The 57,671-nt window shown below is 53.1% G+C and carries 51 protein-coding genes; 39 read left to right on the forward strand and 12 right to left on the reverse strand.

The features are described 5' to 3' along the window. Positions 1-509: 509 nt before the first annotated feature. Positions 510-1,910 carry a multidrug transporter subunit MdtD gene (mdtD, locus tag NR177_RS11845; protein ID WP_096012541.1) on the forward strand — a complete coding sequence of 467 codons (1,401 nt, stop codon included), beginning with the start codon at positions 510-512 and terminating at the stop codon, positions 1,908-1,910. Here the strand turns inward: mdtD and rbsR are convergent. From rbsR to NR177_RS11880, 7 genes are all read right to left on the reverse strand, one after another. Then, positions 1,907-2,890: a ribose operon transcriptional repressor RbsR gene (rbsR, locus tag NR177_RS11850; protein ID WP_063877753.1), complete on the reverse strand. Its 984-nt coding sequence runs from the start codon at positions 2,888-2,890 to the stop codon at positions 1,907-1,909. The genes mdtD and rbsR overlap by 4 nt on opposite strands. A gap of 13 nt (positions 2,891-2,903) precedes the next feature. Continuing rightward, a complete protein-coding gene (gene rbsK / locus NR177_RS11855; protein WP_063877754.1) occupies positions 2,904-3,833 on the reverse strand; it encodes a ribokinase in 930 nt (309 codons plus the stop codon). 61 nt (positions 3,834-3,894) lie between these two features. Then, positions 3,895-4,770, reverse strand: a complete 876-nt coding sequence (gene rbsB, locus NR177_RS11860; RefSeq protein WP_063877755.1) for a ribose ABC transporter substrate-binding protein RbsB — start codon at positions 4,768-4,770, stop codon at positions 3,895-3,897. A 26-nt stretch (positions 4,771-4,796) separates the two neighbouring features. Beyond that, positions 4,797-5,768: a ribose ABC transporter permease gene (gene rbsC, locus NR177_RS11865; protein WP_256852961.1), complete on the reverse strand. Its 972-nt coding sequence runs from the start codon at positions 5,766-5,768 to the stop codon at positions 4,797-4,799. Further along, positions 5,765-7,273 carry a ribose ABC transporter ATP-binding protein RbsA gene (rbsA, locus tag NR177_RS11870; protein WP_063877757.1) on the reverse strand — a complete coding sequence of 503 codons (1,509 nt, stop codon included), beginning with the start codon at positions 7,271-7,273 and terminating at the stop codon, positions 5,765-5,767. The genes rbsC and rbsA overlap by 4 nt, the downstream gene beginning before the upstream one ends. 7 nt (positions 7,274-7,280) lie before the next feature. Then, complete coding sequence (gene rbsD / locus NR177_RS11875; RefSeq protein ID WP_109717959.1) at positions 7,281-7,700, reverse strand: D-ribose pyranase; 420 nt, start codon at positions 7,698-7,700, stop codon at positions 7,281-7,283. A 182-nt stretch (positions 7,701-7,882) separates the two neighbouring features. After that, positions 7,883-8,284 (reverse strand): YgiW/YdeI family stress tolerance OB fold protein, encoded by a 402-nt coding sequence (locus tag NR177_RS11880; RefSeq protein WP_109717958.1) that lies wholly within the window; start codon positions 8,282-8,284, stop codon positions 7,883-7,885. Between the two features lie 160 nt (positions 8,285-8,444). Between NR177_RS11880 and qseB the strand changes: the two genes are divergently transcribed. Continuing rightward, positions 8,445-9,116, forward strand: a complete 672-nt coding sequence (qseB, locus tag NR177_RS11885) for a quorum sensing response regulator transcription factor QseB (RefSeq protein WP_063877760.1) — start codon at positions 8,445-8,447, stop codon at positions 9,114-9,116. Next, entirely contained in the window at positions 9,104-10,444 is a 1,341-nt protein-coding gene (gene qseC / locus NR177_RS11890; protein WP_256852962.1) for a quorum sensing histidine kinase QseC, read from the forward strand. The genes qseB and qseC overlap by 13 nt, the downstream gene beginning before the upstream one ends. Before the next feature lie 34 nt (positions 10,445-10,478). On the opposite strand, the gene kup is transcribed toward qseC, so the two are convergent. Then, positions 10,479-12,347 carry a low affinity potassium transporter Kup gene (gene kup / locus NR177_RS11895; protein ID WP_241568099.1) on the reverse strand — a complete coding sequence of 623 codons (1,869 nt, stop codon included), beginning with the start codon at positions 12,345-12,347 and terminating at the stop codon, positions 10,479-10,481. A 268-nt stretch (positions 12,348-12,615) separates the two neighbouring features. Here kup and ravA point away from each other — a divergent pair, with 268 nt between their 5' ends. From ravA to glmS, 18 genes are all read left to right on the forward strand, one after another. Further along, the gene (gene ravA, locus NR177_RS11900) at positions 12,616-14,112 is read left to right on the forward strand and encodes an ATPase RavA (protein ID WP_256853004.1); all 1,497 of its coding nucleotides are present in this window, start codon (positions 12,616-12,618) and stop codon (positions 14,110-14,112) included. After that, the gene (gene viaA / locus NR177_RS11905; RefSeq protein WP_256852963.1) at positions 14,109-15,569 is read left to right on the forward strand and encodes an ATPase RavA stimulator ViaA; all 1,461 of its coding nucleotides are present in this window, start codon (positions 14,109-14,111) and stop codon (positions 15,567-15,569) included. Before ravA ends, viaA begins: the two co-directional genes overlap by 4 nt. Before the next feature lie 74 nt (positions 15,570-15,643). Then, a complete protein-coding gene (gene ovoA / locus NR177_RS11910; protein WP_256852964.1) occupies positions 15,644-17,782 on the forward strand; it encodes a 5-histidylcysteine sulfoxide synthase in 2,139 nt (712 codons plus the stop codon). 103 nt (positions 17,783-17,885) lie between these two features. Continuing rightward, positions 17,886-18,347 (forward strand): transcriptional regulator AsnC, encoded by a 462-nt coding sequence (gene asnC, locus NR177_RS11915; RefSeq protein ID WP_063877764.1) that lies wholly within the window; start codon positions 17,886-17,888, stop codon positions 18,345-18,347. 155 nt (positions 18,348-18,502) lie between these two features. Beyond that, positions 18,503-18,943: an FMN-binding protein MioC gene (gene mioC / locus NR177_RS11920; RefSeq protein WP_063877765.1), complete on the forward strand. Its 441-nt coding sequence runs from the start codon at positions 18,503-18,505 to the stop codon at positions 18,941-18,943. Between the two features lie 432 nt (positions 18,944-19,375). Continuing rightward, the gene (gene mnmG, locus NR177_RS11925; protein ID WP_256852965.1) at positions 19,376-21,265 is read left to right on the forward strand and encodes a tRNA uridine-5-carboxymethylaminomethyl(34) synthesis enzyme MnmG; all 1,890 of its coding nucleotides are present in this window, start codon (positions 19,376-19,378) and stop codon (positions 21,263-21,265) included. 47 nt (positions 21,266-21,312) lie between these two features. After that, entirely contained in the window at positions 21,313-21,948 is a 636-nt protein-coding gene (gene rsmG / locus NR177_RS11930) for a 16S rRNA (guanine(527)-N(7))-methyltransferase RsmG (protein ID WP_256852966.1), read from the forward strand. 672 nt (positions 21,949-22,620) lie between these two features. Then, a complete protein-coding gene (gene atpI, locus NR177_RS11935; RefSeq protein ID WP_063877768.1) occupies positions 22,621-23,001 on the forward strand; it encodes a F0F1 ATP synthase subunit I in 381 nt (126 codons plus the stop codon). Between the two features lie 8 nt (positions 23,002-23,009). Next, positions 23,010-23,828, forward strand: a complete 819-nt coding sequence (gene atpB, locus NR177_RS11940; protein WP_063877769.1) for a F0F1 ATP synthase subunit A — start codon at positions 23,010-23,012, stop codon at positions 23,826-23,828. 48 nt (positions 23,829-23,876) lie between these two features. Beyond that, the gene (gene atpE, locus NR177_RS11945; RefSeq protein ID WP_003849523.1) at positions 23,877-24,116 is read left to right on the forward strand and encodes a F0F1 ATP synthase subunit C; all 240 of its coding nucleotides are present in this window, start codon (positions 23,877-23,879) and stop codon (positions 24,114-24,116) included. A 103-nt stretch (positions 24,117-24,219) separates the two neighbouring features. Then, positions 24,220-24,690 (forward strand): F0F1 ATP synthase subunit B, encoded by a 471-nt coding sequence (gene atpF / locus NR177_RS11950; protein WP_013023933.1) that lies wholly within the window; start codon positions 24,220-24,222, stop codon positions 24,688-24,690. Positions 24,691-24,704: 14 nt separating this feature from the next. Beyond that, entirely contained in the window at positions 24,705-25,238 is a 534-nt protein-coding gene (gene atpH, locus NR177_RS11955) for a F0F1 ATP synthase subunit delta (protein WP_006121199.1), read from the forward strand. A gap of 14 nt (positions 25,239-25,252) precedes the next feature. Continuing rightward, positions 25,253-26,794 (forward strand): F0F1 ATP synthase subunit alpha, encoded by a 1,542-nt coding sequence (atpA, locus tag NR177_RS11960; RefSeq protein ID WP_241568102.1) that lies wholly within the window; start codon positions 25,253-25,255, stop codon positions 26,792-26,794. Positions 26,795-26,846: 52 nt separating this feature from the next. After that, positions 26,847-27,713, forward strand: a complete 867-nt coding sequence (gene atpG / locus NR177_RS11965; protein WP_063877770.1) for a F0F1 ATP synthase subunit gamma — start codon at positions 26,847-26,849, stop codon at positions 27,711-27,713. Between the two features lie 30 nt (positions 27,714-27,743). Next, positions 27,744-29,141 (forward strand): F0F1 ATP synthase subunit beta, encoded by a 1,398-nt coding sequence (gene atpD / locus NR177_RS11970; protein ID WP_063877771.1) that lies wholly within the window; start codon positions 27,744-27,746, stop codon positions 29,139-29,141. A gap of 24 nt (positions 29,142-29,165) precedes the next feature. Then, complete coding sequence (locus NR177_RS11975) at positions 29,166-29,585, forward strand: F0F1 ATP synthase subunit epsilon (protein WP_013023936.1); 420 nt, start codon at positions 29,166-29,168, stop codon at positions 29,583-29,585. Between the two features lie 161 nt (positions 29,586-29,746). Continuing rightward, positions 29,747-31,117, forward strand: a complete 1,371-nt coding sequence (gene glmU / locus NR177_RS11980; RefSeq protein ID WP_063877772.1) for a bifunctional UDP-N-acetylglucosamine diphosphorylase/glucosamine-1-phosphate N-acetyltransferase GlmU — start codon at positions 29,747-29,749, stop codon at positions 31,115-31,117. Positions 31,118-31,261: 144 nt separating this feature from the next. After that, positions 31,262-33,091 (forward strand): glutamine--fructose-6-phosphate transaminase (isomerizing), encoded by a 1,830-nt coding sequence (gene glmS, locus NR177_RS11985; RefSeq protein WP_063877773.1) that lies wholly within the window; start codon positions 31,262-31,264, stop codon positions 33,089-33,091. 43 nt (positions 33,092-33,134) lie between these two features. Here glmS and NR177_RS11990 read toward each other — a convergent pair whose 3' ends face one another. Continuing rightward, positions 33,135-33,518, reverse strand: a complete 384-nt coding sequence (locus NR177_RS11990; RefSeq protein WP_256852967.1) for a DUF4349 domain-containing protein — start codon at positions 33,516-33,518, stop codon at positions 33,135-33,137. A 176-nt stretch (positions 33,519-33,694) separates the two neighbouring features. Here NR177_RS11990 and pstS point away from each other — a divergent pair, with 176 nt between their 5' ends. The 6 genes from pstS (at position 33,695) to NR177_RS12020 (ending at position 39,594) form a co-directional block, all read left to right on the forward strand. Next, a complete protein-coding gene (pstS, locus tag NR177_RS11995) occupies positions 33,695-34,738 on the forward strand; it encodes a phosphate ABC transporter substrate-binding protein PstS (protein ID WP_063877775.1) in 1,044 nt (347 codons plus the stop codon). A gap of 86 nt (positions 34,739-34,824) precedes the next feature. Next, on the forward strand, positions 34,825-35,787 hold the full coding sequence (gene pstC, locus NR177_RS12000) for a phosphate ABC transporter permease PstC (protein WP_063877776.1): 963 nt from the start codon (positions 34,825-34,827) through the stop codon (positions 35,785-35,787). Continuing rightward, positions 35,784-36,674 (forward strand): phosphate ABC transporter permease PstA, encoded by an 891-nt coding sequence (gene pstA / locus NR177_RS12005; protein WP_096012548.1) that lies wholly within the window; start codon positions 35,784-35,786, stop codon positions 36,672-36,674. Before pstC ends, pstA begins: the two co-directional genes overlap by 4 nt. A 44-nt stretch (positions 36,675-36,718) precedes the next feature. Next, positions 36,719-37,492, forward strand: coding sequence for a phosphate ABC transporter ATP-binding protein PstB (gene pstB / locus NR177_RS12010; RefSeq protein WP_013023943.1), 774 nt, complete (start codon positions 36,719-36,721; stop codon positions 37,490-37,492). Positions 37,493-37,509: 17 nt separating this feature from the next. Continuing rightward, complete coding sequence (phoU, locus tag NR177_RS12015) at positions 37,510-38,244, forward strand: phosphate signaling complex protein PhoU (RefSeq protein WP_063877777.1); 735 nt, start codon at positions 37,510-37,512, stop codon at positions 38,242-38,244. Between the two features lie 111 nt (positions 38,245-38,355). Continuing rightward, positions 38,356-39,594, forward strand: coding sequence for an MFS transporter (locus NR177_RS12020; protein ID WP_063877778.1), 1,239 nt, complete (start codon positions 38,356-38,358; stop codon positions 39,592-39,594). A 291-nt stretch (positions 39,595-39,885) separates the two neighbouring features. Here the strand turns inward: NR177_RS12020 and xylB are convergent, their stop codons facing one another. Both xylB and xylA read right to left on the reverse strand, forming a co-directional pair. Further along, entirely contained in the window at positions 39,886-41,331 is a 1,446-nt protein-coding gene (gene xylB / locus NR177_RS12025; protein ID WP_256852968.1) for a xylulokinase, read from the reverse strand. A gap of 17 nt (positions 41,332-41,348) precedes the next feature. After that, complete coding sequence (xylA, locus tag NR177_RS12030; protein WP_256852969.1) at positions 41,349-42,671, reverse strand: xylose isomerase; 1,323 nt, start codon at positions 42,669-42,671, stop codon at positions 41,349-41,351. A gap of 354 nt (positions 42,672-43,025) precedes the next feature. Here xylA and xylF point away from each other — a divergent pair, with 354 nt between their 5' ends. From xylF to NR177_RS12090, 12 genes are all read left to right on the forward strand, one after another. Further along, positions 43,026-44,018 carry a D-xylose ABC transporter substrate-binding protein gene (xylF, locus tag NR177_RS12035; protein WP_109717948.1) on the forward strand — a complete coding sequence of 331 codons (993 nt, stop codon included), beginning with the start codon at positions 43,026-43,028 and terminating at the stop codon, positions 44,016-44,018. 26 nt (positions 44,019-44,044) lie between these two features. Continuing rightward, the gene (locus tag NR177_RS12040; RefSeq protein ID WP_256852970.1) at positions 44,045-45,565 is read left to right on the forward strand and encodes a xylose ABC transporter ATP-binding protein; all 1,521 of its coding nucleotides are present in this window, start codon (positions 44,045-44,047) and stop codon (positions 45,563-45,565) included. Next, positions 45,558-46,739, forward strand: coding sequence for a xylose ABC transporter permease XylH (gene xylH, locus NR177_RS12045; protein WP_096012552.1), 1,182 nt, complete (start codon positions 45,558-45,560; stop codon positions 46,737-46,739). The genes NR177_RS12040 and xylH overlap by 8 nt, the downstream gene beginning before the upstream one ends. A gap of 93 nt (positions 46,740-46,832) precedes the next feature. After that, a complete protein-coding gene (gene xylR, locus NR177_RS12050; RefSeq protein WP_172897252.1) occupies positions 46,833-48,008 on the forward strand; it encodes a D-xylose utilization transcriptional activator XylR in 1,176 nt (391 codons plus the stop codon). A 363-nt stretch (positions 48,009-48,371) separates the two neighbouring features. After that, positions 48,372-48,809 (forward strand): GNAT family N-acetyltransferase, encoded by a 438-nt coding sequence (locus NR177_RS12055; protein ID WP_241568106.1) that lies wholly within the window; start codon positions 48,372-48,374, stop codon positions 48,807-48,809. 319 nt (positions 48,810-49,128) lie between these two features. Then, the gene (locus NR177_RS12060; RefSeq protein ID WP_109717947.1) at positions 49,129-50,226 is read left to right on the forward strand and encodes an aldose 1-epimerase family protein; all 1,098 of its coding nucleotides are present in this window, start codon (positions 49,129-49,131) and stop codon (positions 50,224-50,226) included. A 315-nt stretch (positions 50,227-50,541) separates the two neighbouring features. Continuing rightward, positions 50,542-51,552, forward strand: a complete 1,011-nt coding sequence (locus NR177_RS12065; RefSeq protein ID WP_109717946.1) for an autoinducer 2 ABC transporter substrate-binding protein — start codon at positions 50,542-50,544, stop codon at positions 51,550-51,552. An 84-nt stretch (positions 51,553-51,636) separates the two neighbouring features. Further along, positions 51,637-53,121, forward strand: a complete 1,485-nt coding sequence (locus NR177_RS12070) for a sugar ABC transporter ATP-binding protein (protein ID WP_145394545.1) — start codon at positions 51,637-51,639, stop codon at positions 53,119-53,121. Next, on the forward strand, positions 53,114-54,115 hold the full coding sequence (locus NR177_RS12075) for an ABC transporter permease (protein WP_109717944.1): 1,002 nt from the start codon (positions 53,114-53,116) through the stop codon (positions 54,113-54,115). The genes NR177_RS12070 and NR177_RS12075 overlap by 8 nt, the downstream gene beginning before the upstream one ends. Continuing rightward, positions 54,112-55,155, forward strand: a complete 1,044-nt coding sequence (locus tag NR177_RS12080) for an ABC transporter permease (RefSeq protein ID WP_145394546.1) — start codon at positions 54,112-54,114, stop codon at positions 55,153-55,155. Before NR177_RS12075 ends, NR177_RS12080 begins: the two co-directional genes overlap by 4 nt. A gap of 68 nt (positions 55,156-55,223) precedes the next feature. After that, entirely contained in the window at positions 55,224-56,123 is a 900-nt protein-coding gene (locus tag NR177_RS12085; protein ID WP_063877790.1) for a MurR/RpiR family transcriptional regulator, read from the forward strand. A 48-nt stretch (positions 56,124-56,171) separates the two neighbouring features. Continuing rightward, complete coding sequence (locus NR177_RS12090) at positions 56,172-56,633, forward strand: OsmC family protein (protein ID WP_145394547.1); 462 nt, start codon at positions 56,172-56,174, stop codon at positions 56,631-56,633. Positions 56,634-56,731: 98 nt separating this feature from the next. On the opposite strand, the gene NR177_RS12095 is transcribed toward NR177_RS12090, so the two are convergent. After that, entirely contained in the window at positions 56,732-57,667 is a 936-nt protein-coding gene (locus NR177_RS12095; RefSeq protein WP_145394548.1) for an omptin family outer membrane protease, read from the reverse strand. Positions 57,668-57,671 lie beyond the last annotated feature (4 nt).

A 57,671-nucleotide genomic window follows, 5' to 3' on the forward strand; every position in this document is an offset into this window, starting at 1 on the left:
AGCGGTGCTCATCTGTAAAACGTCATAATGAATTTCATTATGTGTTCACTCGTGAGACTTGATATTTTTTACGTCCGGAGACGCTGATATCAATCCTGCGAGTGCCCACACAGATTGTCTGATAAATTGTTAAAGAGCAGTGCGAACAGCGGGTTAACCGTCTGTCGCGAGGTGGCGTATATTACGCTTTCCTCCTTCAGAGTCAACTTCTTTTTCAGAAGTTTTTCTCCGGCGATTCAGTTTCCTGAACCTCCCGACACCGCATTCCGTAAGCCGTTGTGCCGTGTCAGTGGAGGCGCATTATAGGGCGTTCTCTCTGAGTGACAAGCATTAATTACAAAAAAATGACTGAGCGGTTTATTTTTAAACGAACGCGCTAAAAACCAACACTTCCTGCCTAAAGAACGCACGGAAATCACCACACAGTCATGAAAAGAGGCGTATTGTGCATTTCTGCCAATGCTATTCTTCTTCATTATCTTTGCTGAAAACATTACGAAGGACGCTCAATGATCACATCCGCGCGCAGTATGGCCGGTCTGCCATGGATTGCCGCTATGGCATTCTTTATGCAATCACTGGATGCCACCATATTGAATACCGCTCTGCCCGCGATCGCCACCAGCCTTGAGCGTTCCCCCCTTGCCATGCAGTCCGCCGTGATCAGCTATACCTTAACTGTTGCCATGCTTATCCCGGTTAGCGGTTGGCTTGCAGATCGTTACGGCACACGCAAAATCTTCATGATTGCCGTCTCTCTCTTTACGCTGGGGTCGTTAGCCTGCGCCTTATCGCCCTCTTTATCGGTTCTGGTCACTTCACGCATCATTCAGGGAGTCGGTGGCGCAATGATGATGCCGGTGGCCCGCCTGGCACTCCTGCGTGCTTATCCGCGCAGTGAACTCCTGCCCATCCTTAACTTTGTGACGATGCCAGGTTTAGTGGGGCCAATCCTTGGGCCTCTGCTGGGCGGTGTTATGGTGACGTATGCCACCTGGCACTGGATATTCCTGATTAACATCCCTATTGGCATACTTGGCATATTCTATGCGCGAAAATATATGCCTGACTTCACCACGCCAAAACGCCGCTTCGACTTTCTGGGCTTTCTACTGTTCGGAATTGGATTGGTGATGCTCTCTACAGGTATCGAGCTATTTGGTGAGCGCATTGTCTCGCCCTGGATTGCGGCAGCGGTACTGTGCGGCGGTATTGTGTTATTGCTTCTCTATATAGCACATGCCCGGCGCCATCCTTCTCCCCTGATCAATCTGCCCATGTTTAAGACCCGCACCTTCTCGGTAGGTATCATTGGCAATATCGCTTCACGACTGGGTACAGGCTGTGTTCCATTTTTAATGCCGCTGATGCTTCAGGTGGGATTTGGTTATTCAGCGATTCTGGCAGGATGCATGATGGCACCAACGGCCGTTGGCTCTATTCTCGCGAAACAGAGCGTGACGCAACTGCTGCGCTGGTTTGGTTATCGCCGCTTGCTGGTGAGCATTACGGTAATCATCGGGTTTATGATCGCCAGCTTCTCCCTGCAGTCGCCTTCTGAAAGCATCGCGTTATTGTTGATACCGCTCTTTCTGCTGGGCATGGCGATGTCCACCCAGTTTACAGCGATGAACACGATTACTCTGGCCGATTTAGATGACGACAACGCCAGCGGTGGAAATAGCGTCTTAGCCGTAACGCAACAACTGGCTATCAGTTTTGGCGTCGCGGTCAGTGCTGCCGTACTGCGTTTTTATCAGGAATTTGATGGCACGACGGTAGAACAGTTCCATTCTACCTTCCTGACGATGGGCATTGTTACCGTGCTGTCGGCGCTGACATTTATGATGCTGCGCAACGGTGACGGACGTAACCTGATTAGCAATCGGGACAAAAAGAAGAAAGCTTAAACCGAGCCTCGCGGTACTAACTCCGGCGTCAGCACCAGCGTTTGCTGACTGACGTCGGGATTGCTCAGACGATGAATCAGCGTATCTATCGCCAGTTCACCCAGTTCGTCTTTGGGTTGATGGATGGTACTGAGCGGGGGTGACATATAGCGCGCCAGTTCAATGTCGTCATATCCCATCACCGCCATATCTCGTGGAATCTGCAATCCGGCCTGATGCAACGCGTGATAAACCCCGACCGCCATCGCGTCATTGCTGGTAAAAACGGCATGCGGGGGCCTGTCCAGCGCCAGCAATTCAAACATTGCGTTGTAGCCGCCTGAAAACTCAAAGTCGCCACTCACAACATATTCGGGCGGAACATCCAGACCGTTTTTCTGCATCGCCTGGTAATACCCTTCCAGTCGCATACGCGCCGGCGTTTTATCAAGCGGCCCTGAAATACAGGCGATACGTGAATAGCCACTATCAATAAGATGCTGTGTTGCCAGTTCACCGCCCAGAAGCGCATTGTCCTGAATAATATCGCCCCGGCCTTCAAAAGGTGCCCAGTCCATCATCACCATTGGGATAGAAGGATAACGATTAAGGATTTCAGCCGAGGGTAGATGGCTTTCAGTGCACATGATAAGTAAACCATCCACGCGCTTTTGCAGCAGCGTTTCCAGACTGCGGTTCATGCGCGCTTCATCGCCAGCGGTATTACACAGAATCAGGCTGTATCCACGCTCATAGCAACTGTCTTCTACGCCGCGCACGACTTCAGCATAAAAAGGGTTACTACTGGCGGTCAGTAACATACCAATGGTATTGGTTTGGTTAAGCTTAAGGCTACGTGCTAATGCCGACGGCGCATAATTAAGATCGCGGATCGCCTGTTCGATTTTTTCACGCACGCCATCACTGACAAAACGGTTCTTATTGATAACGTGTGAAACCGTTGAAGTTGACACTCCCGCCAGTCTGGCAACATCTTTCATCGTAGCCAAGCGCTTAACCCTGCTGCTGTAAAAAGTCGTCGATCTCCGCACGCCAGGGTACAGAAGGCTGGGCGCCAGAACGGGTTACCGCAATTGCTGCGGCGGCGTGGGCAAAGCGAACGGCATCATGCATGGCCTTACCTTCAAGACGAGCTGTGATAAATGCCCCGTTAAACGTATCGCCAGCCGCAATGGTGTCGACCGCGTTAACGTCAAAACCCGCAATGCGCTGCCCTTTACCATTTTCACTCAACCAGACGCCGCGACGGCCAAGGGTGATCAAGACGGTCGCAATACCTTTGTCATGCAATGCGGCGGCGGCACGTGCGGCATCGTCATCATTATTAACCGCGATGCCGGTGAGAATTTCTGCTTCAGTTTCATTCGGCGTAATGATGTCGATAAGCGCTAACAAACTATCGGACAGTTTTGTCGCCGGGGCGGGATTTAAAATTACGCGGGTCTGATGCTGTCTGGCTAAGGTCGCCGCAGCTAAAACACTGTCCAGTGGCGACTCAAGCTGCATCAGCAAGGCATCGGCCTGCGCAATCACCTGCTGGTGACGTTCGACATACTGCGGCGTTAACGCCGCGTTAGCACCGGAATAGATGCCAATATTATTCTCACCTTCGCCGTTGACGAAAATCATCGCGACACCGGTAGATTCACCTTCGACCGCTTCTACTGGATGGGTATCAATATTGTCCTGCGCTAACTGCTGGCAGATGCGTTCACCAATGTCATCGGCACCGACACAGGCTATAAAGGCAATATCGGCACCCGCACGGCCCGCGGCGACAGCCTGATTTGCGCCTTTACCGCCAAACGCAATCTGATATTTCTGCCCGATCACCGTTTCGCCGGGGCGGGGAAAGTGAGCCAGATTAAGGATATGGTCAGCATTGATGCTACCGAGAACGGCCAGTTTTGCGTTTTTGCTCATTGGGAGAGTCCGAAATAAGTGCGCCACCGACGGGTGACGCAGTGCCCTGCTTTTCTTCGATTTATTTGGTAACCAGTTTCAGGTCGACCGGATTGATCGCCTGCACTTTTTCACCTTTCAGCACTTTATCAGCAGTCTGAACGCCGATCATGCCAATTTTCTCTGGCATCTGAGCCACGGTCGCGGCCAGTTTTCCGCCTTCAACCGCTTTCACACCATCTGGCGTGCCATCAAAACCCACAACCATTACATCGGTTTTGCCCGCCGTTTGCAGCGCACGCAGTGCACCCAGCGCCATTTCATCGTTCTGAGCAAACACAGCCTGCACATCCGGATGCGCCTGCAGCAGGTTCTGCATAACGTTCAAACCTTTAGTACGATCAAAGTCAGCCGGCTGGCTGGCCAGAATCTGGAATTTATGTGCATCAGCGGCCTGTTTAAAACCTTCGCCACGTTCACGTGCAGCCGAGGTACCCGCGATGCCTTCTAATTCGATAATTTTCGCGTTATCACCCAGTTTACGTGCGATGTAGTCACCCGCCATTTTACCGCCAAAGCGGTTATCAGATGCCACGTGACTGACCACGGTGCCCTGTGCAGCGACACGGTCCAGGGTGATCACCGGGATCTTCGCCTGGTTAGCCATTTTGATTGCGTTGCCGACAGCATCAGAATCGGTAGGGTTAATCAGCAGCACTTTCGTCCCGCGCACGGTTAAGTCCTGAACGTTGGCCAGTTCTTTTGCCGGGTTGTTCTGTGAATCCAGCACGACCAGGTTGTAGCCCAGTTTATCGGCTTCTTTTTGTGCACCCTCTTTCAGTGAAACGAAAAACGGGTTGTTCAGCGTAGAGATAACTAAGGCAATGGTATCTTTAGCCATTGCGCTGGCGCTGAGCGTTGCACCAAGGATCACAGCTAATGCAGTTAACTTTTTCATCATTTTATCCTGTATAAAGGTCTGAGTTATTTGCTGCTTTTATTGTCCACCAGCACCGCCAGCAGAATGACTACCGCTTTTACGATCATCTGGTAGTACGAAGATACACCCATCAGATTTAAACCATTGTTCAAAAAGCCGAGGATTAATGCGCCAATTAAGGTGCCAACAATCCGGCCCTTTCCGCCCGCCAGGCTGGTACCACCCAGAACAACGGCGGCAATGGCATCCAGTTCATAACCTGTTCCGGCCGTCGGCTGGGCTGAAGAAAGACGGGCGACTTCGATAGAACCCGCCAGCGCCGCCAGCATGCCGGACAGTGAGTAAACAATCACTTTGACCCGGTTAACATTAATGCCGGAAAGACGTGTTGCGGCTTCATTACCACCCAGCGCATAGATATAGCGGCCCAACCGCGTGTGGTGCAGCATGTACCAGACTGCCACGAACACCACCGCCATCAGCCATACCGGTGTAGGAATGCCCAACGGACGACCGATACCAAACCAGCCAAACAGGTCGGCATTGTCATTAAAGCCGGTATTCACAGGGCTGCCGTTGGTGTACACCATGGTGACACCGCGCAGTAACAACATCATCACCAGCGTGGCAATAAAAGCCTGCACCTTACCGCGCGCCACAATGGTGCCGGTGACCGCACCAATAGCGGCCCCCAACGCCAGCGAAGCCGCTACGGCAACAAAGGCATTTACCTCCATCCCTACCAGCGATGCCGCCACCGCGCCCGTAAGCGCCAGCAGCGATCCCACAGACAGATCGATACCGGATGTCAGAATAACCAGCGTCATGCCCACCGCCATGATGGCGTTGACCGATGTCTGCTGCAGGATGTTGAACAGGTTTGCCACGGTAAAGAAATTTGGGCTCTGGCTCGCGACCACGGCAATCAACACAATCAACGCAATCAGCGACTTTTGCTCAAGCAACCAGGCTTTGCTGAACCAGCGACGGTTAGACGGAACGGTTTGGGTGGTCATACAACTAAATCCTCACTGTGTTGCTTACCGACGGCTGCCGCCATCAGGCTTTCCTGAGTAGCGTCTTCACGGGTAAATTCGCCGCTTAAACGGCCTTCATGCATCACGACAATGCGATCACTCATGCCCAGAACTTCTGGCATTTCTGACGACACTAAAATAATGCTCAGCCCTTCGGCCTTGAACTGGTTAATAAGCTGATAAATCTCTTTCTTTGCCCCCACGTCGACACCGCGCGTCGGTTCATCAAGAATCAATACGTTGGGGCGCGTCATGAGCCCGCGGGCAATCGCGACTTTTTGCTGATTACCGCCTGACAGCAGGCCAATCGGCTGCTCCATTGACGGCGTTTTAACGTTAAATAAGCGGATAAAGTCGCTGACGGCGAGTTGTTCTTCAGCGTGCCTGAGTCTGCCGCCCATGTGGCTGAAGTAGCGCAGTGCGGTCAGAGACATGTTCTCTTTTACTGACATGCCCAGCACCAGGCCATCGCGCTTACGGTCTTCCGAGATATACACGATGCCATTGGCAAGGCCATCCTGTGGTGAGCGAGTCACCACTTCACGTCCACTCAGCCAGATCTGCCCAGCGCTGCGGGGCGCAGCACCGTAAAGAATTTTCATCAGTTCGGTACGTCCGGCGCCCATCAGCCCAGACACGCCCAGAATTTCACCTTTACGCAGGGTAAACGAGACGTTATCGACGCCAGGCCCGCTAAGGTTTTCCACTTTAAGACGCACTTCGCCCGGAGCATCGTCAACATGGGGATACTGATCTTCCAGTTTACGGCCCACCATCATCTCAATGAGGCTCTCTTCACTCAGATCGCTGACGGCACGTTCAGCAATAAACTGGCCATCGCGAAACACCGTGACGTCATCGCAAATCTCGAAAATCTCTTTCATGCGATGGGAGATATAAACGATACCGCAGCCTTGCGCTTTCAGCTCATTGATGACCCGGAACAACGACAGGGTTTCGGTATCCGTGAGCGCGTCAGTCGGCTCATCCATAATGATGACTTTCGACTCGAAACTCAGGACCTTGGCAATCTCGACCATTTGTTGATCGCCGATGGATAAATCGCCCACCAGCTTATGGCTGTTAAAACGCAGATTCAGACGTTTCAGCAGCGCGTCGGCCTCGGCATACATCCGCTTCCAGTTAATACAGCCAAAACCATTGACGAATTCACGCCCCAGGAAAATGTTTTCCGCGACGGTTAACTGAGGGATCAGGTTAAGTTCCTGATGGATAATACCAATGCCCGCTTCCTGCGATGCTTTAGGTCCGCTAAACGTGGTTTCTTCACCAAGCCATAACAGCGAACCGGCGTCACGGCTGTAAATACCGGTGAGCACCTTCATCATGGTGGATTTGCCGGCGCCGTTTTCACCTACCAACGCCATTACGCGTCCCGGCCAGACTGACAATGACGCACCATTCAGCGCTTTAACGCCGGGAAATGATTTTTCGATGCCTTTAAGCTGCAGTAAGGGTTGCATAATGGCCTCAGAAGGTCACACCTGCGCTCAGGATGACATTCGCAAACGGAGAACACTCTCCGCTGCGAATGACCGCCTGGCTACGTTGTGTTTGTTGTTTGAACTGTTCATGACTGATGTAGCGGGTAGTGATGGTGTTTCCCTGGTGCTGTTGCAATGCGTCGAGCACGGCGATCAGTTCGCTGTGGAGCTGCGGATTGTGCTGCTTAATTTCTTCCGCAATAAAGGCGCTTTCCACCTGCATCTCAAGCGTAACGGCTTCTACCACCTGCATAAATCCCGGCGTACCCGGCGTCAGCGCCAGATCGATACGTTGTGGTCCTGCCGGAATCGGCAAGCCCGCATCGGCGATCGTTAACGTGTCCGTGTGGCCCAGGCGGGCGATAACGTGAGAGAGTTCAGCGTTTAACAAGCGACCTTTTTTCATTTTTACACTCCATAGCGAAACGTTTCGCTTTCTGGAGTGTATAAAAAACAGGTTACAACTCAACCACAGGATCAAAAATTTGTGATCGTTATCGAAACGTTTCGCTGTTGCAGAAAAGAATTTGAGTTAGGCGCATAGCCAAAGCGGAAAATGGACCGCCGGGGCGGTCCATTTGGGGGGCGTTATGGCAGCTTCTTGACCTGTTTAACGTCCAGCTCAATGCTGTTGAAATCTTTATCCAGTTCACCCGTCAGTTCGACGCGATCTTTTGGCGAAACGGTCAGGCCGTTCCAGCGCTTGTGGTCAATTTCTACCTTCATCGTGCCGGTCTCGTCACGGAACAGGTAATCTTCGTCGCCAACCTGCTTTTCAAGCTGGCCACGAACGGTAATCCAGCTGTCATCTTTCATTTCTTCAGCCTGTTTCACCGTCACAACGCTGCTTTGACCGGCTTTAAAACCGCCTTGCTGATGATGTGCTGCCGGTGCTGACGCATTCGGGTCAACGAATCCGCCCTGTTGAGCGGCAAATACCGGCGCAGAAGCCAGCATAGTCACGGCTAATAGTGCAGCATACTTTTTCATTTTGTCACCTCTTGTCCATGAAGCTGTTATGTCAGTGGCTGTAGTAAAACATAGAGTTCTTAACAGGATCTTAAGGCGAAAATAACCTCAGTTTTTAGCCAAACTCGCTGTACAACGGTCACCCAGCTTCGTATAAATCGCTTATTAAAAGGGAGAGAGAATGCGAATTTTACTCATTGAAGACGATCGCCTGATTGGAGATGGCATCAAAGCAGGGCTCAGTAAGCTGGGGTTCAGCGTCGACTGGTTTGTCTCAGGTGAGGCGGGTTTTCAGGCATTAACGGCGGCACCGTGGGATGCGGTCGTACTTGATTTGTCCCTGCCGGAGCGTGACGGGCTGGACATATTGCGCCAGTGGCGTCAGCAGGGGCACGATGTGCCGGTCCTTATCCTCACTGCCCGCGATGCCCTGGATCAACGCGTTGAAGGATTACAGATGGGGGCTGACGATTATCTGTGCAAACCCTTTGCCCTTACAGAAGTTGCCGCACGGTTACAGGCATTGATTCGCCGCCGCCACGGGCAACTTCAGCCCGAACTGCGCCACGGGGATGTGGTATTGATTCCCGGCAATCTCAGCGTAGAAAGAAACGGCGAAAACATTGCGTTAAAAAGCCGTGAGCTGGCGCTGCTTGAGCTGTTTATGCGTAATCCGGGTCGGGTACTGACGCGTAGCCAGCTTGAAGAAAAGTTGTATACCTGGGATACCGAAGTGTCGAGTAACGCGGTGGAAGTACACATTCATCATCTGCGTAAGAAGCTCGGTAATCGCTTTATCCGCACTATCCACGGCGTGGGTTATACGCTGGGAGACAGCGAATGCGATCGATGAGTTTGTTCCTGCGTCTTGGCATTGGCCTGGTGCTGATCCTGGGCATTTGCTGGGGAACAGCGACGCTCAGCGCCTGGTATAAAACGCGTGACACCATTAATGAGCTGTTTGATACGCAACAAATGTTGCTCGCTAAACGCCTGCTGACCCTGGACTTTACCTCGCTCAACGGCACGTCGCTGCCAAAAACGAAAACGCTGTTACACCATAACCGTGGCGAACAGGACGATGACGCGCTGGCCTTCGCGGTATTCGACCGCGCGGGGAAACAGATCCTCAACGATGGCGATAATGGCAAAGATCTGCCCTTTAATGCGGATCATCAAGGTTTCCAGAATGGCCAGCTTAACGGGGATGACGATCTCTGGCGCTTTGTCTGGCTGACCACGCCCGATCAACGTTACCGTGTCGTCGTCGGCCAGGAGTGGGAATACCGTGACGATATGGCAAAAGATCTGGTCAATGCCGGCATGATGCCCTGGCTGATTTCCTTGCCTTTTATGCTGCTGATGTTGACGGGCCTGGTCTGGTACGAACTTCGTCCACTAAAAAAACTGAGCCAGCAGCTTGCCGCGCGCGCGCCCGATGATGACGCGCCCTTGCAGGCCCAGCGCGTTCCTAAAGAAGTCCGCCCGTTGATTGATGCACTTAACGGCCTGTTCAGCCGCATTCATACCATGATGCAGCGGGAACGCCGCTTCACATCCGATGCGGCTCACGAATTACGCAGCCCGCTGGCCGCGCTGCAGGTGCAAAGCGAAGTCATTCAGTTGGCCGCCGATGACGAGGCGATGCGCACCCACGCGCTGCAGCAGTTGGATGCCGGTATCGTCCGGGCCACCCGCCTGGTTGATCAGTTGCTTACGCTGTCGCGCATTGAAGCCGATGATGTCCGCAAGGCGTTCCAGCCCGTTATGCTGAAAAAGGTGGCACAGGACACGCTGGCTTCACAGTTACCGCTGGCAGATAAGGCTGACATTAGGTTACGCCTTAACGCTACCGCCGATCCGGTTATTTCGGGACATGCGCTGCTGCTGTCTCTGCTGATCAGAAATCTGCTGGATAATGCTATCCGCTATACACCATCAGGCAGCCGCGTTGACCTTACCCTTAGCCAGAATACGTTAAAGGTGGAAGATAACGGCAACGGTTTATCGGCAGATGAACTGCAACGCCTGGGGGAACGTTTCTGGCGTCCGCCGGGGCAGGAAAAAAGCGGCAGTGGGCTGGGGTTATCGATAGTGCGCAATATTGCACAGCTGCATGGCATGACACTGCACTTTACTCCGCATCCCGGCGGCGGATTATGCGTCACGCTACGTTGGTAACATACTGCGCCTGACCGGCAGGCGCAGTCGTCGTCTAAATCTCGACCTGCGTACCCAGTTCTATTACCCGGTTTGGCGGGATCTCAAACTGATCGGGCGCACGCAGCGCATTGCGTTGTAGCGTCATAAACAACTTGCCGCGCAGACGCAAATACCAGGGCCGTTTACCGATAATCAGCGATTCATGGGACATAAAGAAAGACGTCTCCATCATCCGGCAGTTAAGTCCTTCCAGACCGCAACGGTGGAAAATCTCTTCCACGTTCGGTGTTTCGCGCCAGCCGTAACTTGCCACCACGCGCCAGAAGGTGGGCGACAGCTGTTCGATGGTGACGCGCCGAACGTTATGCACGTAAGGAGCCTCTTCAGTACGCAGGGTTAACAGCACGACGCGTTCATGCAGCACCTTGTTGTGCTTAAGGTTGTGCAGCATGGCAAAAGGAATAACGTTCAGTGCACGCGACATGTAAACCGCGGTGCCCGGCACGCGCACAGGCGGCGATTTTTCCAGAGACGCAATCATCGCCTCCAGGGAGTTACCGTGTTCATGCATGCGGCGCAGCAAACGAAAACGTTCGCTCTTCCACGTGGTCATCACGATAAACATCATCAGCGCCAGCGTCAGCGGCAGCCAGCCACCAGAGAAAATCTTGATCAGGTTGGCCGAGAACAGCGACACATCAATACACAGCATGGCAATTAAAATCAGCCCCACCAGATAACGATTCCAGTGCCAGTTCAGTATCGCGACGGTCGCGCAAAGAATAGAGGTCAGTACCATTGTCCCCGTCACTGCAATACCGTAAGCCGCGGCCAGGTTACTGGAGTGCTCAAAGCCGATGATGACAATCACAACAGAGAAATAAAGCAGCCAGTTAATTACCGGAATATAGATCTGCCCAGACTCATTTTCTGATGTATGAACGATGCGCATAGGGGGTAAATAGCCCAGGCGCACGGCCTGGCGGGTTAACGAGAAAACCCCGGAAATCACCGCCTGTGAGGCGATGACGGTGGCTAACGTTGCCAGAATTAACATGGGAATCAGCGCCCAGTCGGGTGCCAGCAGGAAAAACGGGTTTTTGATCGCTTCAGGATGCTTCAGTAATAACGCGCCCTGACCGAAGTAGTTTAGCACCAGCGAAGGCAGCACCACCACAAACCATGCCAGCCGGATAGGGAATTTACCAAAATGCCCCATATCCGCATACAGTGCTTCGACGCCCGTAATCGCCAGTACCACCGCGCCGAGCGCAAAAAAGGAAACTGTCTTATATTCCACAAAGAAGTGCAGCGCCCAGTAGGGGTTTAACGCCTGTAATACCTCAGGATTATTAAGAATGCTGCGCGCACCCAGTACGGCCAGGACGATAAACCACAGCAGCATGACGGGCGCGAACAGTTTACCCACGATACCGGTGCCATGTTTTTGAATGACAAACAGCAGGGTCAGCACGGCAATGGCCATCGGCACAATATAGCTGTCGAGGCTTGGCGCAGCGATTTCCAGACCTTCAATCGCCGACAATACGGATACGGCAGGGGTGATCACCACCTCACCATAGAAAAAACTGCCGCCAATGAGCCCCATAATCACCAGGATCGCAGTGGCACGTCCGCCCGTATTTCGCCCCGCCAGCGACATCAGCGTCAGAATACCGCCTTCTCCGGCATTGTCGGCACGCATCACGTAGCTGATATATTTCAGCGACACCACCAGCACCAGCAGCCAGAAAATCAGCGAAAGAAAGCCAAAGACCGCATCCCGTTCCACGCCAAAGCCAAACTGCCCCGAAAGACATTCGCGTAAGGTGTAAAGCGGGCTGGTGCCGATATCTCCGTAGACGACACCAATGGCAGCCAGCGTTAATCCGCCTAGTGAGTGCTTATTATCCGAGCTCATAAAATTATCTTTTGTTGGAGTCTGAGAGGCGCACAAGCCATCAAAAAGCGCACAGTATGCACGTATTCACAAAAATTCCTACCTCCGTCGTGGTAACAGACGGCCATCCCCTGTTTTTTCTGTTGCCTGCAATCTTTAAAGCCGTGTTGTCGAACCTTCTGAAACAAAAAAGCTGACATCGATTAACGCTTTCGCGCATCATACCCTATAGAGTATTGCGTTCGCTAAAACGCGGCGGCTCGACGATTGTAAGGACATTGATGTGATTATGGCTCAACCCCATCTTTTGGCAGAAAGAATTTCTCGTCTCAGCAATGCGTTAGAAAAAGGTTTGTATGAGCGTCATCATGCCATTCGCCTTTGTCTTCTCGCCGCCCTCAGCGGCGAAAGCGTGTTTCTGCTGGGGCCGCCGGGCATAGCAAAAAGCCTGATTGCCCGCCGCCTGAAGTGCGCCTTCCAGCATGCCCGCGCCTTTGAGTATCTGATGACCCGCTTTTCCACGCCGGAAGAAGTGTTTGGTCCACTGTCGATTCAGGCGTTAAAAGATGAAGGCCGCTATCAGCGGCTGACCAAAGGCTATCTACCGGATGCAGAAATCGTATTTCTGGATGAGATCTGGAAAGCAGGCCCGGCAATCCTCAACACGCTGCTCACCGCCATCAACGAACGCCGTTTCCGCAACGGTGATAGCGAAGAAAAAATCCCCATGCGCTTGCTGGTCACGGCCTCGAATGAGCTACCGGAAGCCGACAGCGGGCTCGAAGCCCTCTATGACCGTATGTTAATTCGTCTGTGGCTGGATAACGTGCATGAAAAGCAGAACTTCCGCAGCATGCTGACTCATCATCAGGATGAAAATGACAATCCGGTCGCCGAATCGCTGCGCATCAGCGACGAAGAGTATGTGCAATGGCAACAAGGTATCAGTCAGGTCACGCTGCCCGATAACGTGTTCGAACTGATCTATCAGCTACGTCAGCAGTTGGAAAAGTTGCCAGACGCGCCTTACATCTCCGATCGTCGCTGGAAAAAAGCCATACATCTGCTGCAGGCCAGCGCCTTTTACAGCGGGCGAAACACCATTGCTCCGCTGGATCTGATCTTGTTGAAAGACTGTTTGTGGCACGACGTCACTTCGATGCAACTTCTGGATCGCGAAATCGATCAGTTGATGACGCAACATGCCTGGCAACAGCAGTCCATGCTACTCAGGCTTCAGCAACTCAAGGCGCGACGTCTGGCACTGCAACAGCAGCAAAGCGTGGCCGTCGCCATTACGCTTGAGAAACACAGCGGCATGTTCAGCCGTAAACCGCATTACGATATGCCCGAAAGCTTTACCGATGCGCAGTTGACCCTGATGCTGCAAAAGCCGCTTACACTGCATGATATGCAGGTCACGCATCTGGTTATTGAGCGTGAAGCGCTGAATCACTGGCTACAGAAAGGTGGTGACGTTCGCGGCAAATTAAACGGCATTGGCTTTGCACAAACGCTGGATATGCTGGTGGATGCTCAACATTGTCTGGCCGTGCGTGATGTCAGTCTGCAAACGTCCAGGCTGACTCTGCCAGGCGCAAGCAGCAGTGATGCGCTGCCTGAGGAAATCCGCGAAGCGCTGGATGAACTCGACAGCCAGCTACGTCAGCAGCGCCATCAGTTCAGCCAGCAACAACGTTGCCTGTTTATCAGTGATGACTGGCTGGCTCGCGTCGAAACCAGCCTGCAGGACGTGGCGGAACAACTTAAACAGGCGCGTAAATGATCTCTCTGGAGACGCTGAGTACCTTGCTGTCAATCGGTGAAACCGAACTGATTGAAGAGTTAATTCTGGCACTCCTCGCGTCCCCACAGCTGGCCCTGTTCTTTGAAAAATTCCCCGGCATGAAAAAGGCGCTGTTACGCGACGTTCCTCGCTGGAAGGCGGAGATTGATGCCGAACTCAAAGCCACGCCCGTACCGGAAGCGCTGGCGGAAGAGTTTCAGTTATTCCAGCGTATTCAGTTACTCAGCGATCGTGAATTCAGCCAGCAGCTTGATGAAACCCTTGCTCACCTTGAACGTCTGACGTCCCCTTTTCTGGAAGAGGCACAACGCCTGCTGCTTCATAACGATCCCGGCAATCTTAGCAGCGCCCAGCATACGCTGTTCCTGCAACGCTGGCGGCTCAGCCTTACGCTGCAAACGCTCACGCTTAATGAGCAGCTTCTTGAGCAGCAGCGCGAACGTCTGATGGCCGAGTTACAGCAACGTATGGCATTGAGCGGTCAACTGGCGCCTGTTCTGGCAGACGATGACGAAGCCGCAGCCGGACGCTTATGGGATATGGGCAAAGCCCCGCTTCAGCACGGCGACTACCAGCTGATGCTGCAATACGGTGAGTTTCTGGCGCAGCAGCCTGAATTAATGGAGCTGGCCCAGCAGTTAGGCCGCAGCCGTGAAGCAAAATCGGTTCCCTCGCAGGACGCACCGATGGAGGCCTTTCATCACCTGGTGCGCGAACCTGATGCCGTACCGGAAGAAGTCAGCGGCATTCATCAGAGTGATGATGTGCTGCGTTTGCTGCCGCCCGAGCTGGCGGCGTTAAGCGTCAGCGAGCTTGAACTTGAGTTCTACCGCAGGCTGGTAGAGAAGCGACTGCTTACTTACAAACTTCAGGGTGATGCCTGGCATGAAAAAATCACCCAACGTCCCGTCAGCCACCAGCAGCACGAAGAACAGCCACGAGGTCCGTTTATCGTGTGTGTCGACACCTCCGGTTCGATGGGCGGTTTTAATGAACGCTGCGCAAAAGCCTTTTGCCTGGCACTTCTCAAGGTCGCACTGGCCGATCGCCGCCGCTGTTACATCATGTTATTCGCCCATGACGTAATTGGTTACGAATTAACAGGTGATGACGGACTGGAGCAGGCCATCCGTTTTCTCAGCCAACGTTTTCGTGGCGGAACCGACCTCGCGGCCTGTCTTTCAGCCGTGGTCAAGCGGATGGAGGGCGCGTTATGGCACGATGCCGATGCCGTGATAGTGTCGGATTTTATTGCGCAGCGCCTGCCAGAAGAGGTGGTACGCAGCGTTAAACACCGTCAGCAGCAACAGCAGCAGCGCTTCCATGCCGTCGCCATGTCTACGCATGGAAAACCCGGCATTATGCGCATCTTCGATCACATCTGGCGTTTCGATACCGGCTTAAAGAGCCGCCTGTTACGTCACTGGCGCCGTTAAGCGAGGCAGCAGAAATTCCATTTTGCTTTATAGTAAATATCTGCAATTACTTATTCAGCAATCAGGAGTGTCCTGTGAATACCGTTCAACCCCATCGCGATTTACCTGCGCCGACCCGTACGCTGATGCTCTCTGGCCAAAATGTCGAACAAAAACGTGCAGAGCTGCTGGCTTACTTCAATCAGACCTGGGCGCTGTACGAAGACCTGTTTACCTGTCTTAACGATCAGCGCGCCTGGTTTACCAAAGCGATTCCCCTGCGCCATCCGCTGATCTTTTATTTTGGTCACACCGCCACCTTCTACATTAATAAGTTAATGGCGGGCCGTTACATCGATGACCGCATTGATGACCACATTGAAGCCATGCTGGCCATCGGCGTGGACGAAATGAGCTGGGATGACCTCAACGACAACCATTATGACTGGCCTACAGTGGAAGCCGTGCGCGACTATCGCGGCAGCGTAAAAGCATTAGTGACGCAATTTATTCAGGAGATGCCGCTTGAACTGCCCATTCGTTGGGACAGCCCGGCCTGGGTGATCCTTATGGGCATTGAGCATGAGCGAATCCACCTCGAAACCTCTAGCGTACTGATTCGTCAGTTGCCGGTTGAATGGGTGAAATCCCAGCCGCAGTGGCCTGCGTGTGCTGAAGCGCGCCATGACCGACAGTCAGTACCCGCGAATACGCTGGTTCCCCAGCCCGGCGGTCACATCACCCTTGGCAAGACAGATGAGACCTATGGTTGGGACAATGAATACGGTACTCAGCAAATTGAGCTAAAACCGTTTAAAGCCAGCAAAATGCTGGTCAGTAATGCAGAATTTTATGAGTTTGTGCAGGCTGGTGGCTATCGGGAAACCCGCTGGTGGGATGAAGAAGGTTTGGGCTGGCGTCAGTTTGCGCAGGCAGAGATGCCCACCTTCTGGGTGGGCGACGCTACGATGCCCGATCAGCTAAAACTCCGCCTGATGTGTGAAGAAATTTCCATGCCCTGGGACTGGCCAGCGGAAGTCAATCAGCTGGAAGCCGCTGCTTTCTGTCGCTGGAAAGCAGAAGAAACCGGTAAATCAGTGCAGCTACCCTGTGAGGCTGAATGGTACCAACTCCGTGGGCAGGTAGAAGGCGATCAGCCAGACTGGCAGCAGGCTCCGGGCAATATTAACCTGGCTTACTGGGCTTCTTCCTGCCCGGTCGATCGTTTCCCTCAGGGTGAGTTTTACGACATCGTGGGGAATGTCTGGCAATGGACAACGACGCCGATCAATGGTTTTGAGGGGTTTAAAGTCCATCCGCTGTATGACGATTTCTCTACGCCCACCTTTGATGGTAAGCACTCACTTATAAAAGGTGGAAGCTGGATTTCTACCGGCAATGAGGCGATCAAATCGTCACGTTATGCTTTCCGTCGCCACTTTTTCCAGCATGCCGGTTTCCGCTATGTGGTCTCCTCGCATCAGGAAACCATGGCGCTGAATCCCTATGAAACAGACAGCATGGTTTCGCAGTATCTCGATTTCCAGTACGGTCCGCGCTATTTCGGTGTCGATAACTACGCTGAAGCACTGGTCAAACTGGCCCTGCCGCACAGTCAGAATCGAGGTGAAGCACTGGACATCGGTTGTGCAACCGGCCGCGCCAGTTTCGAGCTTGCCCGCCACTTTGAACATGTCACCGGGATGGATTATTCGGCGCGCTTTATCGATGTGGCGCTACAGCTCACGACCGGCGAAGATTTCCGATACGTGGTGCCAGAAGAAGGCGAGCTGGTGGAATATCGGCAGGTACGGCTTAAGGACTTTGATGTCAGTAACGAACAGGCGAAGCGTATTCAGTTTGTACAGGGCGATGCCTGTAATATGAAGCCTCAACCCGCGCGTTACGATCTGGTGCTGGCTTCGAACCTGATCGATCGTCTGCGTCAGCCGGCGCGCTTCCTTCAGGATGTAACACCGATGCTGCGTCCGGGTGGTGTCTTAGTGCTGTCATCGCCTTATACCTGGCTGGAAGAGTTTACACCGAAGGAAAACTGGCTGGGCGGCGTGCGTGAGAATGGCGAAGCCCTGACCACTCTGCAAGCGTTACAACGCCTGCTGGCCGCGGACTTCGAGCAAATTGGTTCTTCACAGGATGTGCCGTTTGTCATCCGTGAAACGGCCCGTAAGTTCCAGCACACGCTCGCTCAGGTGACGCTGTGGCGTAAGCGTTAAGATAACCGGCAGCGGCCCAGTCGCTGCCGGTGAGTTGCCAGTTTGATTATTTTGCTGCACATTCTCCTCAGTTCATTGAAGAAAAACGATAACGAGGATGACCATGCCCGAACATCTGCAACTGGATAATCTCGACCGGGGTATCCTGAATGCATTACTGGAAAATGCGCGCACCGCTTACGCCGAACTGGCAAAACAGTTCAATGTCAGCCCGGGAACCATTCACGTCCGTGTCGAAAAGATGAAGCAGGCAGGCATTATCCTGGGCACGCGGGTTGAGATCGATCCCCGCCAGCTGGGCTTTGATGTCTGCTGTTTTATCGGCATTATTCTTAAAAGCGCCCGTGATTACCCGTCGGCACTGAGCAAGCTGGAAGCCCTGGATGAAGTTGTTGAAGCCTGGTACACCACCGGGCACTACAGTATTTTCATCAAGGTAATGTGCCGATCTATTGATGCCCTGCAGCAGGTATTAATCAACAAGATCCAAACTATTGACGAAATCCAGTCAACGGAAACCCTTATTTCTCTGCAAAACCCCATCATGCGAACCATCAAGCCCTGATCTTTCCACCAGCTTGTGCACAATCTTATCCTTAGACGATCGGCCGCCTGACAACGGCTGCATCGACATCATCTAAACTAATAACCCTGTTTTCCACAGGTGGATCACCGCTTGATCACAGCGTACAATGCTTTCCTTGATCTCAGGAGAGCACGATGGCCGACATTACGTTAATCAGTGGCAGCACCTTAGGCAGCGCCGAATATGTTGCTGAACATCTCGAAGAAAAACTGCAGGAAGCGGGCTTCTCAACGCAGATGCTGCACGGCCCTGAGCTGCATGACGTGCCGCAACAGGGCATCTGGCTGGTGGTGAGTTCTACCCACGGTGCCGGAGAGTTGCCGGATAATCTGCAACCTTTTTATGAGGCCATTGATGAGAGCCGTCCCGATCTGTCAGCCGTACGTTTTGGCGCAGTTGGCATCGGCAACCATGAATACGATCTGTTTTGTGGTGCAATACGCAATCTTGATGCCCTGTTAATTGCCTGTGGTGCACAGCGCATCGGTGAAAGGCTCGAAATTGATATTCTGGAACATGAGATCCCTGAAGATCCGGCTGAAGAGTGGGTGATGACCTGGAAAGATGCGATCTAAGCTGGTCGGGGATCGGGAAATAGCTACGATCCCCAGCAGAAGATACTGTTTTTCACACGATCCTGCCATTTATTTTGTGGATAACTACCCTGTTTAGTTGCGTATAACCGGTAGTTATCCAAAGAGCAACCGGAGTTCACTTTGTGAGCTGTGGATAACAAGCCATTTTGATCCCAGCTTATACGGATCAGGATCACCGATCATTAACAGGTATCGATCCTCTCTATACGCTTGTTTACGCTGTGCTTTTCGCAGATATCCACAGGGAACCGCGATCCTAATAAGAGATCTAACAGAAAGATCATATAAAGAATTAAGATCTTTTCTTTTAATACCTGACGATCCCGCTGCTTTCACCTCAGCCATAATTTCAGTAGAATCCACGGCCCAGAGAGAACGATCTCTGACTATTCATCAACGAGGTACCACTTCATGTTTTATCAAGATCCTTTTGACGTCATCGTAATTGGTGGTGGTCATGCGGGCACGGAAGCTGCCATGGCAGCAGCCCGAATGGGTCAGCAAACCCTGTTACTGACCCATAACATCGATACGCTGGGACAAATGTCTTGTAATCCTGCAATCGGTGGAATTGGCAAGGGACATTTGGTAAAGGAAGTGGATGCCTTAGGCGGTTTGATGGCTGGAGCAATCGACCAGGCAGGTATTCAGTTTAGGATACTAAACGCGAGCAAAGGCCCTGCTGTTCGGGCCACTCGTGCTCAGGCTGACCGCGTGCTCTACCGCCAGGCCGTGCGTAAAGCGCTGGAGAATCAGCCAAACCTGATGATCTTCCAGCAGGCCGTGGACGATCTCATCGTCGAAAACGATCGTGTCGTCGGTGCGGTAACCCAAATGGGCCTGAAATTCCGTTCCAAAACGGTCGTATTAACCGTGGGAACCTTCCTCGACGGTAAAATTCATATCGGGCTGGATAACTACAGCGGTGGTCGTGCAGGTGATCCACCGTCGATTCCTCTGGCAAAACGCCTGCGCGCTTTGCCACTGCGCGTTGACCGCCTGAAAACCGGTACACCGCCGCGCATTGATGCACGCAGCATCGATTTTAGCGTACTCGCCCCGCAGCATGGCGATAACCCGATGCCGGTATTCTCTTTCATGGGCAATGCCGGACAGCACCCCCAGCAGGTGCCGTGCTGGATGACCTACACCAATGAAAAAACACATGATGTGATCCGTAATAACCTCGATCGTAGCCCAATGTACGCCGGGATCATCGAAGGGATCGGTCCACGCTATTGTCCGTCGATCGAAGACAAAGTGATGCGCTTTGCCGATCGTAATTCACATCAGATCTTCCTTGAGCCTGAAGGGCTGACCAGCAATGAGATCTACCCTAACGGTATCTCTACCAGCCTGCCATTCGACGTACAGATGCAGATCGTTCGTTCTATGCAGGGTCTGGAAAATGCGACGATCGTGCGTCCGGGCTATGCCATTGAGTATGACTTCTTTGATCCACGCGATTTGAAACTCACGCTGGAAAGCAAATTTATCGACGGTCTGTTTTTTGCCGGTCAGATCAACGGCACCACAGGCTATGAAGAAGCCGCAGCACAAGGTTTGCTGGCTGGCCTTAATGCGGCACGCCAGTCTGCTGACAAAGAAGGTTGGGCGCCGCGTCGCGATCAGGCTTACCTGGGGGTTCTGGTCGACGACCTGTGCACGCTGGGTACCAAAGAGCCTTACCGCATGTTTACCTCGCGTGCGGAATATCGCCTGATGCTGCGCGAAGACAATGCTGATTTACGTTTGACGGAAACCGGCCGTGAACTTGGCCTGGTGGATGATGCGCGCTGGGCTCGTTTTAATCAGAAGCTGGAAGCCATTGAGCAGGAACGCCAGCGGTTGCGTGATATCTGGGTGCACCCCAAGTCAGAACATGTCGATGCGGTTAACGCCATTACCAGCTCGCCACTGACGAAAGAAGCCAGTGCGGAGGATCTGCTACGTCGTCCTGAAATGACCTACCTGAAGCTGATGGCGCTTGATGCGTTCGGTCCGGCTTTAGCGGATGATCAGGCTGCCGATCAGGTTGAAATCCAGGTTAAATACGAAGGCTACATTGCACGTCAGCAGGAAGAGATCGATCGTCAGCTGCGTAACGAAAATACGCTGTTGCCCGCGACGCTTGATTATCGCCAGGTCAGTGGCCTTTCAAATGAAGTTATCGCCAAGCTGAACGATCACAAACCGGTTTCTATCGGCCAGGCATCACGTATCTCAGGCATCACGCCTGCTGCCATCTCGATTTTACTTATTTACCTGAAAAAACAAGGTCTGCTGCGCAAAAGCGCCTGATCTGAACCGGGGCGGGTTATCCCGCCCCCGCTGACTGGACTGATGCTGTGATCAACAAACTCACTTCGCTGCTGCAAGCGGCTAACATTTCCCTCTCCGATCAACAAAAACAGCAACTGGTCGCTTATGTCGGGCTGCTGGATAAATGGAATAAAGCCTATAACCTGACCTCGGTGCGCGATCCTCAGCAGATGCTGATTCGCCATATCCTCGACAGTATCGTGGTGGCGCCTCATCTTGAGGGGGCACGCTTTATTGATGTCGGCACCGGTCCTGGTTTACCGGGCATTCCACTGGCCATCGTCATGCCGGATGCGCATTTCACCCTGCTGGACAGCCTGGGTAAGCGGGTACGATTTTTACGGCAGGTCCAACATGAGCTGGGGCTGACCAATATCGAACCGGTACAGAGCAGGGTAGAAGCGTTTCCTTCTGAGCCGCCCTTTGACGGCGTGATCAGCCGTGCCTTTGCTTCGCTGGAGGATATGGTGAACTGGTGTCACCATTTGCCGACGAAGAACGGCCGTTTTTATGCCCTGAAAGGGGTCCGGCCCGATGATGAAATTACCAGCCTGCCCGCAGGCTATTCGCTGGACAGGGTTATCTCGCTCCAGGTTCCACAACTGGACGGTGAGCGTCATCTGGTTATTATTACACCGCCTGGAAGCGTTCAGGCACCGTGAAAGCCTGGCGTTTCATCGTGCCTGTGTTACCAAAGATGCGATAGTTCGAGGGGCGAGCCCGGCGATGTTGAGTGTCGCATTGTTAAATTTCGCCCCGGAAATTATCTGAAAAACTTTTTCACATTTAACTTTTATTTCACAAAGTTTTATCAAAATAATCACTACTCCGCTGGGGATTAAATGCGTGCATCGCGATTAATCCTATTTAAGGGCAATAAAATTTTTGCATGAGTAATAGGCATTTTACGATTCTGAAGCAGACTTCGATGTCAATAGACCATTTTCATCGACAACAAAAATTATCAAGGACGTTTTTCTTTTTAACGTTATGATTATCAATGTTTTTATCCTTCATACCTTAGTTGGATAATGGCTCCTTATTAAAAGTTACTGTGGTGTGAATGCTTATTATGTGATCTAAAGCACGCTTTAAAATTGAGCCGCTGCAGAACTTTTCACAGCTTTATCCATAAACGGCTGCTCCGTATCTTTGGAAAAATAGTCATTCGGAAAGAAATTTAGATAATTGTTCACCTTTTCGTTACTTAACGATTGAAATCACAGGGACGGCCCGTATAATTTGCACGGCTTTTGCTACTTGACTCAAATGCACAAAGGCAGTCTTATACGACACGCGACATACCCCTAAAGGGGCAGGAGAGTATCAGCGCCATGTCAGTGTCTCTTTACAGTGTAAAATACGCCCGAACGGTGCTGATGATTCAGCTAGTGACCATTGTCATCGTCGGTGCACTCTTTGCCTTGAAAGATGTCACCTGGGGCAGCTCTGCTCTTGCTGGCGGGATGGCAGCCTGGCTGCCAAACGTGTTGTTCTTGTTTATAGCCTGGCGCCTGCAAGGGCAAACTCCGGCTTCGGGGCGCGTCGCGTGGAGCTTCGCTTTGGGTGAAATAGCCAAAGTGTTCGCGACCATTATTTTGCTCATTGTGGCGTTGGGCGTATTCGATGCGGTCTTTTGGCCGGTCGGGATCACCTGGTTATCGGTGCTGGTCGTTCAGATGTTGGCACCGGCGGTAATTAACAACAAAGGGTAAGAGGCATCATGGCTGCAGGAGAAATCTCTACTCCGCAAGAGTACATTGGTCACCACCTGACTCATCTTCAGTTGGACCTGCGTACCTTCGAGTTAGTGAATGCTCACGACGCTCCCGCGACGTTCTGGGTATTAAATATCGATTCCATGTTTTTCTCTCTGGTGCTGGGAGTTATCTTCCTGGTGTTGTTCCGTAGCGTGGCGAAAAGCGCCACCAGCGGTGTGCCAGGGAAAATGCAGGCGGCTATCGAACTGGTTGTCGGTTTCGTTGATAGCAACGTGCGCGACATGTATCACGGTAAGAGCAAACTTATCGCCCCGCTGGCTCTGACAATTTTTGTCTGGGTCTTTCTGATGAACTTCATGGATCTGCTGCCAATCGATTTGCTGCCCTATATTGGTGAGCACTGGTTGGGGTTACCGGCGCTGCGCGTGGTACCTTCTGCAGACGTGAACATCACGTTATCAATGGCGTTGGGCGTCTTTATTTTGATTCTGTTCTACAGCATCAAAATGAAAGGCATTGGCGGCTTCACGAAAGAGCTGACGCTGCAGCCTTTTAATCACCCGATCTTTATCCCCGTTAACCTTATTCTGGAAGGTGTTAGCCTGCTGTCCAAACCGGTTTCTCTCGGTCTGCGACTGTTCGGCAACATGTATGCGGGTGAACTGATCTTTATCCTTATTGCCGGTCTGTTGCCGTGGTGGTCACAGTGGATTCTGAATGTGCCTTGGGCCATTTTCCACATCCTGATTATTTCGCTACAGGCTTTCATCTTCATGGTCCTCACGATTGTCTATCTGTCGATGGCATCTGAAGAACATTGATTTTTTTCTCAACAATACGCGTTTAACTGAAACAAACTGGAGACTGTCATGGAAAACCTGAATATGGATCTGCTGTACATGGCTGCCGCTGTGATGATGGGCCTGGCGGCAATCGGTGCTGCGATCGGTATCGGCATCCTCGGAGGAAAATTCCTGGAAGGCGCTGCTCGTCAGCCTGACCTGATTCCTCTGCTGCGTACGCAGTTCTTTGTTGTAATGGGTCTGGTGGATGCAATCCCAATGATCGCTGTTGGTCTGGGCCTCTACGTGATGTTCGCTGTCGCCTAAAGCCCCCGTGTTCACTCTGCACCTGGTGTGAGAGTGAACGGATTCTGCCGTTTATCGTTGATAGCGGCAGAAAAGTTAAATACTTAATTAGAGGCATTGTGCTGTGAACATTAATGCAACAATCCTCGGCCAGGCCATCGCGTTCATCCTGTTTGTCGCGTTCTGCATGAAGTACGTATGGCCACCGATTATGGCTGCCATCGAAAAGCGCCAGAAAGAAATTGCTGAAGGCCTTGCTTCTGCTGAACGCGCGAAGAAAGATTTGGATCTCGCGCAGGCTAATGCGACCGACCAGCTGAAAAAAGCGAAAGAGGAAGCTCAGGTCATTATCGAGCAGGCGAACAAGCGTCGCACGCAGATTCTGGACGAAGCCAAGACTGAAGCTGATAACGAACGCACTCGCATTGTTGCACAAGCGCAGGCCGAAATTGACGCCGAACGCAAACGTGCACGTGAAGAACTGCGTAAGCAAGTCGCGTTGCTGGCTATGGCTGGTGCCGAGAAGATCATCGAACGTTCCGTGGATGAAGCTGCTAACAGCGACATCGTTGATAAACTGGTCGCTGAACTGTAAGGAGGGAGGGGCTGATGTCTGATCTGATTACTGTAGCTCGCCCCTACGCCAAAGCAGCTTTTGACTTTGCTGTTGAGCATCAAAGTATTGAACGCTGGCAAAAGATGCTGGCGTTTGCCGCAGAAGTGGCTGCCAATGAACAGATGGCCGACCTGCTTTCTGGTGCTTTAGCACCTGAAGCACTGGCTGCCTCGTTTAATGCAGTCTGTGGTGATCAACTGGATGAACCCGCACAGAACCTGATTAAGGTGATGGCGGAAAACGGACGTTTGACAGCGCTTCCGGCTGTTCTGGCGCAATTCATTCAACTGCGAGACGCTTATGAAGCGACTGCCGAAGTGGATGTTATTTCTGCCAGCACGCTGAGTGACGACCAGCTGACTAAAATCAGCGCCGCGATGGAAAAACGTCTGTCACGCAAAGTTAAGCTGAATTGCAAAATTGATAAGTCTGTGATGGCAGGCGTGATCATCCGTTCGGGTGATCTGGTTATTGATGGCAGCGTACGCGGCCGTCTTGACCGTCTGGCTGACGTCTTGCAGTCTTAAGGGGACTGGAGCATATGCAACTGAATTCCACCGAAATCAGCGAACTGATCAAGCAGCGCATTGCTCAGTTCAATGTCGTGAGTGAAGCTCACAACGAAGGTACTATTGTTTCTGTAAGTGACGGTATCATCCGCGTACACGGCCTGGCCGATGTTATGCAGGGTGAGATGATTTCCCTGCCGGGAAACCGTTACGCTATCGCCCTGAACCTCGAGCGTGACTCTGTAGGTGCGGTGGTGATGGGTCCGTATGCTGACCTGGCCGAAGGCATGAAGGTCAAGTGTACTGGCCGTATTCTTGAAGTACCGGTTGGCCGTGGCCTGCTGGGCCGCGTGGTGAACACCCTGGGTGCACCTATCGACGGTAAAGGCGCAATCGACAACGACGGCTTCTCGCCAGTTGAAGTCATTGCACCTGGTGTTATCGACCGTCAGTCTGTCGACCAGCCTGTTCAGACCGGTTACAAATCTGTCGATGCGATGATTCCAATCGGCCGTGGCCAGCGTGAGCTGATCATCGGTGACCGTCAGACCGGTAAAACCGCAATGGCAATCGACGCCATCATCAACCAGCGCGATTCAGGCATCAAATGTGTCTACGTTGCGATTGGTCAGAAAGCGTCAACCATTTCCAACGTGGTTCGTAAACTGGAAGAGCACGGTGCGCTGGCTAACACCATCGTCGTCGTTGCATCTGCGTCTGAGTCTGCTGCACTGCAGTATCTGGCTCCGTATGCAGGTTGCGCCATGGGCGAATACTTCCGTGACCGCGGTGAAGATGCGCTGATCGTATACGATGACCTGTCTAAACAGGCTGTTGCTTACCGTCAGATTTCTCTGCTGCTGCGCCGTCCACCAGGCCGTGAAGCTTTCCCAGGCGACGTGTTCTATCTCCACTCTCGTCTGCTGGAGCGTGCATCACGCGTGAGCGCTGACTACGTTGAGCGCTTCACTAATGGTGAAGTGAAAGGCCAGACCGGTTCTCTGACCGCGCTGCCAATCATCGAAACTCAGGCGGGTGACGTTTCTGCGTTCGTTCCGACCAACGTAATCTCGATTACTGATGGTCAGATCTTCCTGGAATCTAACCTGTTCAACTCCGGTATCCGTCCGGCTGTTAACCCGGGTATCTCTGTATCCCGTGTTGGTGGTGCTGCACAGACCAAGATCATCAAGAAACTGTCCGGTGGTATTCGTACCGCGCTGGCACAGTATCGTGAACTGGCAGCATTCTCCCAGTTCGCTTCTGATCTGGACGATGCAACCCGTAAACAGCTGAGCCACGGTCAGAAAGTGACCGAGCTGCTGAAGCAGAAACAGTATGCGCCGATGTCTGTCGCGCAGCAGGGTCTGGTTCTTTTCGCAGCGGAACGCGGCTATCTGAACGACGTTGAGCTGGCAAAAATTGGTAGCTTCGAAGCTGCTCTGCTGGCGTTCGCAGATCGCGATCACGCCGAGCTGATGGCTGAAATCAACCAGTCTGGTAACTTCAATAACGACATCGAAGAGAAGCTGAAAAGCCTCCTCGAGACGTTTAAAGCAACCCAGTCCTGGTAATGTCTGGCGGCTTGTCTGAAAAGGCAGGCCGCAAGGCTTTGAGGAGAAGCTAATGGCCGGCGCAAAAGAAATACGTACCAAGATCGGAAGCGTAAAAAATACGCAGAAGATCACCAAAGCGATGGAAATGGTCGCCGCCTCCAAAATGCGTAAAACGCAGGAACGCATGGCGGCCAGCCGTCCGTATGCAGATACCATGCGCAAAGTGATTGGTCACCTTGCGTTAGGTAATCTGGAATACAAGCACCCTTACCTGGATGAGCGCGACGTTAAGCGCGTCGGCTACCTGGTCGTTTCGACTGACCGCGGGCTTTGTGGTGGTTTGAACATTAACCTGTTCAAAAAATTGCTGGCAGAGATGAAGGCCTGGTCCGACAAAGGCGTCCAGAGCGATCTGGCGATTGTGGGATCGAAAGGCGTGTCATTCTTCGGCGCTGTTGGTGGCAACGTTGTGGCACAGGTCACTGGCATGGGCGATAAGCCTGCGCTCTCTGATCTTATCGGCCCGGTAAAAGTGATGTTGCAGGCCTATGATGAAGGCCGCATCGACAAGCTGTACATTGTCAGCAATAAGTTCAACAACACCATGTCTCAGACTCCGACCATTACCCAACTGCTGCCGTTACCGCCAGCGGAAGGTGAAGAAGAGATGAAGGCGAAGACCTGGGATTACCTGTACGAGCCCGATCCGAAAGCGCTGCTGGATACGCTGCTGCGTCGCTATGTCGAATCGCAGGTTTATCAGGGTGTGGTGGAAAACCTGGCCAGTGAGCAGGCCGCACGTATGGTGGCAATGAAAGCTGCAACCGATAACGGCGGAAATCTGATCAAAGAGCTGCAGTTGGTTTACAACAAAGCTCGTCAGGCCAGCATCACCCAGGAACTTACCGAGATCGTCTCGGGAGCCTCCGCGGTTTAACCAGGTTTGGAATTAGGTAGAGGATTCAAGATGGCAGCTGGAAAGATTGTCCAGATTATCGGCGCCGTAGTTGACGTCGAATTCCCTCAGGATGCAGTACCGCAAGTGTACAGCGCTCTTGAGGTTATGAATGGTGATGCTCGTCTGGTGCTGGAAGTTCAGCAGCAGCTGGGTGGTGGCGTGGTTCGTACCATCGCCATGGGTACTTCTGACGGCCTGAAGCGCGGTCTGAACGTCACCGACCTGAAAAAACCGATCCAGGTACCGGTTGGTAAAGCAACCCTCGGCCGTATCATGAACGTGCTGGGCGAGCCTATCGACATGAAAGGCGACCTGAAAGAAGAAGACGGCAGCGTCGTAGAGGTTTCCTCTATTCACCGCCCTGCGCCTTCTTATGAAGATCAGTCTAACTCGCAGGAACTGCTGGAAACCGGCATCAAGGTTATCGACCTGATGTGTCCGTTCGCTAAGGGCGGTAAAGTCGGTCTGTTCGGTGGTGCGGGTGTAGGTAAAACCGTAAACATGATGGAGCTTATCCGTAACATCGCGGCTGAGCACTCAGGTTATTCGGTCTTTGCTGGCGTGGGTGAACGTACTCGTGAGGGTAACGACTTCTACCACGAAATGACTGACTCCAACGTTATCGATAAAGTCGCGCTGGTGTATGGCCAGATGAACGAGCCGCCGGGTAACCGTCTGCGCGTGGCGCTGACCGGTCTGACCATGGCGGAGAAATTCCGTGATGAAGGCCGTGACGTTCTGCTGTTCATCGACAACATCTACCGTTATACCCTGGCCGGTACGGAAGTATCAGCACTGCTGGGTCGTATGCCATCTGCGGTAGGTTATCAGCCAACGCTGGCAGAAGAGATGGGTGTGTTGCAGGAGCGTATTACCTCCACCAAGACAGGTTCAATCACCTCCGTACAGGCCGTTTACGTGCCAGCGGATGACTTGACTGACCCGTCACCAGCAACCACCTTTGCTCACTTAGACTCAACAGTCACCCTGAGCCGTCAGATCGCCTCTCTGGGTATCTACCCGGCAGTTGATCCGCTGGACTCCACCAGCCGTCAGCTGGACCCATTAGTTGTGGGTCAGGAGCACTATGACGTTGCACGTGGCGTACAGTCACTGCTGCAGCGTTATCAGGAACTGAAAGACATCATCGCCATCCTGGGTATGGACGAACTGTCTGAAGAAGACAAACTGCTGGTGGCACGTGCGCGTAAGATCCAGCGCTTCCTGTCTCAGCCGTTCTTCGTAGCAGAAGTGTTCACCGGTTCTCCAGGTAAATACGTGACGCTGAAAGACACCATCCGTGGCTTTAAAGGCATCATGGAAGGTGAATTTGACCACCTGCCAGAGCAGGCCTTCTACATGGTTGGCGCCATCGAAGAAGCGGTCGAAAAAGCGAAGAAACTGTAATAACGGTTTCCCAGGAGGAAAATTATGGCTATGACTTATCACCTGGATGTTGTCAGTGCAGAGAGCCAACTGTTCTCTGGTCTGGTGCAGAAAATTCAGGTGTCAGGTAGCGAAGGTGAACTGGGAATTTTTCCTGGTCACGCCCCGCTGCTGACTGCCATTAAGCCTGGAATGATCCGTATCGTGAAACAGCACGGCGAAGAGGAGTTTATTTACCTCTCTGGCGGCGTGCTGGAAGTGCAGCCTGGCAGCACCACTGTTCTGGCCGATACCGCGATTCGCGGTACCGATCTGGATGAAGCGCGTGCGCTGGAAGCAAAACGTAAAGCAGAAGAGCATATGAACAGCAGCCACGGCGACGTGGACTACGCTCAGGCCTCTGCGGAGCTGGCGAAAGCCATTGCGAAACTGCGCGTGATCGAGCTGACCAAAAAAGCGATGTAATCCGGCTTTATGCGTCACGAAATGCCAGCCCTTTGGGTTGGCATTTTTTTTGCCTGTCATAGGGGTAACAGGGTTCTGGCTAATTTCGGGACAAGAAAAATGTAGTAATCTCAGTGCTAAATCGTTTAACTTTCTTCAGTCTACAATCAGTCAGGATGGATATGTCTAACAGTGCGATGAGCGTGGTAATTCTTGCCGCTGGCAAGGGCACCCGTATGTATTCCGATCTGCCAAAAGTGTTGCATACGCTGGCAGGTAAACCGATGGTTCAGCACGTGATTGATGCCGCAAAAGGGCTGGGTGCACAGCAGGTGCACCTGGTATACGGACACGGCGGCGATCAACTGAAAGCAACGTTAACTGACAGCGCAGTCAACTGGGTGCTGCAGGCAGAACAACTGGGTACGGGTCATGCTATGCAGCAGGCGGCCCCGCACTTTGCTGATGACGAAGACATCATGATGCTCTATGGTGACGTTCCGCTGATTTCTGAAGCCACCTTACAGCGTTTGCGCGAGGCTAAACCCGCGGGCGGTATCGGATTGTTGACGGTTGTACTGGATGACCCGACAGGTTACGGTCGCATCGTGCGTGAAAATGGCACCATCGTCGGTATTGTTGAGCAAAAAGATGCTAACCCTTCTCAACTGACTATCAATGAAATTAATACCGGTATTCTGATCGCCAACGGCGGTGATCTTAAGCGCTGGCTGTCCAGGCTAAATAACAATAATGCCCAAGGCGAGTATTACATTACTGACATCATCGCATTAGCGCACGGTGAAGGTCGGGTAATTAATGCCGTCCATCCGGCCCGCAATAGCGAAACCGATGGCGTCAACAATCGCCTGCAACTGGCTACGCTTGAGCGTACTTATCAACACGAGCAGGCTGAAAAACTGCTGTTGGCTGGCGTTATGCTTCGCGATCCTGCACGTTTCGACCTGCGCGGAACGCTGCAGCACGGTCGGGATATTGAAATTGATACCAACGTCATTATTGAAGGCCAGGTGACGCTGGGCAACCGGGTTAAAATTGGCGCGGGCTGTATTATCAAAAACAGCGTTATCGGGGATGACTGTGATATCAGCCCTTATTCGGTGATCGAGGATGCAAATCTGGCCACTGACTGTACCGTAGGACCATTCGCGCGTCTGCGCCCGGGTAGTGAACTTGCTCAGGCTGCGCACGTGGGCAATTTTGTTGAGATGAAGAAAGCCCGTCTCGGCAAAGGGTCCAAAGCGGGTCACCTCTCTTACCTTGGCGATGCTGAGATTGGTGCCAATGTGAACATTGGCGCCGGGACAATCACCTGTAATTACGATGGTGCCAACAAATTTAAAACGATCATTGGCGATAACGTCTTTGTCGGATCGGACACGCAACTCGTTGCGCCGGTCACCGTGGCGGCAGGCGCAACGATTGCGGCAGGTACCACGGTGATGAAAGATATTTCCGGCGCTGATCTGGTCTATAACCGTAAAGAGCAGAATCACAAAGCCGACTGGCAGCGTCCGCAGAAGAAAAAATAATTTTTACGGCCCGTGTTAACGGGCCGCTGTGTAGTACCAAAACTATAATCCCCACTCTCTACAAGGCTCGGGGAACCGGCAAAGCCGGACTATCAGGTCATATGACAACGCAATGGCTTAACGCCATGAAGTCAGGAAATAACTATGTGTGGAATTGTTGGTGCAGTAGCACAACGTGATATCGCAGAAATTTTATTAGAAGGTTTACGCCGCCTGGAATACCGTGGTTATGACTCAGCCGGTCTGGCCGTCGTCGATCAGCAGGGACACATAACGCGCCTGCGTCGCCTGGGTAAGGTGCAGATGCTGGCTGCCGCCGCAGAAGAACAGCCCCTGGTGGGTGGAACCGGTATTGCCCACACGCGCTGGGCAACGCATGGCGAGCCCTCAGAAGCCAACGCGCACCCGCACGTTTCTGAGCACATCGTTATCGTACATAACGGCATCATCGAAAACCATGAGCCTCTTCGCGAAGCGCTGATGGCTCAGGGTTATCACTTTGCCTCAGAAACCGATACTGAAGTCGTGGCGCATCTGGTCCATCTGGAACAGAAACAAGGTGGCTCGTTGCGTGAAGTCGTGCAGCGCGTGATCCCTCAACTGCGCGGTGCTTATGGCATGGTGATCATGGACAGCCGCGATCCGTCGCTGCTGGTAGCGGCCCGTTCCGGTAGTCCGCTGGTCATTGGGCGCGGTGTGGGCGAAAACTTTATCGCGTCTGACCAACTGGCACTACTACCGGTCACCCGTCGCTTCATCTATCTGGAAGAGGGCGATATCGCTGAAGTGAGTCGCCGTGATGTCACCATTATTGATGGTGCCGGTAACCAGGTCCGTCGCGAAGAGATCGAATCCAGCGTGCAGTACGATGCCGGTGACAAAGGTCTGTATCGTCACTACATGCAGAAAGAGATTTACGAGCAGCCTAACGCGATTAAAAACACCTTAACCGGTCGTTTTAACCACGGCGAAGTGGATCTCAGCGAGCTCGGCCCGCATGCAGAAACGCTGCTCAGCAAAGTTGAGCATATCCAGATCATTGCCTGCGGTACGTCTTATAACTCAGGCATGGTTTCACGCTACTGGTTTGAAGCACTGGCTAATCTCCCTTGTGATGTCGAAATCGCGTCTGAATTCCGCTATCGCAAATCGGCGGTGCGTAAAAACAGCCTGCTGATTACGCTGTCTCAGTCGGGTGAAACTGCGGATACGCTGGCTGCGTTGCGCCTGTCAAAAGAGCTGGGTTATCTGGGATCGCTGGCTATCTGTAACGTCGCCGGTTCGTCCCTGGTACGAGAATCTGATCTGGCGCTGATGACCAAAGCGGGCACGGAAATAGGTGTCGCGTCGACCAAAGCCTTTACTACCCAGCTTACCGTGCTGCTGATGCTGGTGGCAAAACTGGGTCGCTTGAACGGTATGCCAGCGGAAAAAGAGCATGAGATTGTTCATGGTCTGCAGGCACTGCCAAGCCGCATTGAACAAATGCTGGCGCAGGATAAGCTGATTGAAGATCTGGCAGAAGATTTCTCTGATAAACATCATGCGCTGTTCCTGGGCCGTGGCGATCAATATCCGATTGCGATGGAAGGCGCGCTGAAGTTAAAAGAGATCTCTTATATTCATGCCGAGGCTTATGCTGCTGGTGAGCTCAAACACGGGCCGCTGGCGCTGATTGATGCCGATATGCCGGTTATCGTCGTGGCACCGAATAACGAGCTGTTAGAGAAGCTGAAATCGAATATCGAAGAAGTGCGCGCGCGCGGCGGTCTGCTGTACGTGTTTGCTGATGAAGATGCTGGTTTTAGCGACAGCGATGGAATGAAGATCATTCCCCTGCCGCACGTGGAAGAAGCGATTGCGCCTATCTTCTATACCGTGCCGCTGCAGCTGCTCTCCTATCACGTGGCCCTGATTAAAGGGACCGATGTGGATCAGCCGCGTAATCTGGCGAAATCGGTGACGGTCGAGTAATGCGTCTTACGCGTGAATCCCGCCAGGGATTCACGCGTTTCTTTTATTTAATTTTGCTGCTGACTTGCTCAAGTGCGCGCTGCTGATCCCTGATTTTGCGGTTAGCCTCATCGAGTGAACGTTGCAGGTTATTGATCACATCTTCATTTTTGCTTAGCTTTTGTGAGAGCGTATTGAGGGTATCAGTCTGGTTTTCTTGCGTTTTTATTAACGCTTGTACTTGTTTCTTCGTTTCACTCACATCCTCAGCATTGACAGACGCTTGTCTGACCGCGCCATCACTGTCAATTGTGGCCAGAGTGCCTCTGTTATCTGTCATTGCAAAAGATTCATTCGAATGAATCTGCGGTACGTCGTACGCATGGGCGCTGGCCAGCGTACAGAGGAGGACGACATTGCATACCAGAAGCTTTTTCTTAAATGTCATTGAACATGTCCTTTTCAATAGTGGGCTTGTAAAAATGAGCAATAATTGTGTCTGTCATATAACTGTAATATTAACTACATTTTTCTGTCACTAAACTGTCCTATTTTCCCTCCTGCAGCAATCACTGACTCTTACTAAAAAGGCATTGAGCCTGAATTTTCTCCCCTGGAGGGAACATGACACTGATGCGTAGCACCGTAGCCCGAATCCTTGCCGCCTCTTTTGCCGTTAGCGCGGTTTCTGCCTTTGCAGCCACCGATCTGACGGGTGCGGGCGGGACTTTCCCGGCGCCGGTTTATGCCAAGTGGGCAGCAGAATATCAGCAAGCCACCGGTAGCAAAATCAACTATCAGGGCATTGGTTCATCTGGCGGTGTAAAACAAATTATCGCCAAAACCGTTGATTTCGGTGCGTCTGATGCGCCTATGAAAGACGAAGATTTGCAGAAAAATGGCCTGTTTCAGTTCCCAACCGTGATCGGTGGTGTGGTGCTGGCGGTTAACCTGCCGGGCATCAAATCAGGTCAACTGACGCTGGACGGTAAAACCGTTGGCGACATCTATCTGGGTAACATCAAAAAGTGGAACGATCCTGCGATTGTTAAACTGAACCCAGGCGTGAAACTGCCAGACACTAACATCAACGTGGTACGCCGCGCGGATGGTTCCGGTACCTCTTTCGTGTTCACCAGCTATCTGGCAAAAGTGAACGAAGAGTGGAACAGCAAAATTGGTAAGGGCAACACTGTTAACTGGCCAACCGGTCTGGGCGGTAAAGGTAACGACGGCGTCGCCGCCTTCGTACAGCGTCTGCCAGGCTCAATCGGCTACGTTGAATATGCTTATGCCAAACAAAATAATCTGACCTACACCAGGCTGGTGGATGCGGATGGTAAAGCGGTTGCGCCAAGCGAAACCAGCTTCTCTAACGCGGCGAAAGGCGCGGACTGGAGCAAATCTTTTGCTCAGGACCTGACTTTCCAGAAAGGCAACGACGCATGGCCAATCACCTCAACCACGTTTATCCTGATTTACAAAGACCAGGCTAACGCGGCGAAAGGTGCCGAAGTGCTGAAATTCTTCGACTGGGCTTACAAAGACGGCGGCAAAACGGCAAACGCGCTGGATTATGCCACCCTGCCTGACAGCGTAGTTCAGCAGATCCGCGCTGCATGGAAAGCCAATATCAAAGACAGTTCAGGTAAAGCGCTTTATAAGTAAGTGAATGACCCTGGCCAGACCTACGTCTGGTCAGCCTTCAGGGGCGGCGTCTGCCGCCCTGATAACTTCTGAGGACTGAGACTTCTATGGCTGCAACGAAGTCGGCATTCAAAGCCCCAGGCAAGCAAGGCGACAGAATTTTCGGTGCACTGGTAAAACTCGCTGCGCTGATCGTCCTGTTACTGATGGGCGGCATCATCGTCTCCCTGATCTTCTCTTCCTGGCCAAGCATACAGAAATTTGGTTTCGCGTTTTTGTGGACCAAAACCTGGGACGCCCCTAACGAACAATTTGGTGCGCTGGTACCGATTTACGGTACGCTCGTCACCTCAATTATTGCCCTGATTATTGCGGTACCGGTCAGTTTCGGTATTGCGCTTTTCCTTACTGAACTCGCACCAGGCTGGTTACGTCGTCCACTGGGTACCGCCATTGAGCTGTTAGCGGCGATCCCCAGCATTGTTTACGGCATGTGGGGCTTATTTGTTTTTGCGCCACTGTTCGCACAGTACTTCCAGACGCCGGTTGGCGATGTGATGTCGGGCATTCCTGTCATTGGCGAGCTGTTTTCTGGCCCCGCATTTGGTATCGGTATCCTGGCCGCAGGCGTTATCCTGGCCATCATGATCATCCCGTATATCGCCTCGGTAATGCGTGACGTGTTTGAACAGACGCCGGTGATGATGAAAGAGTCGGCTTACGGCATTGGCTGCACGACCTGGGAAGTGATTTGGCGCATTGTTCTGCCCTTCACCAAAAATGGGGTGATCGGCGGTGTCATGCTCGGTCTGGGACGTGCACTGGGTGAAACCATGGCCGTGACCTTTATTATCGGTAACACCTACCAGTTAGACAGCGCCTCGCTGTTTATGCCTGGCAACAGTATCACCTCAGCGCTGGCGAACGAATTCGCTGAAGCAGAATCAGGCGTACACGTTGCGGCTCTGATGGAGCTGGGCCTGATTCTGTTTGTTATCACCTTTATCGTGCTGGCGATTTCAAAGTTAATGATTATGCGGCTGGCCAAAAGTGAAGGAACGCGATCATGACAACGATGGAAGTGCAGGCTCGCGCAGAACTGGAAGCGTCACGTCGTAAGATGCAGTCATGGCGCAGTACCAAGAATAAAATTGCGCTGACGATGTCGTTACTGACCATGGCTTTTGGCCTGTTCTGGTTAGTGTGGATTCTGTTTACTACGGTAAGTCGTGGCATCGATGGTTTGTCATGGTCGCTGTTTACGGAGTCCACTCCGCCGCCAAACACCGCGGGTGGTGGCTTAGCCAACGCCCTGGCAGGAAGTGGTTTACTGATTTTCTGGTCTACCTTCTTCGGTACGCCGCTGGGCATTATGGCCGGCGTTTATCTGGCGGAATACGGACGCAAATCAGCACTGGCAGAAGTGATTCGTTTTATTAATGACATTCTGCTGTCAGCGCCGTCGATTGTGGTTGGCCTGTTTGTCTACACCATCGTCGTGGCGCAAATGCACCACTTCTCCGGCTGGGCGGGCGTGATTGCGCTGGCGCTGCTGCAGGTTCCGATAGTGATTCGAACCACGGAAAACATGTTGCGACTGGTACCAGACAGCATGCGCGAAGCCGCCTATGCGTTGGGCACGCCGAAATGGAAGATGATCTCGGCTATTACGCTTAAAGCGTCGGTTTCCGGCATCATCACTGGTGTGCTGTTAGCGATTGCCCGTATCGCCGGTGAAACCGCGCCGCTGCTGTTTACTGCGCTGTCGAATCAGTTCTGGAGCACCGACATGATGCAGCCCGTGGCTAACCTCCCGGTCACCATATTTAAATTCGCCATGAGCCCGTTTGCCGAGTGGCAAAATCTGGCCTGGGCTGGCGTACTGATTATTACCCTGTGCGTGCTGCTGCTGAATATCGTAGCAAGAGTTGTTTTCGCCAAGGGCAAACACGGTTAACTACCGACACTGCCCTGCGCGGTGTTGATTAAGAGAGAAAAACAATGAGTACTGCGACTGCATCAGCCGGAAAAATCGAGGTTCGTAATCTGAATTTCTATTACGGCAAGTTTCACGCTCTGAAAAATATCAACCTGGATATTGCTAAAAACCAGGTCACGGCGTTTATTGGGCCATCAGGCTGTGGTAAGTCCACCCTGCTGCGCACTTTCAACAAAATGTATTCGCTCTATCCGGATCAGCGAGCAGAGGGTGATATTCTGCTGGATGGCGACAATATTCTGGCGTCGCATCAGGATATCGCACTGTTGCGCGCCCGGGTTGGCATGGTATTCCAGAAGCCGACGCCTTTCCCGATGTCGATTTATGACAATATCGCTTTCGGCGTGCGCCTGTTCGAGAAGCTGTCTCGTGCCGACATGGATGAGCGCGTGCAGTGGGCGCTGACCAAAGCGGCCCTGTGGAACGAAACCAAAGACAAGCTGCACCAGAGTGGCTACAGCCTGTCTGGTGGACAGCAGCAGCGTCTGTGCATTGCCCGCGGCATCGCTATCCGTCCGGAAGTGCTGCTGCTGGATGAGCCATGCTCTGCACTGGACCCCATTTCTACCGGCCGTATCGAAGAATTAATTACCGAACTGAAGCAGGATTACACGGTGGTGATCGTGACCCATAACATGCAGCAGGCTGCACGTTGTTCCGATCACACGGCGTTTATGTATCTGGGCGAACTGATTGAGTTCAGCGACACTGACACGCTGTTCACCAAGCCGGCACAGAAACAAACAGAAGACTACATCACAGGTCGCTACGGCTGATTCGACAGGAGATCGCCATGGACAGTTTAAATCTGAATAAACACATCTCCGGTCAGTTCAATGCTGAGCTGGAGCACATACGCACTCAGGTGATGATCATGGGCGGGCTGGTCGAACAGCAACTGACCGATGCGATCACCGCGATGCATAATCTGGACGGTGATCTGGCCCAGCGCGTCATTGATGGCGACCAGAAGGTCAACATGATGGAAGTGGAGATTGATGAGGCCTGCGTCCGCATCATCGCCAAACGTCAGCCTACCGCTATCGACCTGCGCCTGGTGATGGCAATTATCAAGACCATTTCCGAGCTGGAACGCATTGGCGATGTGGCCGAGAAAATCAGCCGTACCGCACTGGAGAAGTTTGGTCAGCAACATCTGCCGCTGCTGGTTAGCCTGGAATCCCTGGGCCGCCACACCGTACAGATGCTGCATGACGTGCTGGACGCGTTTGCGCGTATGGATCTTAACGAAGCCGTTCAGATCTACCGCGAAGACAAAAAAGTGGATAAAGAGTACGAAGGTATTGTGCGTCAGTTGATGACTTACATGATGGAAGATCCGCGTACCATCCCCAGTGTATTAACGGCACTGTTCTGCGCCCGCGCCATTGAGCGTATCGGTGACCGCTGCCAGAACATCTGCGAAATCATTTTCTACTTCGTTAAAGGACAGGATTTCCGTCATGTCGGCGGTGACAGGCTTGATGAGCTGTTATCCGGCGACGACGGCAGCAATAAGCCGTCTTGATCCTGGGCAACCGTGTGCGATTCCGGCACACGGTTGCGGCTATTCTGCATAGACCCCATCATCGTAGCTCTTTATACTTGCGCCAGTTTTTTAACCAACGGGTGCTGACTCATGTCCTCTTCTTCCCCTTCTAAACAGAGCATTACGCCTGCTAAAGCGATGCTGGCCGCCATCAGTGGTTATGCCATGGATGGATTCGACCTGCTTATTCTGGGGTTTATGCTGCCCGCGATTAGCTTGTCTCTGGCACTTGATCCCTCCCAGGCCGGTTCACTGGTGACCTGGACGCTGATTGGTGCCGTAATTGGCGGCATTGTGTTTGGTCATCTCAGCGATCGCTATGGTCGTATTCGTGTGTTAACGCTCACCATTTTGATGTTTTCCCTTTTTACCGGTCTGTGTGCGGTGGCTCAGGGGTACTGGGATCTGCTGGCCTATCGCACGCTGGCGGGAATGGGGCTTGGCGGTGAGTTTGGCATCGGCATGGCGCTGATTGCGGAAGCCTGGCCGGCAGAGAAACGCAACCGCGCCTCCGCGTGGGTCGGGATCGGCTGGCAACTGGGTGTTCTGCTGGCGGCATTTATCACGCCACCGCTGCTGAGTGTTATTGGCTGGCGCGGGATGTTCCTGGTGGGACTGCTGCCCGCGCTGGTGTCGTTTGTCATTCGCCGCAGTATGGGCGAGCCTGAGAGCTTTACCCGTCAGATCCAACATGTTCCCTCACTGTCCTTTCCCGCCCGACTGAAACTGCTGTTTAAAGACCGCGCCACCAGTAAAGCCAGCCTGGGGATTTTTATTCTCTGCTCCGTCCAGAACTTCGGTTATTACGGCCTGATGATCTGGATGCCGAGCTACCTCTCCTCAAATTTTGGTTTTAGTCTGACGAAATCCGGCATCTGGACGGCGGTCACTGTCGTAGGGATGACCTTCGGGATTTGGTTGTTTGGCGTGCTGGCAGATCGCTTTGCGCGCTGGAAAATTTTCCTGCTTTACCAGTTCGGCGCAGTTGTGATGGTGGTGGTTTATGCGCAACTGCGCGATCCCACTGTTATGCTGTTCACCGGCGCGCTGATGGGGCTGTTTGTAAACGGCATGATCGGCGGTTACGGGGCATTAATCTCGGATACCTTTCCACCGCAGGTGCGCGCCACCGCGCAAAATGTGTTGTTTAACCTGGGACGTGGCGTCGGTGGGTTTGGCCCGCTGGTTATTGGCCTGCTGGCAGGCAAGTTTTCTTTTGTGGCGGCCATTACCTTACTGGCGCTCATCTACCTGCTGGATATTGTGGCAACGCTGTTCCTGCTGCCGAAGAAGCAGAGCCAGGACGATGCGCTGGGGGCAATTGGCTAAGTAACCTGACTGATGTAAACCGGCCTCACAAAGAAGCCGGTTTACGTGGTGATCCATGTCCATACCAGATGCACCTCTCACCATTTCAACTTTCAGGCTACTTTTTCGCATGAATCGCGCGATTTGCATCGTTGGTCGCGCAGGGTCAGATTCTGCTGCAACAACCTTTATGAACCCTGAGGAAATGATGAGGGCAAGATAGCCCGACAGTGCCACTGTGGCAGATAGTTGTGAGCATGATGGGAGACATCGCTCAAATAAAAGGGCAACGTCGTTGCCCTCGGGTTTGGATTACTGCTGCATCAACGGCAGCAGCTGCTGATACAGCCGGCTGAACGTCTCACGTCTCGGCTGATAGTGCGCATGACGCGCCGGGTCCGGCTGGTGGCGCTGCACCTGCTTCAGGGCAGGCACGGTCAGATTCTCATCCAGCGCCATTTGCGCCAGACGTGCAGCGCCCAGTGCGGGTCCGACATCGCCGCCTTCGCAGTAATCCAGCGTCTGTCCGCTGATATCGGCCAGCATCTGTCGCCAGTAACCGTTTCGGGCACCGCCGCCAATCAGCATGATGCTGCTGGGCGTGACGCCGCAGTCGTGTACCACATCCATCCCTTCGGCCAGTGCAAACCCCACGCCTTCCAGCACCGCCCGCGCCAGTTCGGGCCGTCCATGCTGGTGGGTAAAGCCAAAGAAGCTGCCGCAGGCGTGCGGATTATTATGCGGGGTGCGTTCTCCCGACAGATAAGGCAAAAACCACAGCGACGGCGCATCCTGTTTTGCCCGCTCTGCCTCCGCCAGCAGATGCGGAACATCGTCACAGCCGGTCAGCGCAGCCGCCCAGTCAAGGCAGGACGCGGCACTGAGCATCACGGACATCAGATGCCAGCGCTGCGGCAGAGCGTGGCAAAAGCTGTGAACAGCACGTTGCGGATTACTGAGATAGCCGTCGCTGACGACAAAATAAACTCCGGATGTCCCCAGCGACAGCATGCCTTGCCCCGGCGCTGTCATGCCGACGCCAACTGCACCTGCCGCATTATCGCCACCGCCCGCCACCAGGGGCACCTGCGGCAGTGTCCAGCGCTGTGCAATAGCCGCCGACAAGGTACCGGTAATCTGATTACCTTCAAACAGCGCAGGCATCTGGCGTCGTTCCAGCCCGCAGGCTGCCAGCATCACATCGCTCCAGTCACGCTTTTCTACGTCCAGCCACATTGTGCCCGCCGCATCCGACATATCGCTGGCAAATTCGCCGCTCAGCCGCCAGCGTAGGTAATCTTTGGGCAACAGCACTTTTGCGACCTGAGCAAAGACGTCAGGTTCATGCTCTTTTACCCACAGCAGCTTTGGCGCAGTGAAACCCGGCATCATCAGGTTGCCGGTGATCTGACGCGATTCAGGCACGCGCTGCTCCAGCGTATGGCACTGATCGCCGCTGCGCCCGTCATTCCAGAGAATGGCCGGGCGCAACACCTGATGTTGTGCACCAAGCAGCGTAGCACCGTGCATTTGCCCGGTCAGGCCAATCGCTTTTACGCCACTCAGGTCATGCTGGTGGGCCAGGGCCTGTACGGCGCGGTCCGTGGCCAGCCACCAGCTTTCGGGATCTTGTTCGCTCCACAACGGATGCGGGCGGGAAACCGTCAAGGGGGAGGTTTCCACTGCCACAACCTGCCCGTGTTCATCCAGCAGCACCACCTTGACGCCGGATGTGCCGATATCGATCCCGATTACCATGTCGCGCTCCTTACGGATTAAAAGTCATAAAGATAGTGATTCACCAGGTTTTCCAGCTGTTCCTGGCGTCCACTGTTGTGCTGCGGATTAAACTGCTGCTGATGTGCATGAGCCGCCAGCGCATCCAGCGAGAATTCACCTTTCAAAATCTGCTGACCAAATTCGCCGTTCCAGCCGCTGTAGCGCTGTGCTACGCGTTTATCCAGCTCACCGTCAGCCAGCATGCGTGCCGCCACTTTCAGCGCCAGCGCCATGGTGTCCATCGCGCCGATATGGCCATGGAACAGGTCATATTTATCGGTGCTCTGACGGCGTACTTTGGCATCAAAGTTTAGGCCGCCGGTAGTGAAACCGCCTGCTTTGATGATTTCGTACATCACCAATGCGTTTTCTTCCACGCTGACCGGGAACTGGTCTGTATCCCAGCCGCACTGCGGATCGCCACGGTTAGCATCCACCGAACCAAACACGCCAAGGGCAATTGCCGTCGCAATTTCATGATGGAAAGAGTGGCCGGCCAGCGTCGCATGGTTCGCTTCGACGTTCACCTTAATCTCTTTTTCCAGACCAAACTGCTTCAGGAAGCCATAAACCGTGGCCACATCATAATCATACTGGTGTTTGGTGGGTTCCTGCGGCTTAGGTTCGATCAGCAGCGTGCCCTGGAATCCGATTTTGTGCTTGTGCTCAACCACCATCTGCATAAAGCGGCCGATTTGCTCGCGCTCCTGGCGCAGGTCAGTATTTAACAGGGTTTCGTATCCTTCGCGACCGCCCCACAGCACATAGTTTTCGCCGCCCAGCGTCTGGGTCGCTTTCATGGCACTGCATACCTGGCTGGCTGCCCAGGAAAAGACTTCCGGATCGGGACTGGTCGCAGCACCTGCACCGTAGCGCGGATGCGTAAAGCAGTTCGCCGTGCCCCACAGCAGTTTAATTCCGGTTTCCTGCTGTTTTTCCTGCAGTTTATCGGTCATGACGGCCAGGTTTTCGCGATAGCTTTTCAGCGAATCCCCTTCTGGTGACACGTCTACATCGTGGAAGCAGTAATAGGGCACATTCAGTTTGTGAAAAAACTCAAACGCCACGTCCGCTTTCAGTTTTGCCAGATCCAGCGCTTCGCCCGTTTTTTGCCACGGACGATCAAACGCGCCCGCGCCAAACATATCCGCACCGTTCCAGCAGAACGTATGCCAGTAACAGGCGGCGAAGCGCAGATGCTCGGCCATGGTTTTACCCATGATCACTTCATCCGGATTGTAATGGCGGAACGCCAGGGGATTGGTGGTTTTTGTTCCTTCGTAGCGAACGCGATCAAGCTGGTCAAAATAAGCGTGCATGGTTGGCTCCTTAGCATCGGCCCCGAATGGGTTACCCAGAAGCGTTATTGTGCGTACCCGCTCTCAGCGCGCTCAATTACGATATTTCACACAGCCAGTAAGATAATTATTTATTGTGCACTTGCTCGCAAAAAAATATGAAGGCTTTATGACGCCTGACAGGTTTTATGTCGCGATCGGCGAGTCTGAAAATGTAAAATTTTCGATCGCGCTCAAAAATACAGAAATAAACCAAAAAACGTAATAGCGGGATAAAAATCAGTAATTGCTGGCAGCTGAAAATAAGGTGAACAATTCATCCGCCTGGTTCATAGCCTTACAACGACAATAACCGTTCCCTACAGGATGACCATGATGAAAATGAAACCTGCATTACTCGCTGCCTTTGCGGCGCTGGCCCTGTTCAGTCAGGCCAGTCTGGCAAAAGAAGTCAAAATCGGTATGGCAATCGATGATTTACGCCTGGAGCGCTGGCAAAAAGACCGTGACATCTTTGTTAAACAGGCTGAGGCGCAAGGCGCAAAAGTATTTGTGCAGTCAGCCAATGGCAACGAAGAAACCCAGATGTCGCAAATAGAAAATATGATCAACCGCGGCGTTGATGTGCTGGTTATCATTCCCTACAACGGTCAGGTATTAAGTAACGTGGTGGCAGAAGCCAAACGTGAAGGGATTAAAGTGCTGGCCTATGACCGTATGATAAATAACGCCGATATCGACTTTTATATTTCCTTTGATAATGAAAAAGTGGGTGAAATGCAGGCGGAAAGTCTGGTGAAAAAGGTGCCAAAAGGAAATTACTTCCTGATGGGCGGATCACCTGTAGACAATAACGCGCGCCTGTTCCGCGAAGGGCAGATGAAGGTGTTAAAACCCTATATCGATAACGGCAGCATTAAAATCGTCGGCGACCAGTGGGTTGATGCCTGGCTACCGGAAAACGCGCTGAAGATCATGGAAAACGCCCTGACTGCCAATAAAAACAATATCGATGCGGTTGTCGCCTCTAACGATGCCACCGCGGGCGGCGCGATTCAGGCGCTGAGTGCTCAGGGGCTGGCCGGTAAAGTCGCTATTTCCGGGCAGGACGCGGATCTGGCCGCCATCAAGCGCATTATGAACGGCACCCAGACCATGACCGTGTACAAACCCATCAAAGAACTGGCTACCGAAGCCGCGAAGATTGCCATCGAGCTGGGCAATGGTCAGACGCCAGCCAGCAATGCCAAACTCAACAACGGCCTGAAAGATGTGCCAGCGCGCCTGCTGACACCGATTGAGGTGAACAAAGACAACATTGACAGCACCGTGGTGAAAGACGGTTTCCACAAGAAAAGCGAACTCTAATCGCGCTACGCGAAGGAGAGTAAACGATGTTGCTGGAAATGAAGAACATCACCAAGCGCTTTGGCGCGGTGAAGGCGCTGGATAACGTCAGCCTGCAGCTGGATGCGGGTGAAGTGCTATCGTTGTGCGGTGAAAACGGATCGGGCAAATCAACGTTGATGAAAATCCTGTGCGGACTCTATCCGCACGGGGATTTCGACGGGCAGATCCACTTTGCCGGGGACGCTATTCAGGCGCAGACCATTCGCGATACCGAGCGCAAAGGTATTGTGATTATTCACCAGGAGCTGGCGCTGGTGCGGCAACTTACGGTGATGGAGAACATCTTTCTCGGCGCAGAGCTGGGGCGCTTCGGCATGGTGGATGATGAAACCATGACGCTGCGCTGCCAGCAGCTGCTGGAGCGCGTCAAACTCAACGTCTCCCCGGATACGCGCGTGGGCGAACTGGGCCTTGGGCAACAACAGCTGGTGGAGATTGCCCGTGCCCTTAACAAGCAGGTGCGCCTGCTTATCCTGGATGAGCCCACCTCTTCGCTGACCGAGCAGGAGACGACAGTGCTGCTCAGCATCATCCAGAACCTGCGCGAACATGGCATTGCCTGCGTGTATATCTCGCACAAGCTCAACGAAGTGAAGGCTATCTCGGACACGATCTGTGTCATTCGCGATGGTCAGCACATTGCCACCCGACCTGCTGCGGGCCTGAGTGAGGATGACATCATCACCATGATGGTGGGACGCGAACTCACGGCGCTTTATCCCCATTCGCCCCACGAGATTGGCGACACGGTGTTGCAGGTCGATAACCTGACGGCCTGGCATCCGGTTAACCGTCACGTGAAGCGGGTAAACAACGTCTCTTTTACCCTGCGAAAGGGGGAAATCCTCGGCATTGCCGGATTAGTGGGTGCGGGTCGAACGGAAACCGTGCAGTGCCTGTTTGGCGTCTGGCCCGGCCGCTGGCAAGGGGAGATAGCGATTCACGGCAAAAAAGTCACGATTCGCGACTGCCAGCACGCCATCGCGCACGGCATTGCCATGGTGCCGGAAGATCGTAAAAAAGACGGCATCGTGCCGCTGATGGGCGTAGGCAAAAACATCACGCTGGCCGCGCTGGACCAGTTCAGTCATCGGCTTTCCACCATTGATGAGGCCGAAGAACTGCACGCCATCAACGCCGCCATTGCACGACTGCGGGTGAAAACCTCTTCGCCTGAGCTGCCGATTGGTCGCCTCAGCGGCGGCAATCAGCAAAAAGCGATTCTGGCGAAGTGCCTGCTACTCAACCCAAAAATCCTGATTCTGGACGAGCCGACGCGCGGCATTGATGTTGGGGCGCGTCAGGAGATCTATGTGCTGATCAACGCCCTGGTAAAGCAGGGCATCTCGGTGATTGTGATTTCGTCTGAGCTGCCTGAAGTGCTGGGCCTGAGCGATCGCATTCTGGTTATGCATGAAGGGCAAATCAAAGCCGATCTGATTAACGACAATCTGACTCAGGAGCAGGTGATGGAAGCCGCCCTACGGAGTGAACATTATGCTTAACAGCGAGAGTAAACCTGCCGTAGCGGCACCAGCTAACAAGCACGTATCCAGCAAGCTCGGCCTGCGTAACCTGCAGGTGTTGGTGATGCTGGGGGCGATTGTCTTGATTGCACTGTTCTTTACGTGGACGACCGACGGTGCCTGGCTCAGCCCGCGCAACGTCTCTAACCTGCTGCGCCAGACGGCGATCACCGGCATTCTGGCGGTGGGCATGGTGTTTGTAATTATCTCCGCCGAGATCGATCTGTCCGTCGGCTCCATGATGGGGCTGTTGGGCGGCGCGGCGGCAATCTTTGACGTCTGGCTGGGCTGGCCGCTGCCGCTGACTATCGTGGTCACGCTGGTATTGGGGCTGTTGCTCGGCACCTGGAACGGCTGGTGGGTGGCTTACCGCAAGGTGCCATCATTTATTGTGACCCTGGCCGGCATGCTGGCGTTTCGCGGCATTTTGGTGGGCATCACCAATGGCACCACCGTGGCCCCAACGAGTCCGGCGATGTCGCAGATCGGTCAAAGTTACCTGCCCGGCGGTATCGGTTTTGGCTTTGGTTTTGCGGGCCTGGCGCTGTTTATTTTGTGGCAGTGGCGCCTACGACTGCGCCGTCAGCAACTGGGTCTGGCTCAACCTGCCGCCTCCGGCACCGTAGCACGGCAGGCCATTACCGCCGTTCTGGTACTGGGCGCGATCTGGCTGCTGAACGACTATCGCGGCGTACCGACACCGGTACTGTTACTGGCATTGCTGCTGCTGGTGGGGATGTTTATGGCCACTCGCACTGCCTTTGGACGCCGTATCTATGCCATTGGCGGCAACATTGATGCCGCGCGGCTCTCCGGTATTAACGTGGCGCGCACCAAGCTGGCGGTGTTTGCCATCAACGGCCTGATGGTGGCGATTGCCGGGCTGATCCTCAGCTCGCGGCTCGGCGCGGGTTCCCCTTCCGCCGGGAACATTGCCGAGCTGGATGCCATTGCGGCCTGCGTGATTGGCGGCACCAGCCTGGCGGGTGGCGTGGGGTCGGTAGCGGGCGCCGTGATGGGCGCGTTTATCATGGCCTCACTGGACAACGGTATGAGCATGATGGATGTGCCGACCTTCTGGCAGTACATCGTCAAAGGGGCCATTTTACTGTTAGCGGTGTGGATGGATACCGCCACGCGTCGCCGCCTGTAATCGTGTGAACGATCACACTGTGGCGCAAACCATTTCTGTGGCGCATCCAGCTGTGTTATGCAATGCGCTGGGAGTTAAAGGGACTGTGCCACTATGCATGAAAAACGATACCGCATTACCCTGCTGTTTAACGCCAACAAGGTTTACGATCGTCAGGTAGTAGAAGGTGTTGGCGAGTATTTGCAAGCTTCGCAGACCAACTGGGATATTTTCATTGAGGAGGACTTCCGTTGCCGCATTGATAATATTCAGGAATGGCTGGGTGACGGGGTTATTGCGGATTATGACGATAGTTCGATTCAGCGCTCTCTGGCCGACGTGGCTGTGCCGATTGTCGGCGTGGGCGGTTCGTATCACAGGGAAGAAGACTATCCACCAGTACACTATATTGCCACCGATAACACTGCGCTGGTGGAAAGCGCCTTTCTGCATCTGAAAGAGCGCGGCATCAACCGTTTCGCCTTTTACGGTTTACCGGCCTCCAGCGGTAAACGCTGGGCGCAGGAGCGTGAACTGGCGTTCCGCAAAATGGTGATGCGCGAGCGTTACATGGGCGTGGTCTATCAGGGCATGGAGACTGCCTCTGAGAACTGGCAGCACGCACAAAACCGTCTGGCCGACTGGCTGCAAACGCTTCCTCCCCATACCGGCATTATCGCCGTTACCGACGCCCGTGCGCGCCATCTGCTGCAGGCCTGCGAATACCTGAAAATTCCGGTGCCAGAGAAGCTGTGCGTTATCGGGATCGATAACGAAGAGCTGACGCGTTACCTGTCCCGCGTGGCGCTGTCCTCAGTCGTTCAGGGATCGCGGCAGATGGGTTACCAGGCCGCTAAACTGCTGCATCGCCTGCTCGATCAACAATCTCTGCCGTTACAGCGCATCTTAGTGCCGCCGGTAAAAGTCATTGCCCGCCGTTCCACCGATTTCCGTTCGTTGCACGATCCCGCTGTCATTCAGGCGATGCACTTTATCCGCTTCAACGCCTGCAAGGGCATCAAGGTTGAGCAGGTGCTGGATGCCATTGGCATGTCGCGCTCAAACCTGGAGAAGCGTTTCCGGGATGAAACTGGCGATACGATTCACGCCATGATCCACCGCGAGAAGCTGGAGAAGGCCAGGGAGCTGCTGGCGGGTTCGTCGCTGAGTATCAATGAGATCTCACAGATGTGCGGCTATCCGTCGTTGCAGTATTTCTATTCGGTGTTTAAGAAGAGCTATGCCACGACGCCAAAGGAGTACCGGCAGGAGCATGGCGAGGTGGCGTAGATGCTTAACGCTTGCCTGTATCGCTGCATGAGGCAATAAGGTTAACCGCATCATTCGACCTTTTCACGAGCAACACTCGCGTATTCTGCTGAAGATGGATGGCAAGAAACGGACAAAGGCACAGTAAAAAAACGCTCACCAAGGGTGCCAGCAGACTCCCTTTCAAAAGGACAGGAAAACCGCCACCGCGGTCACACCGTCTCACATCTGCGCATCGGCTTGACGATGCTCTTAGTGAACATGCCCTGTTGATAGCATCCGTCGTTATCATTACTGATAGTGCACCAATGTGCTGCAAGAGTCGGATAAAGCTCACCCGTATTGTCATCGCTTAGTTATTGTTTTAACCAAAAGGAATTTCCAATGCTCAAGGTCCGCAAAGCCATACCAGAGGATTACTCTGCCTGGCTAACCCTCTGGAAAGGTTATTTGCATTTTTACGGACAGAACCTGGACGATGCCGTCACGTTATCTACCTGGCAGAGAATACAGTCGCCCGAATCAGCGTTAATGTGTTGGCTGGCCGAATTTGATGGCAAGGTGACGGGCTTCGTGGTCTGCGTGATACATGAAGGCACATGGTTTACACAGCCCGTATGCTATCTGGAAGATCTCTTCGTTGAAGAAAATGCGCGTGGCGTGGGAGCGGGAAGAGCGCTCATCACGAGGGTCTGCGATGAAGCCCGTGAGGCGGGCTGGGCAAAGGTGTACTGGGTGACAAATGAAAATAACCCCGCGCGTAAACTCTACGACAAGCTAGCCCAGGTTGATGATGTTGTTCGCTACAACATCAGGTTCTGAAAACCGACCTCTCAGCACCCTCCCAATCGTACAAGATACTGCCCTTATTAAAATAATCAGGGCAGAGATTAATAACCTCTCTCCCTTTTTATTGGAATCTGCCAATAATAAAAATAATCTGTGATAAATATCTCAATATTATAGTATTAAGATTCATTGCGACCCTTATTCATTTTTCCTCTGTTTTCAACGGCGCAGGAAGGCTTCTCCAACGGCTGGCATCCCGAAAATCGAAAAAGCCCATTGAAATAAAATGGGGCCGATCACAATATGAGTGGGTTTACTAAACAATAACAATCAGTAAATTCTGAGGCCGATTATGCAACGCACTCTGTCACCTACAGTCTTCCAGCTTCACAAGTCTTTTTTCCGTACTCAACCCCTGGAGATCGTCAATGCTGCGGGATGCAGCGCGGAACTTTTTATCTATGAATCAGGCATTGAGGCCGTTCGGCTGAAAAACGCCCGTGGCTATCTGGTGGTGCTCCCTTACTATGGACAGATGATCTGGCAGGCCATGTTTGATGGCGTCGACCTGACAATGCAAAGCCGTTTTACCGAGCCGCGTCCTGCCAGCGACATTGTTGGAACCTATGGCTGCTTTATGTATCACTCCGGGCTGCTGCGCAACGGTAACCCAACAGCGGAAGACAACCATGCCCTGCACGGTGAAATGCCCATCGCACCGATGCAGCGGGCGCGCATTGAAACTGGCGAGGATGCGCAAGGGCCCTGGCTGGCGCTGGTGAGCGAGCGCGAGTACCTGATGGGATTTGGCGATCATTATCTGGCCCAGCCTCGGGTGGTTATCCGTCCGGACAGCGCCACCTTTGAGGTATGCATGGCGGTAGAGAACTTATCGCTCAACGCCATGGACCTGATGTACATGTGCCATGCCAACTTTGCCTATGTTGAAGGTGCACGCATCATTCAGCCCGCTGCTTTTACCGCGGCCGACACGGTTATCCGTTCGTCAGTGCCCGCCATCGTGAAAGCGAATGATGCCTATCTGGCAAGGCTTAAGCAGCTTAAGCAAGATCCCGCCAGCACAGAAGTCATCACTGCCGAGTTGCAGCCCGATCCCGAACTGGTTTTCTACATTAAAAATCTGCGTAAAGCGCAGGATGGCCATGTGCACGTCATGCTACGTCGACCGGACGGGGATGCTTTTACGGTGAACTACAACCCCGACAATTTCCCCTTTCTGACACGCTGGATTCTGGCAAACCCTATGCAGAAGGTGTGCGCTTTTGCGATGCCGGCGACCTGCGGCGTTGAAGGCTATCAGGCCGAAAAACGGGCCGGGCATGTACGGTCACTGGCTGGCGGGGAAAAGGCCTTTTTCAGCATGACGCTCGGCTATCTTAATGCGCAGGAAAGCCAGCACGAAGAGGCGCTGATCCGTGCGTCGGTGTGATCGGCACACCGTAATTGTTAATGGAATGTGTGAGCTTTATCAAAGAAGAGATCTTTATTGGCATCAGGTAATTTACTTTACTTTTCTTTGAAGTAAATTCGGTGCTGCACCCGGACAATTTATGCGGTTTGTTTTGGGAAACGGGAAAAAAAGATTAACCGGCTGAACGGTTTATTTTCTCATTTTTATTAATACGAATACCCAGTGTTCAGAAATGATTATTTATCTGCTGTTTTATTGCTGGCAGCGGCATCTTTATATCAATTTCTGGCAAGAGAAAATCTCATCATATTAATGATAACCAGGGGTAGTAAAATGAATCGCCGCAATCTAATTAAAATGTTAAGCATCTCTACGCTGTTATCGGTCTCTGTGAGTTTAGCGTTTCCCATGTCCGCGCTGGCCTCCGAAACCAAAACCATGGTGACGGTGGTCAAAGAAGCCGGTGTGCCCTGGTTCAACATCCTTAATCAGGGACTCAAAGAGGGCGGAGAAAAAAATAATCTTAAAACCTCTATGGTGGGGCCCACGCGTGCCGATCCTGCGCAGCAGGTGAAACTGATTGAAGATCTGATCGCCAAGAAAGTCGATGTGATTGGTCTGGTACCGCTCGATACCAAAGTGACGGCGCAGGTGGTGAAGCGCGCGCGTGACGCGGGCATCATGGTGATCACGCAGGAAGGCCCTAACCAGGAAGGCAAAACCTGGGATGTGGAGCTGATGAGCGCGAAAGCCTACGGTGAAGCACAGATGAAAGCCCTGGCGCGTGAAATGGGTGAAAAAGGCGAATACGTCGTGCTGGTCGGCACGTTAACCACCACCGGTCATAATCAGTGGGCCGATGCCGCGATCGCGTATCAAAAAGAGCACTACCCGAATATGAAACTGGCCGCCGACCGCTTTCCTGGCGCGGACTTTATCGATGAATCCGAACGCGTTACTCAGGATATCCTGAAAGCGCATCCGAACGTGACAGGGATTATGTCGATGGGCTCGAACGGGCCGATCGGGGCGGGCAACGTGCTGAAGAAACGCCATCTGGAGAAAAAAATCGCCCTGGTGGGCACCACTATTCCCTCACAGGCGCGCGCATACATTATGTCTGGCGTGATTCGTGAAGGTTTCCTGTGGAGTCCAAAAGAAGCCGGACTGGCGATGACCGATGTCGCACGCCTGGCGCTGGATAACGCGGAATTTAAAACCGGTATGACCATCCCTGGGCTGGGTGAAGCCACCGTGGATAACGAAAACAAAGTGATCATGGTGGATCGCATCCTCCAAATCACCAAAGCCAACGTCAACGATCTCGTCAAGCTCGGCCTGTAAGTCACACCATCAATGTTGCTGCTGGCCGGGTTCAACTGAATCCGGTCAGCCTCCCCGTATTCTGATTAGATAAGGGATAGTGCTATGCCTGCATTTTTACAACTCGATGGCATATCGAAAATATTCGGCGGCGTCCACGCGCTTTCGGATGTCAGCCTCACGCTGGAAGAAGGCGAGGTACATTGTCTGTGCGGACAGAATGGATGCGGTAAGTCGACGTTGATCAAGGTGATGTCTGGCGTGCACCAGCCCGAGCCGGGCGGCCGTATTATTATTAGCGGTAATGAAGTCTCGCCGCTGACGCCCGTGGAAAGTACTCGCCTGGGCGTGCAGGTGATCTATCAGGACCTGTCGCTGTTCCCCAATTTAACCGTGGCGGAGAACATTGCCGTCGGCCAGCATACCGGCCGCTTTAAACGGGTTAACTGGAAAAAGATTTATGAGATAGCGGCCGAAGCGGTTGCGCGCATTGGCGTTTCGCTCGACCTGAATGACAAAGTGGCGGATATCTCTATTGCTCAGCGTCAGCTGGTGGCAATTTGCCGGGCGATGGCGGCGAATGCCCGGCTGGTGATTATGGATGAACCTACATCCTCCCTGACGCGCCATGAAGTGGACGCCTTACTGAAGCTCACCCTGCAGCTTAAACAACGCGGTATCACGATTGTTTTTGTCAGCCATCGTCTGGATGAAGTGCTGGAAATTGCTGACCGCGTTACCGTGATGCGCGATGGCGTGAAGCTGGGCACCTACGATGCCCGCGAGATGTCAGACCGTAAACTGGCCACGCTGATGACGGGTAAAGAGTTCCATTATGAATCCGTTGCCAAAGACAGACCGCAAACCGAAACGGTGCTCGAAGTCAGCAACCTGTCCCGTAGAGGCGAGTACCGGGATATTTCGTTTGATATTCGGCGGGGCGAAATTCTCGGCCTCACTGGCCTGTTGGGATCGGGGCGAACCGAATTAGCGCTGAGCCTGTTTGGCCTGACGCGTCCGCATCAGGGCGAAATAAAACTTCACGGCCAGGCCGTGCAGATGCGATCTAACCGCGATGCCATTGAGTACGGCATTGCCTATTTGTCAGAAGACCGTCTGGGACTGGGCTTAGTTCTGGAGCAGTCAATCAGCGCCAACATCACGCTCTCCGTGGTGGAGAAGCTGGTGAATAAAGCCGGACTGATTCGTGACGATCTCTATGAGCAAACGGTCAACGAGGCAATTGCCTCACTGTCTATTAAAGCCGGTAATCCCGACAACAAAGTTAAAACCCTGTCAGGCGGTAACCAGCAACGAGTGGTGCTGGCAAAATGGCTGGCGACCCAACCCAAACTCCTGATTCTCGACAGCCCCACTGTGGGCGTTGATATCCATGCCAAAGACGGTATTTACGCCATTGTGCGCAAACTCGCCGCCAGCGGTATTGCCATCATCATGATTTCCGATGAGATTCCCGAAATTTATTACCACAGTGATCGGGTGTTAGTGATGCGCGGCGGCAGGCTTAATGGGGAATATTTCCCTGGCCGCTGTAGCGAAGAAGAATTAAAGGAGGCAGTAAATGCGTGATTTCCTCCAGCGCTTTATTCATACCCACGAATGCCGCCTGCTGGCGGTGATGACACTGATGATTGTGTTCCTGACCGTCTTCACCACGGAGTTCGCAACGTTACAAAATCTCTTAGACGTTTCAGGTGCAACGGCCTTTATTGGCATTATGGCCGCAGGCCTGTTGGTGGTGATTATTACTGGCGGCATCGATCTCTCTTTCGCCGCTACCGCCTCTATCACCCAGTACGTTGCCCTGACCTTAGCGAACAATATGGGCCTGGGCTGGGTGGGCATTTTTGCCGTCGCCATCGGCCTGGGCATCGTGCTGGGTTTTATCAATGGCGTGCTGGTAAACGTACTTCGAACCTCCGCGCTGATTATCACCATTGCGACCCTGAACGTTTTCTTCGGCATCCTGCTGACGGTAACCAGCGGCCAGGACATCTTCATGCTGCCTGACTGGTTTAACGCCGGCTTTGAACTGGTGTTCTATACCGATGCACAAGGTGCCACCTATGCGCTGAACTTCCAGATTATCGCCCTGGTCCTGGCGTTTGTTTTGACGTGGCTACTGCTCAACAGAAGCAATACCGGCCGACAAATTTATGCCACTGGTGGCAATCCGGATGCCGCGCAACGCGTCGGCTTCAACGTATTCAAACTGAATATGCTGGTTTATGGCTACATGGGGGCGCTGGCTGGTCTGGCGTCGCTGGTTCAGGCACAGCTTGCCCAGTCGGTATCCCCGACGGCGCTGGTTGGCAGGGAACTGGATGTGGTGGCTGCGGTGGTTATCGGCGGGGCCAGCCTCACTGGCGGTAAGGGGACGGTGTTGGGCACCGTACTGGGCGTGGTACTGATTGCCGTGATGCAGAATGGCCTGATCCTGCTGGGTGTTTCATCTTACTGGTCGTTATTCAGTACCGGCCTGGTGATCATCGCCGCCATGATCATGATGGCCAGAGAAACCCGCAAACAGAACAAGCTCGTCGATGAAGGGGCGATATCATGAAGCAGACTGGCAATGTGTTAGCGCAGGTGGAAAAACGGTTGGGAACGACCAACGTCCGGCTGCTGTTTATCCTGATAGTCATGGTGATCGGTCTTGGGCTACTTGAGGGCGACAAGCTGTTTGCGGCGGCAGGATTGCGATCGATGGGCTTCCAGTTGCCGGAGCTGGGGTTTCTTGCGCTCGCCATGATGATTCCTATGCTTTCCGGCGGTATCGATCTTTCCATCATCGCCACCGCCAACCTGTGCGCCTTAACGGTCGCCTACACGTTGACCACCTTCATGCCTGAAATGCAGGGCGCATCCGGGGATCTGCTACAAATTGGCGCACTGTTGCTGGGCCTGGTGTTGTCGGCCCTGGTGGGGTTACTGAATGGCGTGCTGGTGGCTTATCTGCGCGTGCCGCCAATGCTGGCAACGCTGGGTACGATGACGGCGGTGAAAGGCATTGCAATCGGATTCAGCCATGGGGATGTTATTTCCGGTTTTCCGGCACCGATTGTGTTTATCGGCAACGGCACCCTGTTCGGCATTCCTTTCGCCCTTATCATCTTTGCGCTGGCGATTATTCCGTTAAGCATTTTCGTCAACAAAACCCCGCTGGGTAAGTCGATAGCCATGATCGGTTCCAATGAGCGAGCGGCCCATTATTCCGGCATTAACACGCGTAAAAGCCTGGTGTGGGTGTATCTGATTTCTGGCTTATTTGCCGGTATCGCGGGCATCATCATGATGGCACGCTTCGACTCGGCCAACGCGGCGTACGGTGAAAGCTACCTGTTGGTCGCTATCCTGGCTGCGGTACTGGGCGGTGTCGATCCGTTGGGGGGATTTGGCCGGGTCAGCGGCGTGATTCTGTCACTACTGATTCTGCAGTTGGTCTCTACCGCCTCGATTTTGCTGGATCTCAGTCAGTTCATCACGCTGGCGCTGTGGGGCGCAATTTTGATTGTGGCATCGGGCGGCGTCGTGCTCAAAGAATGGCTCTCTGAGCGGCGGAAACTGCGTAAAAAAGTGCCCGCGATGACACGAAAGGCGTAAATTCTGTAAACCCTGTTACTGCATCACCACGTCGCACCTGAGGCGGCGTGGCTATCGGGCCTCATGACATGATAGATTTAAAAAATAATCATTCAATAAGGTATGTCATGAGTAATCGAGCTGATGATGTCAGTGCTATAGGTCCCCGGTTACGACTAATGATCGCCTCATTAACCTCTCTGGAAGCCCGGTTGGTTCATGCCGTGTTATCAAGCGATTTTGATGAGAATGTCTCAATCAAAGCCATTGCCAGCCGTTGTGAGATGTCTGAGGCGATGGTGGTGAAAACAGCAAAGAAGTTGGGTTTTTCCGGTTTCAAAGAGTTACGTATAAAAGCCGCCCTGTATAACCGCCTGCCCATCACCGAAATGCATCAGGAGCTTTCTCCCAGCGATACGACACGTGAGATCGTCAGTAAGGTGTTTCGCACCTCCGTTCAGGCGATTGAGGAAACGCTGGCCATTCTGGATATGGCGGCTTTTGAAAAAGCCGCGGATCTGCTGGCCAGGGCACGTCAGCGTGATTTTTACGGCTTTGGCGGTTCGGCGCAAATCGCGCGGGATGCGGTGCATAAGTTTCTGCGTATCGGTACCCGTTCGGCCGCTTATGACGATCCCCATATGATGCTGATGTCGGCTGCGTTACTGAACGAGCAGGATGTGGTTGTCGCTATTTCCCATTCCGGCCGGACGAAGGACATCATCGAAGCGGTAAAAGCCGCGCAGCTTCAGGGCGTACCGGTGATTGCCATCACCAATTCCATTGGCTCGCCGCTGGCTAACCTTGCCGACACCGTGATCTGCTCCACCGCTCAGGGCTCGCCGCTGACCGGTGAAAACGCGGCTGCGCGCATTGCACAGTTAAATATTCTGGATGCCCTTTTTGTTGTGGTCGCACAGCGCGACTATGCACAGGCCGAACGCCAGCTGGGCCGCACCATGCTGGCCGTCGCCCATAAACGAAAATAGCCAGAGCAACCACTTTCACTATCCTCAACGATTCCAAAGGAACATCGAATGGCAAAACGGGAGCATCACTACCAGGTCAACGTGCGCTGGAGCGGTAATCGCGGGGATGGCACGCAGTCCTATACCGCTTATGATCGAAACGGCGAGCTGTCGGTGGAAGGTAAAGCCACGGTTGCGCTCAGTGCCGATCCCGCTTTTCGTGGTGATGCCACGCGCTGGAATCCAGAGGAGCTCTTACTGGCGTCAGCGTCGGCCTGCCATAAGCTGTGGTATCTGCATCTTTGCGCCGATGCGGGCATCATTGTGGAAGCCTATGAAGACACGGCAGAAGGCACCATGGTTGAAGGCGAAAGGGGCCATTTCACTCAGATCACCCTGAAACCCGTGGTGACATTGCGTAATAAGGACGACGCAGCCCGAGCCGAAGCGCTGCATCATCATGCCCATGAAGCCTGCTTTATTGCGAACTCGCTGAATTTTCCGGTGCGTTTTGAGCCGATGTTTATTTAACGGTGAAATTTCGCCTGTCGGCAGTTAGTGATAACGCGGGATCTAACCAGCATAAGAACAGGCGAAACAGCGTTTCGCCTGTGAATGTCAGTACATAATCAAAATCGGTACTGCAATCCTGCTGTCACGGTATAGTTATGGTTGGCAATACCTGCCGCATCGCCGTCAATCGTTCCTGACTGGCCGCTGACGTTATCAAAAATCTGTGTACCACCTTTGCCTTCTTCGTATTTACTGTAGGTAAATTCAGCAAAAACTTTAGCATTAGGGGTAACGTAATAACCTGCGTCAACTGAAGCACCGTAGTAACGCGAACTTGATGTTTTTTCACGGAACGTCAACTGGCGAACATAGTGTTCGTCGTTATCATGGGCATTAACCCAGTCGCTGAATTTAAGCAGAGTACCGAATTCAAAGTTATTTATTCTGTAGCGCCCGGTCAGTCCTACGTACGGCATTGAAAAGCGCTGACTGTAACCTATGCCTGTTTGATCACGTGGAAAATCACCTACCAGAGTGCCATTATTGTAATCAAATGAGCCGCCAATAGCAGTCCAGCTGAAGCGGGTCTCCTGATAGCCAGCCACCGCACCTATCCGATAGCTGTCTCCCTGTATAAACCAGCCTTTCAGATTAAGATCGTACTCATTAGCATGATTCATACGCGTATAGGGATGTGAAGAATGGTCGGTCCAGTTACCCTGATTACTGTTTTGCCAGTCATAATCGTCCAGATGACCAGAACCGCTGGCAAGAGAAGTCCATCCACGTGCATTGAGTGTCAGGAATGAGTAGGCATCCCACGAAATGTCGCCTTTCAAAATGGCCACATTTTTGATCTTCCAGTCCAGCTGACTAATTTTACGACCCGTGTCAGGGTCGTAAACAAGTTCCCCGGATTTCCCACCTAGCATACCTGTTGAGGCAGATATACTAAGACTATCCGCGGAGAGATTAGGTGAAAGTGATATCTCTTTAGCCTGAACGCCAGCTGAAAACCCTGCCATCATCATTACAAAAAAGCATTTTTTCATTTTT

Source organism: Pantoea sp. Fr+CA_20 (assembly GCF_024520835.1).
Taxonomy (GTDB): Bacteria; Pseudomonadota; Gammaproteobacteria; order Enterobacterales; family Enterobacteriaceae; genus Pantoea; species Pantoea allii.

Excerpts from the sequence above, each read along its gene's own strand:
- kup (WP_241568099.1), bottom strand. The coding sequence starts at position 12,347 with ATGAGCTCGGATAATAAGCACTCACTAGGCGGATTAACGCTGGCTGCC.
- pstB (WP_013023943.1), top strand. The coding sequence starts at position 36,719 with ATGAGTACTGCGACTGCATCAGCCGGAAAAATCGAGGTTCGTAATCTG.
- mdtD (WP_096012541.1), top strand. The coding sequence starts at position 510 with ATGATCACATCCGCGCGCAGTATGGCCGGTCTGCCATGGATTGCCGCT.
- NR177_RS11990 (WP_256852967.1), bottom strand. The coding sequence starts at position 33,518 with ATGACATTTAAGAAAAAGCTTCTGGTATGCAATGTCGTCCTCCTCTGT.
- ravA (WP_256853004.1), top strand. The coding sequence starts at position 12,616 with ATGGCTCAACCCCATCTTTTGGCAGAAAGAATTTCTCGTCTCAGCAAT.
- xylB (WP_256852968.1), bottom strand. The coding sequence starts at position 41,331 with ATGGTAATCGGGATCGATATCGGCACATCCGGCGTCAAGGTGGTGCTG.
- NR177_RS12020 (WP_063877778.1), top strand. The coding sequence starts at position 38,356 with ATGTCCTCTTCTTCCCCTTCTAAACAGAGCATTACGCCTGCTAAAGCG.
- NR177_RS12095 (WP_145394548.1), bottom strand. The coding sequence starts at position 57,667 with ATGAAAAAATGCTTTTTTGTAATGATGATGGCAGGGTTTTCAGCTGGC.
- pstS (WP_063877775.1), top strand. The coding sequence starts at position 33,695 with ATGACACTGATGCGTAGCACCGTAGCCCGAATCCTTGCCGCCTCTTTT.
- asnC (WP_063877764.1), top strand. The coding sequence starts at position 17,886 with ATGCCCGAACATCTGCAACTGGATAATCTCGACCGGGGTATCCTGAAT.
- atpB (WP_063877769.1), top strand. The coding sequence starts at position 23,010 with ATGGCTGCAGGAGAAATCTCTACTCCGCAAGAGTACATTGGTCACCAC.
- NR177_RS12070 (WP_145394545.1), top strand. The coding sequence starts at position 51,637 with ATGCCTGCATTTTTACAACTCGATGGCATATCGAAAATATTCGGCGGC.
- phoU (WP_063877777.1), top strand. The coding sequence starts at position 37,510 with ATGGACAGTTTAAATCTGAATAAACACATCTCCGGTCAGTTCAATGCT.
- NR177_RS11880 (WP_109717958.1), bottom strand. The coding sequence starts at position 8,284 with ATGAAAAAGTATGCTGCACTATTAGCCGTGACTATGCTGGCTTCTGCG.
- rbsB (WP_063877755.1), bottom strand. The coding sequence starts at position 4,770 with ATGAAAAAGTTAACTGCATTAGCTGTGATCCTTGGTGCAACGCTCAGC.
- NR177_RS12055 (WP_241568106.1), top strand. The coding sequence starts at position 48,372 with ATGCTCAAGGTCCGCAAAGCCATACCAGAGGATTACTCTGCCTGGCTA.
- NR177_RS12075 (WP_109717944.1), top strand. The coding sequence starts at position 53,114 with ATGCGTGATTTCCTCCAGCGCTTTATTCATACCCACGAATGCCGCCTG.
- pstA (WP_096012548.1), top strand. The coding sequence starts at position 35,784 with ATGACAACGATGGAAGTGCAGGCTCGCGCAGAACTGGAAGCGTCACGT.
- atpG (WP_063877770.1), top strand. The coding sequence starts at position 26,847 with ATGGCCGGCGCAAAAGAAATACGTACCAAGATCGGAAGCGTAAAAAAT.
- viaA (WP_256852963.1), top strand. The coding sequence starts at position 14,109 with ATGATCTCTCTGGAGACGCTGAGTACCTTGCTGTCAATCGGTGAAACC.
- NR177_RS12090 (WP_145394547.1), top strand. The coding sequence starts at position 56,172 with ATGGCAAAACGGGAGCATCACTACCAGGTCAACGTGCGCTGGAGCGGT.
- xylR (WP_172897252.1), top strand. The coding sequence starts at position 46,833 with ATGCATGAAAAACGATACCGCATTACCCTGCTGTTTAACGCCAACAAG.
- xylA (WP_256852969.1), bottom strand. The coding sequence starts at position 42,671 with ATGCACGCTTATTTTGACCAGCTTGATCGCGTTCGCTACGAAGGAACA.
- qseB (WP_063877760.1), top strand. The coding sequence starts at position 8,445 with ATGCGAATTTTACTCATTGAAGACGATCGCCTGATTGGAGATGGCATC.
- rbsD (WP_109717959.1), bottom strand. The coding sequence starts at position 7,700 with ATGAAAAAAGGTCGCTTGTTAAACGCTGAACTCTCTCACGTTATCGCC.
- rbsC (WP_256852961.1), bottom strand. The coding sequence starts at position 5,768 with ATGACCACCCAAACCGTTCCGTCTAACCGTCGCTGGTTCAGCAAAGCC.
- pstC (WP_063877776.1), top strand. The coding sequence starts at position 34,825 with ATGGCTGCAACGAAGTCGGCATTCAAAGCCCCAGGCAAGCAAGGCGAC.
- NR177_RS11975 (WP_013023936.1), top strand. The coding sequence starts at position 29,166 with ATGGCTATGACTTATCACCTGGATGTTGTCAGTGCAGAGAGCCAACTG.
- rbsR (WP_063877753.1), bottom strand. The coding sequence starts at position 2,890 with ATGAAAGATGTTGCCAGACTGGCGGGAGTGTCAACTTCAACGGTTTCA.
- NR177_RS12065 (WP_109717946.1), top strand. The coding sequence starts at position 50,542 with ATGAATCGCCGCAATCTAATTAAAATGTTAAGCATCTCTACGCTGTTA.
- mnmG (WP_256852965.1), top strand. The coding sequence starts at position 19,376 with ATGTTTTATCAAGATCCTTTTGACGTCATCGTAATTGGTGGTGGTCAT.
- atpA (WP_241568102.1), top strand. The coding sequence starts at position 25,253 with ATGCAACTGAATTCCACCGAAATCAGCGAACTGATCAAGCAGCGCATT.
- glmU (WP_063877772.1), top strand. The coding sequence starts at position 29,747 with ATGTCTAACAGTGCGATGAGCGTGGTAATTCTTGCCGCTGGCAAGGGC.
- mioC (WP_063877765.1), top strand. The coding sequence starts at position 18,503 with ATGGCCGACATTACGTTAATCAGTGGCAGCACCTTAGGCAGCGCCGAA.
- NR177_RS12080 (WP_145394546.1), top strand. The coding sequence starts at position 54,112 with ATGAAGCAGACTGGCAATGTGTTAGCGCAGGTGGAAAAACGGTTGGGA.
- atpD (WP_063877771.1), top strand. The coding sequence starts at position 27,744 with ATGGCAGCTGGAAAGATTGTCCAGATTATCGGCGCCGTAGTTGACGTC.
- rbsK (WP_063877754.1), bottom strand. The coding sequence starts at position 3,833 with ATGAGCAAAAACGCAAAACTGGCCGTTCTCGGTAGCATCAATGCTGAC.
- xylF (WP_109717948.1), top strand. The coding sequence starts at position 43,026 with ATGAAAATGAAACCTGCATTACTCGCTGCCTTTGCGGCGCTGGCCCTG.
- atpI (WP_063877768.1), top strand. The coding sequence starts at position 22,621 with ATGTCAGTGTCTCTTTACAGTGTAAAATACGCCCGAACGGTGCTGATG.
- glmS (WP_063877773.1), top strand. The coding sequence starts at position 31,262 with ATGTGTGGAATTGTTGGTGCAGTAGCACAACGTGATATCGCAGAAATT.
- xylH (WP_096012552.1), top strand. The coding sequence starts at position 45,558 with ATGCTTAACAGCGAGAGTAAACCTGCCGTAGCGGCACCAGCTAACAAG.
- qseC (WP_256852962.1), top strand. The coding sequence starts at position 9,104 with ATGCGATCGATGAGTTTGTTCCTGCGTCTTGGCATTGGCCTGGTGCTG.
- atpE (WP_003849523.1), top strand. The coding sequence starts at position 23,877 with ATGGAAAACCTGAATATGGATCTGCTGTACATGGCTGCCGCTGTGATG.
- NR177_RS12040 (WP_256852970.1), top strand. The coding sequence starts at position 44,045 with ATGTTGCTGGAAATGAAGAACATCACCAAGCGCTTTGGCGCGGTGAAG.
- NR177_RS12060 (WP_109717947.1), top strand. The coding sequence starts at position 49,129 with ATGCAACGCACTCTGTCACCTACAGTCTTCCAGCTTCACAAGTCTTTT.
- rbsA (WP_063877757.1), bottom strand. The coding sequence starts at position 7,273 with ATGCAACCCTTACTGCAGCTTAAAGGCATCGAAAAATCATTTCCCGGC.
- NR177_RS12085 (WP_063877790.1), top strand. The coding sequence starts at position 55,224 with ATGATAGATTTAAAAAATAATCATTCAATAAGGTATGTCATGAGTAAT.
- atpH (WP_006121199.1), top strand. The coding sequence starts at position 24,705 with ATGTCTGATCTGATTACTGTAGCTCGCCCCTACGCCAAAGCAGCTTTT.